This is a genomic window from Rahnella sp. CFA14(1/10) (assembly GCF_004195095.1).
Lineage (GTDB): Bacteria > Pseudomonadota > Gammaproteobacteria > Enterobacterales > Enterobacteriaceae > Rahnella > Rahnella perminowiae.
In genome coordinates this window covers 344088-401758 of sequence record NZ_SEWS01000004.1, presented here as the reverse complement: position 1 = coordinate 401758, position 57671 = coordinate 344088, and the positions used below count along the sequence as shown (strand labels likewise).

Below are 57671 nucleotides of genomic sequence, written 5' to 3'. Positions count from 1 at the left end.
TCGATAACTGGCTGATATTCCACAAAGAATTCTTTATTTTTCAACCCGCGGAGGATCTCCCGCTCTACGTTATGGCGGTTCAGCAAGCTGTGATAAATCAGTGCACACACCAGCAGGCTAAGCAGCAGGCCGCCTGAGATCGTAAAAAGAATATTATCGCGGGTCAGTACAGGGGAATAGAGGCGAATACTGAAAGGATAATGGTCAACGTTGACTTGAGTAAAGTGGCTGCGAGGCAAATCACTGACAGGGATCAGCCCCGCCATGGAAGAAATCAATGCGCTATCTCCCACCAGGAGTGCAAAACCCCGGTAGCCGGATCCTGGCTGCGCAAAAAGCATATAAGGTGAAAGTGTCAGTTCCAGTGTGGCTATCACGCCATCATCCGCTGCCCCGGCATTACGCTGCCATATAAGGATCACCGCGCGGTTCGGAACGGCAGGCGTTCCCATCTGCAAGCTGATACTCATGTTTTTATCAAAATCGATGTCATGCAGGGCACTGTTTGCCGGAACGTGTTGATTGCCGGAAGCCGAGGAACAAAAAACTATGCCATTACGCACCAGTTGAAAATCACGAACGCCCACGCTGAATGCGGCGTCACGGTTTAATTCCCCTGCAATGGAAGGGCAGGGTTCCGCCGTAAGCAACCCGATTCTGAGCATTGTGTCGGTTAACTGGCGCAGGTAGTCAGACGTGAATGTTGCTGTTCTCTGCGCGATTTGATGTTGTTCACGCAGCGCGTTAGCTTTAATCACGGTGAGGGTGACGGCAGTAAATAAAATGAAAAACAGGGCTGAAAAAAACAGACTTCTCTTTAAATACAGATGCTTGGGCAATACGGTGTGTGCTAACGCCGTTTTTAAACCCATATGTTTTGCCCTTTTGCGCGGAAAGAATAAAAGTATAACGTTGTCAAAAAAAACAATAGATATTTAATACACTTTATTACAGGCATAAAAAAACGCCATCCAAAGATGACGTTTTTTTATTCGCTTGGCATAGGACAACAAGAACTAAATCATCAGGTAACGGCATTAACCGTTAGCTAAAACTCGTCTTGCTTCACGATAACGTGCATTCCAGTAGGACTCTTTCAGATTGGAAATCATCACACCGTTGCTGGTGGATGCATGCACAAACTGATCGTTACCTAAATAAATACCGACGTGACGGCCTGTAGAACCCGCGCGGAACAGAACCAGATCACCCGGACGCAGTTTCGTGCGCTGGATTTTCTTGCCTTTCTCTTCCTGTTCATAGGTTGAACGAGGTAAATCCATACCAAATTGTTCGCGGAATGTTACCTGTACGAACGCTGAGCAATCGATACCACGCTTGCTGTCACCGCCTAACCGATAACGAACGCCTTTCCAGCCAGCGTACTGATCCATAATTTTGGATTTAACGTTGACGTTGCGAACCATTGCTTCGAATTCATCCTGAGAGGCTTGCAGTAGAAGGCCATCATTGCCATTTACTGCACGCATATCAGTTTGTGCGTTTTCTGTGTTCGAAGAATGTGTACCACTACATGCAGAGAGAATAATTGCTGCACCAATCGCGGGAATTATCCGCGTGATATATCTCAGAAACGGTTGAGACTTGACCATTATTGTTGTTATCCCTTGGTGTCCTTAACGATTAAATCGTTATTAAAATTGCCAAACGAAGCGAGACTACCTGCCGTACATCTGTGGGACAAATGCCTTGAAGGGAAAATGTGTGTCAGAGCACGTTTTTTTCCTGAACCGGGGCGTTTTTAGCACAATTCTATGCAGGCGAATTGGAGATTACCGTAATGAACAGGTGATTGCGAGAGGTATTATGAGATTTCTTATAAGAAATTGTGATGTAAGGTGATGTAAGTAAACATGTTAAAAGTGATGGGTGATATTTATACAAATTTGGGTTAAAGCCGCATCATTAGTGCGTTCCTGGCACATAATACGAGAGAGAAGTGCTGAAAAGTTTCTTATAAAAAGGCCCGGCAGATCATAAACATCTGTCGGGCCATAATTATTATGTATGTAATTTGAAATTATGCCTGTGACTTAGGATTTTTTTTACCGGGTAACTTTTTCTCAAGCCAGTTAATCAGCATATCGCTCGCAGGCGTCATTAGCCACCAGCTGGCACCGACCAGCACGACGGACATTGAGCCGACCGCGATATCCGTAAACCAGTGTGCACCAATCATCACCCGGGGCAGGGAGAAGATGAAGGTGATGATCAAAGCGATAGCGAATGCTGACCTGCCCAGATAGCGCAGCATGAAGCATGAGAAAATAATCAGCATCATGCCATGATCGCCCGGGAAACTGTCTCCGGAAGCATCTTTGGTAGGAATGCCGGTCAGCTCGCTCACCCGGTTTACACCCGGGAAGCTGAGCGACGGACTCTTGTGGCTGACAGGCAATAAATGCCCTATCTGGTTGAGCACCACCGCGGTCAGCAGCATCACAATACCAATAATGATGTAACGCCGACGCCCGTTGCCATCCTGCTTCACGAAGTAGCTCAGATACAATATTCCCATCGCCAGGAGTGAAATAACATCAAAGGCACGGTTATTGGTCACGGCGACCAGGTGCAGGAACCACGCATCGGTTGCCAGATGTTGGTTAAAAAAGAAGAAAATCGATTTATCAATCGGGAACCAGAAACCATGGTTTGCTGGCAGATAGAAAGATAAAAATAAGGCAACGCCTAATACATTGAGTATCAGGATTGCCGGGATATTGCGGCGCCACATAAAGGAAAACCTATTCTTAGCAGGGTAAGGAATAACGTAGTTAGCGTTAACTTAATCCGATCAACTTAAACGAATCTTCAACAAAGATGATTGTAATGTATTCCATTGCACTTCGTTTTGCGTAATAAGCTCAATTCTGCTGTCTGAAGGCGGCGCCGGTCTGGTTTCGATATGTAAGTCATTGCCCTGCCGGTTAATCATTAAGGTGCCTTCTTTAATGCGCATAATCCCTTTGACACGTTCAACCGGTACTGCACGCGCCCAGTCGAGAATGTCCGCCGCCTCAAACTGTGTTTCGCCATCAAATATCCATCCGCAACTGGTATAACCGTCTGCCTGATTCAGTGCGCGACGCCAGCGCTGTTTCGCCGGCAGGCTCAGCGCGGCCAGCCCAGGTTTTTCGGCATGAGCATGATGATGTTTACCTTGCGGTAACTCAGCCCGATTCTGGCGCGGTAAATCCAGTAAAGCCGGGTCTATCTTACCTTGCGAAGCGGTGATCAGAAGGCGCTGGCGGCCACTGTGTTGATACCATTCGTCCAGCTTCTGTTTGTCCTGCGCCTGCGTCACATCAGACTTATTCGCCACAATGATGTCTGCCGAGGCCAGCTGATCGCGAAAGTTTTCATTCTCAATGACGCGCTGATCGCTTAACTGACGTGGATCCAACAGACAAAGCGTGGCATTGAGTGTCAGCCAGTTGCTGTAAACGGCGGACGTCAGTAAAGAGAGGATCTGCTTCGGATGCCCCAGCCCGGTGGGTTCGATCAGCAAGCGGTCAGGTTTTGCCTGCTGCAATAACATATTCAGGCCCACCTGCATGGGCAAACCGTTCACGCAGCACATGCAACCACCGGGAATTTCCTTCAGGACCGCACCACTGTCAGCCAGTAACGCACCATCAATGCCGACTTCGCCGAATTCATTTACCAGCACGGCCCACTTCTCACCTTCAGGCTTCTGAGCCAGCAGATGGCGCAGCGTGGTGGTTTTGCCGCTTCCCAGAAAACCGGTGATCAGGTTGGTTTTGGTCATGGTTGCACATCCTTTTTGAAAAATTCCCCGTCAATGTGCAGCGACTTCTTAAGAAAATCCAGCGTTGTGCCGATGTAAGACATGGATTGCTTATTTTTAGCGGCAGGCGGGCACGGTTTATTTTGTATTCAGGCGTGTGAATTCAATGAGATGTATTAATGTTAAATTGCAGTTATGGGAACTTTAAAATTTATAATTATGATGAGGTGTCACCATGAACAGAATGACCTATGTACTGTTTTTGGGAGTCATGGCCTCAGGGACGATTCAGTTTGCCACTGCCGCTGCATCAGGCGGAATCATTCACTTTACGGGCGCGATTGTTGACGGAGGATGCCAGTTTAACGCTGAACAGAACCGGGTGATCAGTCATTGTGAGCGTGACGGCCGGCAGATAAGACAGGTTCATACGGTAAATGTCCATACTCCATCCTCTTTCGCACTACCTTTGTCTCTCGGAAAGGTCACAACGCAGCATATTAATAATGATCCTCGTCTTGCCGTAATGACGGTGAATTATAATTAAATGCCGGAAATGAATTAACAGGGCTAATGATTTGTAACCCGGTCATTGAGCACGTCAGTATGATACCACCGAGTTTGGCCGGACAACTTTGTAAAGTGGCTGGCCCGGTTTTGATCGGACCGTCAGTTTTCCATTCCTGTCCTTTCCCTTTTTGCCGACATGTTATAATTTTCCCTCTTATTTCAGGCATCAGAACGATTTATCAGATGTCAGACCAATTAAGACTGTGGCAGAGAAAAGAGGCAAAACATGCGACTTTATCAGGAGATAGGCGGTCATCTGCGCCGCGATATCCATGCCGGGAAGTATGCCCCTGGTGATCGCCTTCCTCCGGAGCGTGACATTGCTGAATCTTATTCCGTCAGCCGGAGTGTGGTGCGTGAAGCGCTGATCATGCTGGAACTCGAAAAAGTGGTAGAAGTGCGTAAAGGTTCCGGCGTCTATGTGTTGCATCAGCCGCAAGACAGCCAGCCGGAAGGTGCTGACAGCGGATATGGCCCGTTTGAGTTATTACAGGCGCGGCAATTGCTGGAAAGTGAAGTCGCGGCTTTTGCGGCGATGCAGGCCACTAAGACGGATATTCTGCAAATGCGCGATGCCATTGATGCACAACGTGAATGCATTGCCCGTGGCGTATCCGATGATGCTGAAGATCAGCGGTTTCATGCCTTGCTGGCGCAGGCTTCCCAGAACAGCGTGCTGGTTAAACTGGTGGATGATTTGTGGCTGATCCGCCAGCGCAGCCCAATGTGGCAGGGGATCCATCAGCATGTCGGCAATAAAAATTACGGCCAGATTTGGTTGCAGGACCATCAGAGAATTTTGCAGGCGGTACTGCGCAGGGATCCGAAAGCTGCCAAACAGGCGATGTGGCAGCATCTGGAAAATGTAAAAGATATGCTGTTACAGGTTTCGGATGCTGATGATCCGTCTTTTGACGGATTCCTGTTCTCTTCGGTCCCCTCCGGGCTGAACGATTAATCGCGCAGAACAAATAAAAACGGCTGCCGCAGCAGCCGTTTTCTGTGTCAGTGTCGGGCTTAACGCATGTATTTTGCGACAGTCTTCTTCGCGCCGATTCTTTGGAGATCGGCATATGCGCTCAGGATGGCGTTTACGACTTTCTCTTCATGAGGCAACTGTTCACCGAATACACCTGTCAAGGTCAGCAGGGCTTTCACACGCGGTTCGCCATCTTCAGTCGACGCCACAATTTCAGCGACTGTTTCAGCCATCGGATCTTTAATCTCGATCGGTTGTCCGGCATCATCAGTCCCGCCCACATAACGCATCCAGCCTGCTACGCCCAGCGCCAGCAATTCATAGGAACCGCCATTTTTAACATGCCAGCGGATTGAGTCGAGCATACGCTGTGGCAGCTTCTGTGTACCATCCATCGCGATTTGCCAGGTCCGGTGTTTCAGTGCCGGATTGCTGTAACGCGCAATCAGGCTGTCAGCATAGGCGTTAAGATCAACCCCCCCGACGCTGAGTGTCGGGGCCTGTTCATGCAGCATCAGATGATGGGCAGCGGCTTTGTAGTTGGCGTCTTCCATGCAATCATTGATGTGCTGATAGCCGGCCAGATAGCCAAGGTATGCGAGGAAAGAATGGCTGCCGTTCAGCATGCGCAACTTCATTTGTTCAAAAGGCAGAACGTCGTCAACCATCTGCGCACCGGCTTTCTCCCAGTCAGGGCGGCCTGCCACGAAATGGTCTTCCACCACCCACTGAATGAACGGTTCGCAGGCGATACCACAAGGATCGGTCACGCCACCGAGTGCTTCGGTGATTTCTTCCAGCGTGTTCTCTGTCGCCGCAGGAACGATGCGGTCAACCATAGTGCTTGGGAAAGAGACGTTTTCAGTGATCCATTTCGCCAGCGCCGGGGAACGGGCTTTCGCCATGCCCAGGACGGCTTTTTTTACGACCAGACCGTTTTCAGGAATGTTATCGCAGCATAAAACGGTGAAGCCCGGCAGGCCGCGTTCATGGCGCAGGCGCAGCGCTTCAACGAGTACGCCTGGCGCAGTACTGGGTGCCTGATCACCGGCCAGATCCTGCTGAATTTTTGGATTTTGCAGATCCAGTTCGCCAGTGCCTGGCTCAATGCAATAGCCTTTTTCGGTAATGGTCAGGGAAACAATCGCTATCTGAGGTTCGGTGAGTTTTTCAAGTACCGCTGTCAGCCCGTCAATCCCGCCATGCACTGATTCATGCGCGGAGCCGATGATAATCGCCTGGTTGCCGTCCGCGCCTTTTTCCAGCACGGTAAACAGATGATTTTGCTGACGTAAGCTTTTGATCAGGGTTTCATTGCCAAACAGGCTGATTTCGCAAATGCCCCAGTCGCCCCCCTGAAGGTTCAGTACGCGGTTGGTCAGCAGTGCCTGGTGAGCGCGATGGAAGGCGCCAAATCCGAGATGAACAATACGGCTTTTTAACGCATCGCGATCATAAGCAGGCAATGACACTGCTGCAGGCAGGGACGCTGTGGCAATAGTTTTCATGCAATACTCCAGACAAGTCAGAAATAAATAATTGGTCAGGCCAAATTGGGGCTGTTTACCCGTCAGTTCAATTTTATGCTGGATAAAGCGACGATTTAAGCCGAAATCAGGGTGTAGAGTGTAAAGTCATATGATAGAAAGGGGAATTGGTAAGTCCAGACAGCCACTCATTTTGTGATACAGATCCATTGTCTGAGAGATGAATTGCAAAATGCAGACAATAAAAAAGGAACGCCGGAGCGTTCCTTTTACCGAAGGGCAGGGCGCTGATTAATCCGCGCGGCCCATATAACGGCGTTCTGCAATATGAATACGGATTTTGTCGCCAGAACTCAGGTACTCAGGAACCTGAATGTTCAGCCCGGTGCTCATTACCGCAGGTTTGGTGCGGGAACTGGCGGATGCGCCTTTGATGCCCGGAGCTGTTTCCACGATTTCCAGATCCACAGTCTGTGGCATTTCGAGCGCCAGCAGCTGGCTGTCCAGCGTCAGAACCTGCATGCCCTGCAAGCCTTCTTCAGGGATGAACAGCAGTTCATCTTCGATCTGTGCCTTATTAAAGGTGTAGGGTGTGAAGTCTTCGTCATCCATAAAGATATATTCGTCACCATCCACGTAAGAGAAGTTAACTTTACGACGGGTCAGGGTAACGGTATCCAGGATATCGTCGCCTTTAAAGCGCTCTTCCACTTTGCCACCCGTACGGACGTCAGCGAAACGCATTTTGTACAAGGTGCTGGCACCACGGGCGCTCGGGCTCTGAACATCAATATCTTTTACCAGCAGCAATTTGCCGTCGTAGTTCACAACGAAGCCGCGTTTAATTTCGTTAGCACGTGCCATATAAATAACCTGTCAGCAGAGAGATAAATAATTTGCGACACGTTACTCGCGCCGCTGATTTCAGGCAAGCAGATAGCGTAAAAAGAGTCGCGAAACTCCGCGTTACGGCGCATTTTTTGCGCTCCGCCTGCCGGTATGAAAAATGTTCGGGTAATGATGTTAAAAAGTCGTCAATATTTCGCTGGTGGCGCATTACCTCGCCTGCTATTGTCGCGGCTCAAAATGAGGCCTGAGGAGGCTGTTGATGGACTGTCGTACTGATTGCGGAGCCTGTTGCATAGCGCCCTCAATTTCAAGCCCGATCCCGGGGATGCCAGACGGCAAGCCGGCGAATACACGCTGTGTTCAGCTGGCCGATAATTTCCTGTGTAAAATTTTCGCCTCACCGCTGCGCCCGAAAGTGTGCGCCAGTCTGCAGGCCAGCCGCGAAATGTGTTTTACACATCGCGACCAGGCACTGACTTATCTGATTAAGCTGGAAGCGGATACGGCGCCTTAAACCGCCGCCGCTGGCATACTTTCAGCCGGCTTATCGACGTTTTTCACTTTCCAGATACACAACACTGAACCGATCACCATCACCAGTGCGGCGTAAAATACCGCATGGTATGTCCAGAACTGCGCGATCACTCCGGCCAGCGAACCGGCGAGGATCCAGCCCGCCCGTGTTGAGTTGGTGAAAAGCGTGGTGGCGGCCCCTGCCTGACCCGGCATCAGATCCTGAAAATACAGCATGCCGATCCCGGCCAGAATGCCGATGAAAATCGCGTTCAGCAACTGTAAAGCAATCAGCATGGCTGCACCGGTTGTAAACAGAAGGCAGCCGTAGAAAATCACCCCCGCCAGCACGGCAAAACGCATCAGGAACCGTTTCCCCAACTGCTTAGCCAGATACCCGGCAATCAGCATGGTCGGAATTTCCAGACAGGCGGCACTGCCCATCAGCACGCCCGCCAGTTTTTCCGGCAGCCCCAGTTCACGCACCACATACAGCGGCATATTAATCAGATAAATGCTATTTGCTGCCCACATCAGCGAACAGGCAATGAACAGCATCAGTGTATCGCGGCGGTTACGGCGGGGTGCTTCCAGCGTGGCGGTGGTTTTGATGTGCGCTTTAGGCATTGAAGGCAGGAACATCCACACCATTACACCGCACAGTAAGAAGGCCAGCGCGGCAGCGCAGTACATAAAGGTAAAACCAAATCCCATCGACAGGGCGAAGGCCAGCGGCGGGCCGACCACCCATGCCAGCGAAACCTGTGCGCGCAAAATTGAGCTGAACATCACGGCTTCACGGCCGGTTTTTTCGGAATGCTCCCGGGCTAACGCGAACATCTGCGGGTTTGCCGTAGAACCGAAACTCGACAGCAAAACGCCGATGAACAGCAGAATAAAGTAATTACGGTTGAAGGCGAAAAGCACACAAGCCAGCGCACCCAGTATGCAGCAATACAAAATGAGCGTTTTGCGGTCACCGCGTTTATCAGACCACGTCGCCAGCAACTGGCTGACGAAAATACCGATCACGGCGCTGCCGGTAAAGAAGATACCGACCATAAACGGGCTGACGTGCACCTGAGACGTCAGGAACAGGCTGAGGGTTGGCGTCTGTAATGCGCCCGCAATGCCCGTGAGAAAGGCGATGATCAGAAAAGCAGTCGACGTCATGTCGGGTAAACGGCGGGCTGACGTTGTAGAAATTCGCATTAGGTAAATGAACCGGATGTAGGGGAGGGGACAAAATTTGCGCGAATGTTACGTCAGTTTAAAAAAAACAAAAACAGGTTTTGATCATCAAAAATGTAAACCGGCGTGAATTTGCCATACTGAAGAATAAAACCGCACTTTGTGTCAAAAACCGCTAGATCAGGGGGGCTTTTTTTACGGCATCATGCCTGACCACCACCGGTCAGCTTGTGTCAGCATTTTACGTCAGCCTGCTTCAGCATTTGCGTTAAGTAATCTGTTTCGGAAAGCTCTCAGAAAGGAAACTGTGCGTAACATCAAAAAATTGTTATGCAAAATCAGGGAAAGCTTGATTTAAAAACAGGCCGGATTGAGACTCCTTGAAACGTTTCAGCGTTGTCATTTTTCTCCTGAGATCTGATGGCGCTCCTTTTTTCTCAGTAAAGCTGAAACGATTCAATTTCAGCAGGAGAGGAGAATTATGTTCCAACTGTCACAGCAAGATATTCATCTCGGTGCGGCTGCCAGCGATAAGCAGGACGCTATTCGCCAGGTTGCAGCAGCACTGACTCAGGCCGGTCGCGTCAGCGAAGGTTATGTTGACGGCATGCTGGCGCGTGAGTTGCAAACCTCGACTTACCTTGGCAACGGCATCGCAATCCCGCACGGCACCACGGATACCCGTGACCTGGTACTTGATACCGGCGTGCAGGTTTTCCAGTTCCCGCAGGGGATTACCTGGGGTGAAGGTCAGACGGCATATGTCGTGATCGGCATCGCAGCCCGTTCTGATGAACACCTCGGTTTGCTTCGCCAGCTGACGCACGTATTAAGTGATGACAGTGTGGCCGATCGCCTGGCAAAAACAGATTCTGCTGAAGAATTACGCAGCCTGCTGATGGGCGAAAAAAATGCGGCTGAATTTCTGTTTGATACCCAGCTTATCGCGGTCGATGTGGCCGCTGAAAACCTGATCACATTACAGGCGCTGAACGCAGGCCGCCTGAAAGAGATTGGTGCGGTCGATAACGCTTTTGTCAGCGATGTCATCAGCCGAAAACCGCTGAACCTCGGGCAGGGCATCTGGCTGAGCGACAGCACCGAAGGCAACCTGAAAAGTGCGGCAACAGTAAGCCGTGCGCAGCAGGCGTTTGATCTGGATGGCGAAAAAGTCTCCATGCTGCTGACGATTTCCGTTGCCGACGATCAGCCGCTCGATGTGCTGAACTACCTCAGCGATTTGCTGATTGCCAACAAAGCTGAACGCTTGCTGACGGCAGATTCCGTCGGTGTGCTGGCCTTGCTGACCAGCGAAGTCGAAGAACAAGCCAATGTGCTGACCGCTGAATACGTTATCCGTAACGAACACGGCTTGCATGCACGTCCGGGTACCGCACTGGTGAACGTAATCAAACAGTTCAGCAGTGAAATCACGGTAACGAATCTTGATGGCAGCGGTAAACCTGCCAACGGTCGCAGCCTGATGAAAGTCGTGGCGCTGGGTGTTAAAAAAGGTCACCACCTGCGCTTTACCGCCAGCGGTGAAGATGCAGAACTGGCATTAAAAACCATCGGTGAAGCGATTGCTGAAGGTCTTGGGGAGGGCGCATGAGCCGTCGGGTCGCCACAATTACTTTAAATCCGGCCTACGATCTGGTCGGTTACTGCCCTGAAATCGAACGGGGTGAAGTCAATCTGGTACAAACCACCGGCCTGCACGCGGCGGGTAAAGGGATTAATGTTGCCAAAGTGCTGAAAGATCTCGGCATTGACGTCACCGTTGGCGGTTTCCTGGGAAAAGAAAACCAGGATGGCTTCCAGCTGTTATTCAGCGATCTGGGCATCGCGAACCGCTTCCAGGTCGTCAACGGCCGTACCCGCATCAATGTAAAACTGACTGAAAAAGACGGCGAAGTCAGCGACTTCAACTTCTCAGGCTTCAATGTCACGCCTGCAGACTGGGAACGTTTCGTGACGGATTCGCTGTCATGGCTGGGTCAGTTCGACATGGTGGCTGTCAGTGGCAGTCTGCCAGCGGGTGTTGATCCTGATGCCTTCACCGACTGGATGAAACGTTTGCGCGCACAGTGCCCGTGCATCATCTTCGACAGCAGTCGTGAAGCGCTGGTTGCCGGTCTGAAAGCTGCTCCGTGGCTGGTTAAACCTAACCGTCGTGAGCTGGAAATCTGGGCTGGCCGTAAATTACCGGAACTGAGTGACGTAGTAGAAGCCGCACACGCCTTGCGTGATCAGGGGATCGCCCATGTGGTGATTTCTCTGGGGGCTGAAGGTGCATTGTGGGTTAACGCATCCGGTGCCTGGATCGCCAAACCACCAGCCTGTGAAGTTGTCAGCACCGTAGGTGCCGGCGATTCCATGGTCGGTGGCCTGATCTACGGTTTGCTGATGCGTGAATCCAGTGAACATACGTTACGGCTGGCAACCGCAGTTGCTGCCCTGGCTGTCAGCCAGAGTAATGTTGGTGTCACCGATCGTCCGCAACTTGCGGCGATGATGGCCCGTGTTGATCTGAAACCCTTTTAACCCGCAGGAGGCAGAATGAAAATGCTGCTGATGATAGACAGTTCGCTGGGACAGGCTCGCAGCCAACTGGCGAAAAATTTGCTCGCTGCTGCTGCGGCGAAAGCAGGCCACCAGCTGACTGAACAGGCCGCTGAGGCTGATGTGGTGGTTGTGGCCGGTGAAAACGTACCTAATGAGCCCGCCCTGGCTGGCAAAAATATTTATACCGGTGACGTGTCTGACGCAGTCCGTGATCCGGAGACTTTCCTGCAACGCGCGCTGGCTGAAGCGAAACCGTATGTCGCCCCGGTTGCGGCAGCTGTGCCGGCTCCGGCCGCCAGCGGCCCGAAACGTATCGTTGCTATCACAGCCTGCCCGACGGGTGTTGCACACACCTTTATGGCGGCTGAAGCCATTGAAACCGAAGCAAAAAAACGCGGCTGGTGGGTAAAAGTCGAAACCCGCGGTTCTGTCGGTGCCGGTAATGCTATTACGCCGGAAGAAGTTGCAGCGGCTGATCTGGTGATCGTCGCGGCTGATATAGAGGTGGATCTGGCGAAGTTTGCCGGTAAGCCGATGTATCGTACATCTACCGGTCTGGCCCTGAAAAAGACCAAACAGGAACTGGACAAAGCGCTGGTTGAAGCTGATGTGTTTGAGCCGAAATCTCAGGGCAAAGCAACGGGCACAGGGAAAAAAGAAGCGGGTGGCGCAGGCCCGTACCGCCATCTGCTGACCGGGGTGTCTTACATGCTGCCAATGGTGGTAGCGGGTGGTTTGTGTATCGCGCTGTCATTTGTCTTCGGTATCAAAGCCTTTGAAGTGAAAGGCACGTTGGCTGCTGCGCTGATGCAAATCGGGGGGGCTTCAGCCTTCGCGCTGATGGTGCCGGTTCTGGCCGGTTTCATTGCCTTCTCTATTGCTGACCGTCCGGGTCTGACGCCGGGTCTTATCGGCGGCATGCTGGCTGTCAGCACCGGTGCTGGTTTCCTCGGCGGTATCATTGCAGGTTTCCTGGCGGGTTATGTGGCGAAAGCCATCAGCGGCAAGCTGAAATTACCGCAAAGTATGGAAGCGCTGAAACCTATCCTGATTATTCCGCTGGTGGCGAGTCTGATTACCGGTCTGGTAATGATTTACGTGGTCGGTACGCCGGTTGCCAAAATCATGGCGGGTCTGACTGCATGGCTGCAATCTTTGGGTACAGCCAATGCGGTACTGCTTGGAGCAATTCTCGGTGCGATGATGTGTACCGATATGGGTGGCCCGGTGAACAAAGCCGCTTACGCGTTCGGCGTGGCATTGCTGAGTTCTTCCGTCTACGCCCCTATGGCCGCCATCATGGCTGCCGGTATGGTACCTCCTCTGGCGATGGGACTGGCAACATTGCTGGCGCGTCATAAGTTTGAGCAAAGCGAACGTGAAGGGGGTAAAGCGGCGCTGGTATTAGGTCTGTGCTTTATCTCTGAAGGTGCGATTCCGTTCGCAGCCCGTGACCCGATGCGTGTTCTGCCATGCTGTATCGCAGGTGGTGCACTGACCGGTGCTTTATCGATGGCATTCCATGCGCAACTGATGGCACCACACGGTGGTCTGTTCGTGCTGCTGATCCCTGGCGCAATCACACCGGTACTCGGTTATCTGGTGGCGATTATCGCCGGTACGGTTCTGGCGGGTGGTGCATACGCGATTCTGAAACGTTCAGATGCTGCGGTAGCCGCGAAAGCTGCTGCATAACGGTAAATTGTTAAAAGCCAAAAGGCGCGACATGTGAATGTCGCGCCTTTTTTATTGCGCCTTCTCTGCGAAAGAAAAGAGAGTATGGAGCTGAGTCATTCTCTTTTTTACTCATCTCCTTCGCAGGGGGAGGGAGCCGACCGGAATTTACTGTAAAAACTAAGCTGCCGCTTCGCCACTTTCAGACGTTTGCTGTGCTTTCAGCCAGGCGATTTCATCTTTCCAGATGTCCGGATTGACTGTTTCGAGGATCATCGGGATACCGTCGAAACGTGCATCTTTCATGATCCAGCTAAAGGCGGTATTGCCGATATTACCTTCGCCGAGGCTATGGTGGCGGTCAACGCGGCTGTTGAATGCGCTTTTCGCATCATTGAGATGCATACCACGCAGGTATTGAAAACCTACCACATCGTCAAAGTGCTTAAAGGTTTTCTCGCATTCTTCCACCGTACGCAGATCGTAACCCGCCGCAAAGGCGTGACAGGTATCGATGCAGACACCCACGCGGCTTTTATCTTCCACACCTTCAATAATTTTGGCCAGATGCTCGAAACGGAAGCCGAGATTACTGCCCTGACCGGCGGTGTTTTCGATAACCGCTGTCACGCCTTTGGTTTTATCCAACGCAATGTTCAGAGATTCAGAAATCAGCGCCAGGCATTTATCTTCTGCGATTTGCATCAGGTGGCTGCCCGGATGGAAATTTAGCAGTGAAAGGCCCAGTTGTTCGCAGCGTTGCAACTCATCAAGAAACGCCTCGCGTGATTTCTCCAGCGCTTCGGCGACCGGATGACCGAGGTTAATCAGGTAGCTGTCGTGCGGCAAAATCTGACTGCTTTGGTAGCCGTATGTTTCACAAGCCACTTTGAATTTTCCGATGACGTCTTCCGGCAACGGTGCGGCTTTCCACTGACGCTGATTCTTGGTGAAAAGCGCAAAAGCCGTGGCTTCCAGCTCGTGTGCCCTCAGAACCGCCTGATCGACCCCCCCGGCTGCACTCACGTGTGCTCCCACAAACTTCATTTTTGCTCCTCAGTTATTCATCGCGTTTATGGGCAAATGATAGCGCCTCCTGGCAGGAGGCGCAGCACTGAAGTGTTAAAAGCAGCAACATCAGCCCAAAAGCTGCTGAACAAGCTGGTTGATACCGGCACCGCCGACAATCAGCCAGATGAACAATACCGCCGCCAGCAGCATCGGTTTAAGGCCCGCCTGACGTAATGCGCTGATGTGGGTGGTCAGCCCGAGCGCTGCCATCGCCATCGCCAGCAGCACGGTATCGAACGTAATCAGCATCGGGATCCAGCTGTGGGGCAGAATATTGAGTGAATTAACTGCCGCTACCAGAATAAACAGCAGGGCAAACCACGGGATAGTAATGTTACGCATGCCCGTCATCTGACCGCCTTGTTGCCCGGCTTTCCGTGACGTCCAGCCAGAGAGCAGCAACAGGAACGGCGCCAGCATCATGACGCGGATCATCTTGGCGATCACTGCCGCGTTTTCCGCATCCGGGCTGATACCCTGACCGGCTGCCACGACCTGCGCAACTTCATGCACCGTCGAACCGGTATAGATGCCGAACTGGGCAGCGGTAAAGCTCAGCCAGTGATACTGAGCATTCAGATGCCATAACCACGGATACAAAAAGATGGCTGCTGTTCCGAAGATCACGACAGTTGCCACCGCAACCGTCACTTTCTCGGCTTTGGCATTAAGCACCGGTTCCGTCGCCATCACCGCCGCTGCGCCACAGATGCTGCTACCCGCGCCAATCAGCATCGAGGTATCGCGGTCCAGTTTAAAGACCCGCTGTCCAAGCCAGCAGGCGAGGGCGAAAGTGGAACACAGCATCAGCGCGTCAGTCAGAATACCGGTCGCGCCGACATCCGCAATTTGCGCAAACGTGAGTCGTAAACCGTAAAGGATAATGCCCAGACGCAGAAGACGTTGCTTCGCCAGCGTCACACCTTCCTCACACCAGGGTTTTGCCGCCGGATACACCGTGTTACCGATTACCATGCCGATGACAATCGCCAGCGTCAGTGCGCTCAGGCCGAGATGATTTAGCGCAGGAATATCACTTAGCCAGATCGCCAGTGCAGTGATCATACCGGTCAGCGCCAGGCCGGGTAACACGCGGCGAAAGCCCGAAAAATGAGGGAGATGCGGGTTATCCGCCGCTTTTTTATTTTCGTTTTTAAGCGCAAGTGTATTCATTGTCCGTTCCTCATTCAGGAGTGATGAGATAAGGCTACGCCGCGCTTATATAAAAATGAAATAGATTATTACTTTATAACCTATCTATAAAAGTGGTATAGAGTATCCATTCAAAAGAGGCCTGCAAGGCAAGGGTCTATACTAAAAGCACAGCGTGCTATAGGGCGCATGAGAATAGCGGGACATTTATGCACATAACATTGCGACAACTTGAGGTTTTCGCCGAGGTGCTGAAAAGCGGTTCGACCACGCAGGCGTCAGTTGTGCTTTCATTATCACAATCTGCGGTCAGTGCGGCGCTGGCCGATATTGAAGGGCAACTGGGCGTGCAGTTATTTGACCGTGTCGGTAAGCGGCTGGTCATTAATGAGCATGGGCGTTTGTTGTATCCGAAAGCGCTGGCATTGCTCGAACAGGCTGGCGAAATCGAGCATCTGTTTAATCACGACAACGGTTCGCTGCGCATCGGCGCGAGCAGCACTATTGGCAACTATATGCTGCCGGCGATGATTGCGGATTATCGTCTGGATTTCCCCCACACACCGCTGGAACTGAACGTGGGTAACACCAACGATGTCATTAATGCAGTGTCGGACTTTCGTGTCGATCTCGGTTTGATTGAAGGCCCGTGTCAGTTGCCTGAACTGATCACACAGCCCTGGCTGGATGACGAACTGGTGGTGTTTGTCGCACCGGAAAACCCGCTGGCGGGGCGGGTGGTTTCGCTGGAGTCGCTGGCGCGTGAACCCTGGATCCTGCGCGAGCGCGGCTCCGGTACCCGTGAAGTGTTAGATCACCTGTTGTTGCCGCAGCTACCGGATTTTAATCTGGTCATGGAGCTGGGGAATTCCGAGGCAATTAAGCATGCTGTCAGGCATGGCATCGGGATCAGTTGCCTTTCACGTCGGGTGATTTCTGAGCAGCTAAGCAGTGGTTCTCTGGTAGAGATCCGGTTGCCGGTCGCGCCGATGGTGCGCAAACTTTACCTGATCCATCATCGGCAAAAACATATCTCCGGCGCATTATCACGGTTTCTGACCTATTGTCGCGAAGCCCAATAACGGTCTTTCACTAATGATCTGCAGCCAGTTATGAAGGTGTCTTATAACAGGTCGTTCCTGCTATTCAGAGCGGCAGGTTTTGCTACAATCCGCGCTTAAATTTCCACATGACGAGCGGATATAGGGAAAAAATGGCTCAACAACCTACAAAAAATACGCAGGTGGCTCCCACACTGCGTCGCGAGCTTAAGGCACGTCACCTAACGATGATCGCTATCGGCGGTTCAATTGGTACGGGATTATTTGTTGCTTCAGGTGCGACAGTTTCCCAGGCGGGCCCGGGTGGGGCACTGCTTTCCTACGCATTAATCGGCATCATGGTTTACTTCCTGATGACCAGTCTGGGTGAACTGGCGGCGTTCATGCCGGTTTCAGGTTCGTTCTCTACCTACGGCTCCCGCTATGTTGAAGAAGGCTTCGGTTTCGCCCTGGGCTGGAACTACTGGTACAACTGGGCTGTCACCATCGCGGTTGACCTGGTGGCCTCACAACTGGTGATGAATTACTGGTTCCCGGACACGCCTGGCTGGATCTGGAGCGCTTTGTTCCTCGGTCTGATCTTCCTGCTCAACTACATTTCCGTGCGTGGTTTTGGCGAGGCGGAATACTGGTTCTCGCTGATCAAAGTGGTCACTGTCATCATCTTTATTGCCGTCGGCGTACTGATGATCACCGGTATCATGCGTGGTGCTGAAACAGCGGGCTGGCATAACTGGGCCATCGGTGATGCGCCATTTGCGGGCGGTTTTGCCTCGATGATAGGTGTGGCAATGATTGTCGGCTTCTCCTTCCAGGGTACAGAACTGATCGGTGTGGCAGCGGGTGAATCGGAGAACCCGGGCAAGAATATTCCGCGTGCCGTGCGTCAGGTTTTCTGGCGTATCCTGCTGTTCTATATTCTGGCGATTCTGGTCATCAGCCTGATCATTCCTTATACCGATCCAAGCCTGCTGCGTAACGAAGTTGGCGATATCTCCGTCAGCCCGTTCACACTGGTGTTCCGTAATGCCGGTCTGTTGTCAGCAGCGGCAGTGATGAATGCCGTGATCCTGACCGCGGTACTGTCTGCCGGTAACTCTGGTATGTACGCCTCAACCCGTATGCTGTTTACACTGGCAAGTGAAGGTAAAGCGCCACGCATGTTCGCCAAATTGTCAAAAGGCGGTGTGCCGCGTAACGCGCTGTATGCCACCACCATCGTGGCTGCGCTGTGCTTCCTGAGTTCAATGTTTGGTAATCAGACGGTTTATCTGTGGCTGCTTAACACCTCGGGCATGACCGGTTTCATCGCCTGGCTGGGGATTGCAGTCAGCCATTACCGCTTCCGTCGTGGTTATGTCCTGCAGGGACGTGACCTGAAGAAATTGCCTTATCTGTCAGGTTTCTTCCCGTTCGGTCCGGTTTTTGCCTTTGTACTCTGTCTGATCATTACGTTGGGCCAGAACTATCAGGCGTTCCTCAAGGACACCATTGACTGGGGCGGTGTTGCGGCAACTTACATCGGCCTGCCGCTGTTCCTGATCATCTGGTTCGGCTACAAGTTGAGCAAAGGCACCAAAGTGGTGAAATACAGCGACATGGAATTCCCGGATCACGTCGATAAGTAACAGACCCGGATTTTCATATTCTGGAAACGCGGAGCTCAGGCTCCGCTTTTTTTTGCCTGCGATCCATGCCGGAAGACTTATAACGTCATGCTTTGTTACCCCTTGTTTAATCTGCATGCCTGATAGGTTTTGCAAAACACATTGATAATTATTATCATTTATTGCCTTCCTACGGGAACCGCAGAACAGGTTCTTCCGCCGTAAGTTTTTAACTTAATGAGATTGTAGCGAAAATGAGTGCAACTACCGAACCCGCCCTGGCGGTGAAAGGCAACGCAGAAGACAGCGTTATGGGGCGATACCAGAATATCGTACGTCGCCGTTTGTTTATTATGCTGATCCTGGTACTGGCGATTGTCGTCTCACTGGTGATTGATTTCATTATGGGGCCTTCGGGGTTATCACTTGGCACGCTGTGGAAAACGCTGTTTGATGCTGCGGCGGCGGATCCGGGTACGCGGGTCATTGTCTGGGACATTCGTCTGCCTTACGCGCTGATGGCGGTGGCGGTCGGGATGTCACTGGGCCTGGCCGGTGCTGAAATGCAGACCATCCTCAATAATCCGCTGGCCAGTCCGTTTACGCTGGGCGTGTCTTCTGCTGCGGCATTCGGTGCCGCGCTGGCGATTGTGCTTGGCATCGGTATTCCGGGGGTACCGGATCAATGGTTTATCTCCGCCAACGCCTTCATTTTTGCCTTATTTGCCGCACTGATGCTCGACGGCATCACCCGCTGGACACGCGTTGCCAGCTCCGGCGTCGTGCTGTTTGGTATTGCGCTGGTCTTTACTTTCAACGCACTGGTTTCGCTGATGCAATTTATCGCCACCGAAGATACCTTACAGGGGCTGGTTTTCTGGACGATGGGCAGCCTGGCGAGGGCGTCCTGGGTCAAACTCGGTGTGATGGTTCTGGCTTTCCTGATCCTGCTGCCGTGGTCGATGATGAGCGCGTGGAAACTCACGGCGCTGCGGCTGGGTGAAGATCGCGCTGTCAGCTTTGGTATTGATGTACGCCGTCTGCGTCTGGGGACGCTGCTGCGCATCAGTATTCTTTCCGCGCTGGCGGTGGCATTCGTCGGGCCGATCGGTTTCATCGGGCTGGTGGCACCGCATATCGCCCGCCTGATGTTTGGTGAAGATCACCGTTTCTACCTGCCCGCCAGTGCACTGATTGGCGCACTGGTGTTATCGATGGCTTCGGTGGCCTCTAAAAATCTGGTGCCGGGCGTCATTATTCCTGTCGGCATCGTAACGTCTCTGGTTGGCGTGCCGTTCTTCCTGAGTATTATTCTTCGTCACCGGGGGAATGTCTGATGTCTGAGATGTTAGAAATGCGTCCTGAAGATTTACTGAATGTCGCTACGCAGGGGTTGCAAATCCGCGATTTTAACGCGGGATACCCGAAGCGCCACGTGATCCGCCATCTGAATGTGCCAATGTTACCCCGTGGGAAAATTACGGTACTGCTCGGGCCAAACGGTAGCGGTAAATCGACGTTGCTGCGCGCCCTCGCCGGGCTTAACCGGGCAGAAGGGCAGCTGATGCTTGACGGACATGATTTAATGCCGATGCCGTTTGCGCGACGTGCAGAGCAGGTGGTTTACCTGCCGCAAACTCTGCCTGCGGGTGTGCATCTGCATGTGCTGGAGTCGATCATCGTGGCACAGCGCGCCTCCGGTGGGAAAGGCAGGAATGCGCAAGGCACGGAGAAAGTGATGGCGCTTTTGCGCCAGCTGGGTATCGAGCATCTGGCGCTGAGTTATCTTGATCAGCTTTCCGGTGGCCAGAAGCAACTGGTCGGCCTGGCACAATCCCTGATCCGTCAGCCTTCGTTACTTTTGCTCGACGAACCGCTCAGCGCACTGGATCTCAACTATCAGTTCCATGTCATGGATCTGGTGCGTAAGGAAACCCGGAAACGCAATATCGTGACGGTGGTTGTCGTCCATGACATCAATATCGCCCTGCGTCACGGCGACCGTATACTGATGCTTAAAGATGGCAATCTGATTGCCGATGGCGAACCGGAAGAGGTGATCACCGCCGACAGTCTGGCGCGGGTCTACGGGGTGCGCGGCAGAATTGAGCGCTGCTCGCAAGGGACTCCGCAGATACTGATTGACGGGTTAGTGGGGGATCCGGAGATTTAACGTTATGTCCTGACAAAAGGCAGACATTACTCAGGCGTTCACCGATCCGCTTCCTCCCCTGCGAAGGGGAGGAGCAAACCGCAACGGGCTTATTTCCCGTTCCACGCTTTCAGATTCTGCTCGCGTGCTGACAATTTCTGCTCAGGTGTTAACTTGTTGTAATCCTTCGCCAGACCGCTTTCCCAGTCGCCGTACAGCGGGTTCGGTAGCACGATATATTGTGTGCCGAAGTGCTGATGGTTCTGATTCACAAACGCGCGGCGCTGCTCGTTACCCTGATGGTAGGTTGCAGAACCAAAATCATTCAGGTTGTCGCCGATGTAAATCACCACGTGATAGCCCGCAGCCTTGATGGAATCAAAACGTGGCTGTTTGTTGGAGGTATCAGAACTCAGCAACAAGGTTTTTTCGTTGGCGCCGGTAAAGCCCAGACGGTTCATGTTATCCAGTGTTGCGGCGTATTCGCTGGTTTTGCGGTTAGACACATAGAACATCGTGCCACCGTGGGTGTTGACGTAATTGGCGAATTCAACAGCGCCCGGAACGGCCATTGCCTGGCGGGCTGCGGTCCACTGAGCCCAGGTTTTGCTGTCGAATGGCTTGTTCGCTTTGACCTGCCACGCACTGTATGCGCTGTTATCGAGCATAGTTTCATCGAGGTCAACGACAACCGCTTTCTTCTGACCGGCCAGAGGCTGCGCCTGGTCATAGGCCATTTTTGCCGTATTAAATGCCTGATAAGCCAGTGCCTGATATTCACCAGATTGCTGGAACCAGTTCAGCGCCATGACGGACTGATCGTTCAGCTTCTGTTGGGCATCTGGTTTTTGCTGCGCACAGCCGCTGAGGGCCAGCATGATTAAAGCACTGGTGGTGCAAAGCGAAATTTTATTCATTGGTTGTCCCTATGCTTGTTAAGAAAGATTCGCATTCATGAAAATCGTTAAAACTGTAGCAGATTCAGCGGGGTGTGGAAGAATAAATGACGCATTACGCGAGATATAGCGGGAAAATGGCAGAAATGAAAAGGGCCGGAGGGTGAGTCCGGCCAAAAAAATCAAAGACAGAGAAATAACAATGAGGGGGTTAACGCTTAAATTTAGAACTGATAAACCAGGCCAACAGCAGTGACATCGTCGTTGTTCAGAGCCAGTTTATTGTCGTCAGACAGTTGGTTGATTTTATAATCAACATAAGCGGACATATTTTTGTTGAAATAATAGGTCGCGGCTACGTCAACGTATTTAACCAGGTCGGCATCACCGATGTTTTCAATATCTTTCGCTTTAGTCTGGACGTAACCCAGTGAAGGGCGCAGGCCATTTTCAAACTGATATTGTGCAACAGCTTCGAAGGTTTGTGTTTTATTCGCAAAACCGCTGCCAGCCGGTGCGCCTGCAATTCCGCCAGGCACAGTAATAGCCAGCATATTACGGGTTTCAGCATACATGGCGGCTAAATAAACGCCATTAGCGTCATATTTCATGCCGCCTGTCCATGCGTCCGCTTTATCACCTTTGCCGTAAGTGGAATTACTCTGAGCCGTGGTGCGGTCTGAAGACGCATACGCGCCGCCGAAGCTCACGCCGGTGTCACCCAGTGCATAAGTGGTAGAAAGTGCATAACCGTCGCCGTTCGCTGTGCTGCTGCCGCGACCGTCGTTTTCATTTTTGCCCTGATACTGAACGGCAACGTTCAGACCGTCAACCAGGCCGAAGAAGCCACGGTTACGGTAAGTGGCTACGCCGTTGGTACGGCCGGTCATGAAGCGGTCAGCTTTGGTATAACCGTCGCCGCCGAACTCAGGGAACATATCGGTCCAGGCTTCAACGTCGTACAGTGCGCCGTAGTTACGGCCATAATCGACGGAACCGTACTGACCGAATTTCAAACCAGCGAAAGCCAGACGGGTTTTCGTGCCGGTTGTGCTGGGTGTTTTGCTGTCAGATTCAGCATGGTTAGCCATGACGTTGTATTCCCACTGGCCGTAGCCGGTGATCAGGTCATTAATTTGTGTCTGGCCTTTAAAACCGAAACGAATATAACTCTGGTCACCGTCATTGCTGGCCGAGTCAGAGAAGTAATGCAGACCTTTTACTTTACCGTACAGATCCAGTTTATTACCGTCTTTATTATAAACTTCCGCTGCGTGAGCTCCTGATGCAATCAGTAAACCAGGAATTAAAAGTGCCAGAATATTACGTTTCATGAATTTTTACCCTGCATTTTCTATTAAAAGCTTTTCGGGAAAGCTTTATATGAAGTCTTATGGAAAGACGTTAATCATCATTTTTTGCTGTGCATTCCGTGTGGGCTCGGATTTTTCTCAGCGAGAGTTTTTTACCGTATATTTGTGATCAATTTATGACAGTCAGAAATGAACTTTTTCTTTTTTTACACGTCCTCCCTTTTTTCTCCATAAAATTCGACCACGCCAAATGCCCGGATCCGCGATTTCGGGCTGCGCCAGCCGCCGGTCTGTGTGACAATAGCCGCTGACACTCCGGTCTTACTTTCAACTAAAAAGAGATGCATGGCGCTTTCCCCCGCAGTAAAAAATCAGATAAGCCAGTGGTACAAAGCCCTGCAACAGCAAATCCCGGACTTTATTTCCCGCGCTCCGCAACGTCAGATGATTGCAGAGGTGGCTAAAGCGTTCTCGGGTGACTCGGCACGGCATCTGGCCATCGAAGCGCCAACCGGCGTCGGGAAAACGCTGTCCTACCTGATCCCCGGCATTGCCGTCAGCCGTGAGGAAGAAAAACCGCTGATCGTCAGCACCGCGAATGTGGCGTTGCAGGATCAGATTTTCAGTAAGGATTTACCCCTGCTGAAAAAAATCATCCCTGACCTGAAATTCACGGGCGCGTTCGGGCGTGGTCGTTATGTCTGTCCGCGCAACCTGGCGGCAATGAGTAATGAGAATGCGCAGGGCGATCTCGGGTTATTCCTCGGCGATGAGCTGGCGCCTTCCAGCGGAGAGGAGCAGAAATTCTGTAAAACGCTGGAAACCGCACTCTCCCGGTACGAGTGGGACGGATTGCGCGATCATTACCAGAAAACGATTGACGATCCGCTGTGGATAAAAATCAGCACGGACAAAGCCAACTGCCTCAGCCGTAACTGTCATTATTTCCGCGAATGTCCGTACTTTGTGGCGCGTAAAGAAATTGAAAGCGCCGATGTAGTAGTGACCAACCATGCACTGGTGATGGCCGCGCTGGAATCTGAATCGGTATTGCCGCCAGCGAAAGATTTGCTGCTGGTGCTGGATGAAGGCCACCATTTACCGGACGTGGCGCGGGATGCACTGGAAGTCGATGCCGAAATTACGGCGGTGTGGAATAACCTGCAACTGGATAACTTTGTGCGCCAGATTGAGCAATGTCTGGCGCTGTTCACCCCGAAAAATCCGCCACCGCTGACCAATGCGGAACGCCTGCATAATCACTGTGCTGAAATGCGCGAACTGTTGGTGCTGGTCGAGCAATCGGTCAGCCAGTCTCTGCCGCCTGCTGAACCGGAAGCGGAGTACCGCTTTGAACTGGGCATTTTGCCGCTGGAACTGACTGAACAATGCAGCCGCCTGTTTAAACTCACCGATGGTTTGCGCAGCCTGGCAGAATACATGGTCAACGATCTGAGCGAGAAAACCGGTAAGCACGATATTTTGCGTTTACACCGCGCGATTTTACATATGAGCCGCATGCAGGGTTATCTCGAAACCATGAGTAAACTGTGGCGACTGGCGGCGCTGGATAAAGCCTCGAATGCACCGATTGGTAAATGGGTAACGCGTTCCTATTTCGATAACCAGACACATCTGGTATTTCATTGCGCGGGGATCCGTGTCAGTGAACAACTGGAAAAAATGCTGTGGCGAAAGGTGCCGCATGTCGTCATCACTTCCGCGACACTGCGCTCACTGAACAGTTTTTCCCGGCTTCAGGAAATGAGCGGACTGACGGAAAAGGCCGGTGACCGCTTTGTCAGTCTGGATTCGCCGTTCAGCCATGTTACGCAGGGCAAGCTGGTCATTCCGCAAATGACGCTGGAGCCGGTGATGGCGAATGAAGCCGCGCACATCGGGGAAATGGCGGATTTTTTCCGCGCTGAACTGGCGAAAGGATTGCATACCGGCCAGCTGGTGTTATTTGCCAGCAACCGTGCGTTACAACAATTTGTAGCCCTGTTACCGGACTTACGTCTGATGTTACTGGTTCAGGGCGATCAGCCGCGTTACCGGCTGGTTGAGGAACACCGTAAACGGGTTGCAGCCGGCACCACCAGCGTGTTGGTCGGCCTGCAATCGTTCGCGGAAGGCTTAGATCTCAAAGGGGAACTGCTGACGCAGGTGCACATCCATAAGATCGCTTTCCCCCCTGTCGACAGTCCGGTTATTCTGACGGAAGGCGAGTGGCTGAAAACGCTGAAACGTTATCCGTTTGAAGTGCAGAGTTTACCCAGCGCATCATTCAATCTGATTCAGCAGGTCGGGCGACTGATCCGCAGCCATGAATGTACGGGCGAAATCGTGATTTACGATAAGCGCCTGCTGACCAAAAATTATGGTGCACGCCTGCTGGCTGCTTTGCCGGTATTCCCGATTGAACACCGTGAAATGCCCGCGCCCGGTTCAGTGAAGCGCCCGGATATTCTCAAGGCTGCGAAGAAAGACCCGGTTCGCCGCCGCACGCGCAGACGGTAGCGTCTTTGCACCCATATATGCTTGCACAGATTAAGGTAAGGCTACGATGGATTACACCAGACTCATCAAAGAAGTAGGACGGGGTAAAAATCACGCCCGCGATTTGGATCGTGAGCAGTCGTATGCGTTGTATCGCGACATGCTGGCGGGCAAGGTGGCGGATCTGCAACTCGGTGCGCTGCTGATTGCGTTACGTATTAAAGGCGAAGCGGAAGAGGAAATGCTCGGTTTTTATCAGGCGATGGAGGAGCGCGTAATGCGCCTTCAGGCACCTGCTGAGCGCCCGCTGCCGGTGGTGATCCCCTCCTATAACGGTGCACGCAAACAGGCGAATCTGACGCCGCTGCTGGCGATCCTGCTCAGCCGTCTTGGTTTGCCGGTGCTGGTGCATGGCGTGGATGAAGATCCGACCCGCATCACCAGCGCTGAGATTTTCCGCGCGCTGGGTATCCGCGCAGCGCAAAGCCAGCAGGACGCGCAACAACTGACAGATGCCGCTAACGCGCCGGTATTTGTGCCGGTTTCCGTACTTTGCCCGCCGGTCAGTCAACAACTCGCGTTGCGCTGGCAGTTGGGGGTGCGAAACAGCAGCCATACACTGGCGAAACTTATCACACCCTTTACCGGCCAGGACTCCCTGCGTTTATCAAGCGTTTCGCACCCTGAATATGTGCAGCGTGTTTCGTCGTTCTTCCGCCAGATTGATGGCCGTGCACTTCTGACACAGGGCACCGAAGGTGAAGTGTATGCTAACCCTTCACGCTTCCCGCAGACACACTTTATCGCCGGTGGTGAACAGCGTGTACTGGCAGAAAAGGAAGAGATTTTCAGCGCGGACGTACCGGCAACCAAAGACGTGGAGACCACCGTCGCGTACATCACTCAGTGTCTGAATGGCGAGCGCGCTATCCCGCAGGCAATTCTGACTCAACTGATGTGCTGCCTGGTGGCGACCGGCGTTTGTGCCGATATGGCCGAAGCGAAAATGATTGTGGATCAGATTTTCTGATTACGTTCTGGCGAACTCGATCCGCTCCCTCCCCTGCGAAGGGGAGGAGTTAAAAAACAGCCCTTATTACTCTATAAATCCTGCGTTTAGGTTTGTCTCAGCTCCCCAAAAACTCCGTTACCCTGTTCAAAAGGGGGGTTAAACGTTAAAATAAAGGAACTACGAAATTTATTTTATGATTTCATTCGTTTTTTTATAAATATTTATGGAGACTTAACTATGGAAACATTGCCCGCTTGCCCGACTTGTAAATCCGAATTCACCTGGCAGGACGGTGAAATGCTTAACTGCCCTGAATGTGGACATGTGTGGTCCATGAACGGCGATGCCGCTGCGGATGATGATGTGCTGAAAGTGGTGGATGCCAATGGTAATTTGCTGGCGGATGGCGATTCTGTCACCGTGATCAAAGACCTTAAGGTGAAAGGCAGTTCTTCAATGCTGAAAATCGGCACTAAAGTGAAAGGCATCCGCTTAGTCGAGGGCGATCATAACATCGACTGCAAAATTGACGGTTTCGGTCAGATGAAACTCAAATCAGAATTTGTCAAGAAAAACTGATCTCCGCACACCCCAGCCTGACATTCAAAAGCGGTTCTGCCATATCGACATAACCGCTTTGCGAACATACACTCAATGCATAATCTCGTTAACTTTCAGCAGAGACGAATGCATGACACAGGCTCAGGACTACTTTAACGCCCTCAATCGCGATTACCTCAAAGTCCATCAGGATAAAGAGAATTTATTCTGGCAATACTATATGGGCACCGGTGATGATAGCGTTTCCGCCGCTTTCTCCGCTGCCGAAACGGCTTACAAACGTTTTATCGCTGAACCTTCCCGCCCGCAGGAATTACGTGATGCAATTACCCGCGTCGAAAAAGAATCTGCCAGTGAGACGCGTGATGCCTTGCTGCATGGCCTGCATGGCTGGCTGAATTTCTTTGACTGCAATGTGATTGAAGACCCCAAAGCGCAGGCGCTGCTTGATGAAATTATTCAGGCGGAATCCGTACTGTTCGGCAAACGTAAGCAGTACCGTATGACGCACATCAACAGCAAAGGCGAGCGTGTTAATGCCTCCCTCGGTGAGCTGCTGACTAATCAGGCGAATAACGAAAACGAAGCTTATCGCCGGAGCTCGCAAAATGCGTTGCGCGAACTGGAGGACTGGCTGCTGCATAACGGTTTACCTGAGTTGATTGGCTTGCGTAACCGCTTTGCGCGTCAGCTTGGTTACCGCAATTACTTCGACTACAAAGTGAATAAAACCGAGCGCATGTCGCCGGAACAGTTATTCACCATCCTTGATCGTTTCGAAGAACAAACCCGTGAAAGCAACACCCGCAGCCTCAATGAACTGGTGGCGCGTGAAGGCGACGCCGCGCTGCTGCCATGGAATATTCGCTTTGCCAGCGCCGGTGACGTCACCCGTCAGCTCGATCCTTACTTTCCGTTCGCTGATTCCCTGCGTCGCTGGATAGACAGTTTCAAACGCCTGAATATCGGTTTTAACGGTGCAGAGATGCAGCTGGATTTACTGGTGCGCGAAGGCAAGTTTGAAAATGGTTTTATGCACGGGCCGGTACCGCCGTTCTACGACAACGGTAAATGGGTGCCGGCGGTGATCAATTTCACCAGCCTGGCGAAACCTGATCAGATTGGGAGTGGTGCGAATGGTTTGAATACGTTGTTCCATGAAGGTGGCCATGCGGCGCACTTCGCCAATATCCGCCAGAATGCGCCATGCTTCTCGCAGGAATTTCCGCCGACGTCGATGGCCTATGCGGAAACACAGTCCATGTTCTGCGACAGCCTGCTGGAAGATGCAGACTGGCTGAAGCGTTACGCGAAAAATACTGCGGGTGAACCGGTGCCGGATGAACTGATCCGTGCAAGCATTGAAGCCCGTCAGCCGATGCGTTCCTTCAATGAACGCCACATTCTGCTGGTGCCGTATTTCGAGTGGCAGCTTTATCAGTGGCCGGATGAGAAGCGCACACCGGAAGCCATGACAGCGCTGGCGCGTGATGTCGAAACCCATATTCTGGGCGTAACCGGCAGTCCGCGTCCGACGCTTGCCATTCCGCACTTACTTTCTATGGAATCTGCCTGTTCCTATCAGGGCTATCTGCTGGCGATGATGGCCGTTGAACAGACGCGTGCCTTCTTCCTTAAACGTGATGGCTATCTGACCGATAATCCGGCCATTGGCCCGGATCTGGCCAGACATTACTGGACACCGGGGAACAGCGTCAGTCACGACGATACGTTGCGCAGTCTGACCGGTGAAGGATTTAATCCGGATTATCTGGCGCAGGCCTGTAATCAGACGGTGGATGCGGCCTGGCAGGACGCGCAGCGGACGATTGAAAAAGCATCAGAACGTGAGCAGCCTGCAGCGGACTTTGACCTGAATGTACATATCCGCGTAGTGGATGGCACGCTGATCCTGGCAGACAGCGCGGACGGCGATGATGCTATGTGTCAGGACTTTGCCGATTTTGTTGAGCAGAATTACGGCCGTAAATAGTTACGCCAGCACGTTATAATACGCCTGTAAAAGCCACCGCCGGTATCCATCGTGCGGTGGCTTTTTTTGGGCTGAATCTGAACTCAGCGGGCGTCCGGGCGGATAAGATCGAAGCGCAAATCTTCGGAAATACCATAGTAAGCGGAAGGGCCACCCGCGCGTAATACCGGTTCAGCGAGGGCCGTCTGATACACACCATCAACCAGTAAATGCCAGGCAATATGAACACCCACGACTTCGCCCAGGACCAGCCAGGTATCAATATCGCCGCCGGCTGCCGTTTTCAGCTGAATGCATTGCGTGAGCCGGCATTCAAAATTCACCGGACTTTCCAGTACGCGGTCGGCGGCAACGAGGCTGCCGGGTTGTGGCGTCAGGCCCGCGAATTCAAACTCATCCGCGCCGTGTTCCAGCGAAGCCGAACTCTCATTCATTTTAACGGCAAGCCCGCGGGTGGTCAGGTTCCAGACAAATTCACCGGTTTCGACAATGTTTGCCACGCTGTCTTTCCAGCCACTGCTGGCGAAACCGATGATCGGCGGGCGGTAATTGAAGCAGTTGAAAAAGCTGTAGGGTGCGAGATTGCGCTGTCCGGCGGCATTACGTGATGAGATCCAACCAATCGGACGCGGGCCGACAATGGCATTTAACGGGTCATGGGGCAGGCCGTGGCCTTTAGCGGGTTCATAGTAATAGCGATCATCAGTGCTCATGATTTTCCTCAGCAAATAATTCATAAAGACTATGATTTGTACATTACCCGATTTAACCGGGGGGTGACCGTTTTTATGTGCCCGTCTCAGTCTGTATGCATCCGGCAGGCGGCGGCACTTTGTGGTATCTTGTGCGCCATTGATGAATATCTAACGCCCCATCGCATATCTTATGCGTCGCGCACACCTTTCGGAGAGTCACTCAGGTGGAAAAAAAGAAAGTCTTCCCTCAGGAAAAAAGCGGTCTTCACCCGCGAAATCGTCATCGCAGCCGCTATGATTTCCCGGCCCTGATTGCCAGCAGCCCGGAACTTGCACCGTTCGTGGTCGAAAATAAATGGGGCGATTTGTCGGTTGATTTTGCCAATGCTCAGGCGGTAAAAGCCCTGAACCGCGCCTTACTGCGCGATTGCTATCAGATTGAAAACTGGGATATCCCGGCGGACTATCTGTGCCCGCCAATCCCGGGGCGTGCGGATTATATCCATCATCTGGCTGACTTACTGGCTGGCAGCAATAATGGCAATATCCCACAGGGAAAAGACATTTCTGTGCTGGATATCGGTGTTGGCGCGAACTGTATTTATCCGATTATTGGCTTGCGCGAATATGGCTGGCGCTTTACCGCCAGTGAGATCGATCCGGTATCGATGGCGGCAGCTAAAAAAATTGTCGCCACCAACCCGCAACTGACCAACCAGGTGCGTTTCCGTTTACAGGCGAAACCGCAGCGTATTCTCGACACCATTATCCGCCACGATGAGCGTTACGATGCAGTGTTATGTAATCCGCCATTCCACGCGTCGGCGGCAGATGCGGCATCCGGTAGCCAGCGCAAACGCCAGAATCTCGGTCTGGACAGACGTGCGGGTACGGCGGAGCTTAACTTCGGTGGTCAGCACAACGAATTATGGTGTGAGGGCGGGGAAGAAGCCTTTGTTGTCCGCATGGCAGAAGAAAGTGCCGGTAAGGCGCAGAACTGCTTCTGGTATACCGTGCTGGTTTCCAAAAAAACCACGCTGCCGTTATTGTATGATGCACTTCGCGAAGAAGGCGCGACAGATGTCCGCACGGTCGAAATGGTGCATGGCAACAAGATCAGCCGTTTTGTCGCCTGGACCTTCCTGACACCTTCGCAGCAAAAAAGTTGGGCAATCAAACGCTGGTCAGCCTGATCACGTTGTGAATTCCTGTATCCCAGCGTGTTCATCTGACGATGTATGCGCTGGAAAAAATACTGCTGCCAGCCCCTTTCTTTTTCGGTAAATTAAATTAAGCTTAATTCACTATAATAAAATTGATTAATTATCAGAGTAATGATTTTGCGGGTGAGTTTGTTTATTACCGCAATATTTATATTTTGTACACGCCTGCCTAAAACCCACCCAGGGGTCAGACTAATCTTTCGCAGAGTATGAGTAACTTTACTTATCACCTGTGGAAATTAGCACGTGCATTTTTTATCAATTAATTGCGTTTACGCATTAATTCACGTTATCAGCCACAGGGTGTCTGTCCTATGCAATTATTTTCTCATCAGTTTAGTGCGGCATGGCGTGATAAATTCGCTGCGATCCAGCTGGCGGTTCCGATGATTGCCTTTACGCCGGAAGGCGTGGTGCTTGAGGTCAATGATCTGTTTCTCAGCAGCATGGGGTACAGCAGAGGCGAGGTGATGGGCCAGCCTCATCGGATTTTTTGCACCCCGGAATTTGTTGCCAGTGATGCGTACCGTCTCCATTGGGAAGGTTTACGGCAGGGAAAGTCGGTCAGCGGGAATATTAAACGTGTACAGAAGAATGGAAATATCATCTGGCTCGAAGCGACGTATGTTCCGGTAAAAAACAAACAAGGAAAAGTGACTGAGATAATTAAAATTGCCAGCGATGTATCCGAAAGAATTAACGAATCGCACGAACACCAGGGAATTTTACAAGCGCTAGACCGCTCGATGGCACTGATTACCTTTACACCTGAGGGGAGTGTGATTTCTGCGAACAATAACTTCCTGAAACTCATGGGATATTCTTTACAGCAAATTAAGGGCCATTCCCACACGATGTTTTGTCTCCCGCAATACCGTGATTCCCTCGATTACCGCCATCACTGGCAGCGTCTGCGAAGCGGTGAGTTTATTCTCGGGCGTTTTGAGCGCATCAATGGCCGCGGCCAGCCTGTCTGGCTGGAAGCGAGTTATAATCCGGTGATAGATGATGACGGCAAAGTGATAAAGATCGTTAAAATTGCGCATGACATTACGGATCAGATGCATCAGCAGCGTCAGCAGGAAAGCATGATGACACATGTGCATGAACTGTCGCTGACCACTGATAAAACGGCGGCAGAGGGGGTAACCATCGTCCGGCAAGCCGTGGAAGATATGCAGGAAGTGGAAGCGCTGGCACGGCGGACTTCCGATATCATCGGACAACTGGGTCAGACTTCGGAACGCATTGGCGAAATGGTTGACACCATCCGCCGTATTTCCTCACAGACCAATTTGCTGGCCATCAACGCGACTATTGAAGCTGCGCACGCGGGTGAGCAAGGGAGGGGGTTTGCTGTGGTGGCGGGGGAAGTCCGGTCACTGGCCGATCAGTCCCGCAAAGCGGCTGTTGAGATAGATCAGCTCACACAAAACATCCGCGACGGTGTGATGGCTGCGATTGACGGCATGGGGAATTGTGTCAGCCGCGCGGGCGGCGGCGTTGCACTGAGCCGCAATGCGGGTGATGTGATCAATCAGGTAAATCTCGGCATGCAAGATCTGGTGCGAATGATGGCGGAGTTTTCTGTCGTCGCGAGGGAAAAGGAACAGACGAGGCATTAGTGGCAGGAGGCCGCTGCAACGGGGCGGCTAACCGAACGCTTTCTCACTCGCCGTGAAGGCTGAATTGTGAAAATTTCGGTTTCTCAAGTGCGGTGATCGCTTAACGCGCTGCGCCGAAACCGCCCAAAGGAGGGAAGTGCTTTCCCTCCTTTGGATTCCTCCCCGCCTTTACAACAAGCGCTTCGCTGGCTGGCTATGTTTCAGGTACCACCGTGACAGGCTGGAAATCTTGCCGCTGCGCGGTGCCTTCTCTCGGTCCTGAAGCCATAGGTCTTCAGGCCGCTCCGTTCAGCAAGATTTCTGAATCGCCCGTGAGTTTCCACATACTCGATCTGCTCCTCCCCCTGCGAAGGGGGAGGCGGGGAGGGGGTTTTAAAGACGACTCAAACGGCTATTTGATCCATAACGTCTTCATCATTTGCTGAAAATGCTAGCACATCGTTTAAGAGGTTCAGCCTTTCCAAAAGAACAAAATTCAGTATTCTTTAGCGACTGGATTGCAGATTTCGGTGATAGCCAGACAGAGTGCTCGGCATTGATCACAAAGTTCATCGGGTTCAAGCGGTGTCTTATCGAACAGGCCATCAGCGGTAGGATTCGGTAAAGAAGTAGAAATAATCATGGTAAACCCTCAAATGTTTGGTGTGGCGTCATACATGCGTTGCAAATCGCATGGGTGGCAGATCAAACAGAGTTTGCAATACCGGACATTTGAGAAAACCAGCCAGCCCGAAGGCTGCTCTGTCTGATCCGCCATAATATGCTGGCGGAGATCCACGGTGTATTTAACCATGAATATTTCAAATGTCACAGGTTGCAAATCCTGGCTACGGATTTTGCCGCAGCAGGAAACAATTTACGCCGATTAATTTAATAAAAAACTGGCTTTTCAAAGCATTGGAAAGCATCTCGCAAACAAAAATGTAATCAATGTAAAGCATAGATTCAGGTAATATTACGAGTAACTTCATCACTGAGTCGTTATTAAAACCCCCTCCCCGCCTCCCCCTTCGCAGGGCTGTCTCTTATACACAAGTGTCTATACTGTTGTTTTATAAGAAAATTATTTTAAGCTCGCGCTTGAGTAACTCGAAAATATTTCCTTTAAAATCAGTAAGCTATATTTCTCAAATTACGGCCATTTCCTCGTAATTTGAGATGTGTATAAGAGACAGTTCGCAGGGGGAGGAGCAGATCGAGTATGTGGAAACTCACGGGCGATTCAGAAAGCTTGCTGAACGGAGCGGGTTCGAGACCTATGGCTCGAACACCGAGAGAAGGCACCGCAAAGCGGCAAGATTTCGCGCCTGTCGCTGTGATAACTGGAACATAGCCAGCCAGCGAAAGCGCGGAGTAAAAAAGTGGGGAGAGATCCAAGAGAGGGAAAGCACTTCCCTCTCTTGGGCGGTTTCGGCGCAGCGCGTTAAGCGATCACCGCACTTGAGAAACCGAAATTTTCACAATTCAGCCTTCACGGCGAGTGAGAAAGCGTTCGGTTAGCCGCCCCGTTGCAGCGGCCTTCTGCATCACGAAACGTGTTGCAGGAACTCACGCAGACGTTCACTCGGCGGATTGTTCACCAGATCTGCCGGTTTGCCGTCTTCTGCAATGCGACCTTTGTCGATAAAGATTAAGCGTGATGCCACTTTCTCGGCGAAGCCGACTTCATGGGTCACGATAACCATCGTCATGCCTTCTTCCGCCAGTTGTTTCATGACGGTCAGCACTTCGTGACGCAGTTCAGGATCGAGCGCAGAGGTTGGCTCATCAAACAGCATCAGTTTAGGTTTCACCGCCAGAGCACGGGCAATTGCCACACGCTGCTGCTGGCCACCGGAAAGCTCTGACGGATAGTGGTTGGCGCGTTCAGACAGGCCCACTTTTGCCAGCAACTCTTTCGCCAGTTTATTGGCTTCATCCTTCGACGCACCACGAACGCGGATCGGGCCGAAAGCCACGTTTTCCAGCGCCGTCATGTGCGGAAACAGATAGAACTGCTGGAACACCATACCGGCTTCCTGGCGGATCAGACGTTCATCCACTTTCGGATCATTCACTTTCAGGCCATCGACAATCAGTTCACCGGACGTGATTTCTTCCAGCTTATTGATGCAACGCAACAGCGTGGATTTACCGGAGCCGGATGGCCCGATGATAACCACGACTTCTCCCTGAGAAATGTTCAGATCGATGTCGTGGAGCACCTGGGTTTTACCAAAGTGTTTTGAGACGTTCTTGAATTCAATCATATAATTTTCAGTTTGCGTTCTAAGCGGCGCAGAACAAAGCTCAGAGCCAGCGTGATGATCAGATAGATAACAGCAACCGCACTCCAGATTTCCATAGCGCGGAAGTTACCGGCAATAATTTCCTGGCCCTGACGGGTCAGTTCGGCCACACCGATAACGATAAACAGCGACGTATCCTTGATACTCACAATCCACTGGTTACCTAACGGTGGCAGCATACGGCGCAATGCCAGCGGCATGATGATGTAACGTAGCGTCGCACGGCGCGACAGGCCCAGCGCCAGACCGGCTTCACGGAAACCGTTGTGAATCGACAACACCGCGCCTCGTGTAATTTCAGCGATATAAGCACCGGAGTTGATGATGATCGTCACCACCGCCGCGCTGAAAGGGTCGATCCGCAGATCGGGCACCATCATCGGCAGTGCGAAATAAATGAACATCACCTGTACGACGATAGGCGTGCCGCGAATAAGCTCGATAAACACCAGTGCGACGTTGCTGCTAAACCAGCCACCGAACGCGCGGGCAAAGCCCGCAATCACACCAATAATCAGGCCGCCAACCAGACCGAGGACCGAAATCCACAATGTCATTTTGGCGCCTTCGAGCAGGATAGGCAGAGCGGGCCAAATTACGCTCCAGTCAAACTGCATGGATTATCTCCTGGTATAACAACAAACTGCGCCTGGTCAGCATCACTGGCAGGCGCTTCTTATCAAGTGCTCTTTCTGAAAAAGGAACGACTTAAATGAAAAAGGGCTTATTTAGGTTCGCTATCAAACCATTTTTTGTAGATCGCCGCGTAAGTCCCATTCTCTTTGATGGTTTTGAGCGCCGCGTTGGCTTTTTCACGCAGGTCACTGCCTTGCGGGAAAGCAATACCGTACTGCTGTCCAGCCAGTGAATCACCGACTGCTTTGAACTGACCTTTACCGGCCGTTTTGATGAAGTACAGGATATTTGGCGTGTCGTGCATTACCGCATCAGCGCGGCCAGTGCCCAGTTCCATATAAGCGCTGTCGATGTTCGGGAACTGACGCAGATCTTTGGTCTGTACGTTAGCTTTCATGTAATCAACGGAGCTGGTGCCGCTTTTCACTGCAACGGTTTTGCCTTTCAGATCAGCCACGCTTTTGATGCTGTCGTTATTGCTCTTAACCATCACCATCAGGCCGCTGTTGTAATAGCCGTCAGAGAAGTCGATGGCTTTTTTACGTTCAGGTGTGATGGTGATCCCCGCCAGCGCCAGATCGATGTTGTGTGTCTGCAGGGCAGGAATGATGCCGCCGAAGTCCATCGGTTTCAGTTCATAGGAGACTTTCATCTCTTTTGCGACCGCGTCCCACAGGTCAATGTCGAAGCCGACGTACTTGTCGCCTTGTTTGAATTCAAACGGTACAAACGCAGTGTCGGTAGCTACGATCAATTTTTTGTCTGCTGCGTGTGAGCTAACGGCAAAGGCCAGGGTTAACGCGGCCAGGGAAACTTTTAAGAGTGACTTCATCAGGGAATTTCCTTTGTACATATTATGGGAACGACTTTATGTTACGGCGCTATAATGCAATATTTATGCCAAATTTTATATTTATTAAAATTCAATGATTTATCGCGTTGCTGAACCGTTTAAGCAGTGATTGAAAGTCGGTTAGCACCAAATGAGTGCATTGTTACATGTGGCAATGTTCTCTTATGGTGCGTGGTTTTATCATTAACCATATCTTGTATTTTAAACAATCATTAATTAACAACTACGCTGCTCAAATGATAACTTGCTCTAACTTTATTGATACATGAGTAAAATGTGTGCTCAATTTTGAAGCAAACATATTAATGAGGGGGAGATAATAACGGGGGGTAGGACTTTCATTGAACCATAATGGTGCAGTCTGACATATGACAAAATATTAGCGTAGCTGACTGTCTTTGCTGCCGCGTCGGTTGTAGCCAGCGTGATCCTGCTGCTTTTTATCCAGCACTGCCTGACAGGTGACGCAGTACTGCACGCCCTGAAGCGCTTTACGGCGTGCCTCCGGGATCGGGTCACCACACTCTTTACAGTAATGCGCACTTTCGCCATGCCCGAGAGACTGACGTGCGCGATCGACCGCATCATTTACCGTAGAATCAATCTGTTCCTGCACGGCGCCATCTTGCGCCCATCCGCTTGCCATTATGACCTCCCCGCAAGGGTTCGTAAAAAGGTAAAACGGGCAGATGATTATCATCTGCCCGTTTTGTACTGAACTTGAAGAAGTAGGGTAGCTGCGGTTACATGCCTTCAGCTACCGGGGCGCTGATTACTCGATATTTGATTCAATGAACCACAGGAATTTATCCAGGTCGCGCGATGCGGCAGTAAAAATATCTGCGGTGTCTTCATCTTCGACTTCGCTTATGGCTTTGCGCGTGTCATTAGCGACGACGCCATAACGTTCTGCCAGGGCTTTCAGGTGTTCCTGCACGCTATGGATATTGGTCGGATAGCTCTTCAGGGGAGTTTTATCGTTAACAACCTGAACGGTACCCAACGCCACGCCGCCTAACTGCACAATACGTTCTGCAATGGTGTCCTGATGATCGATGATCGCGGTACGGAAGCCATCAAGCATTTCGTGTACGGCAATAAAGTTTGCACCACGCATATTCCAGTGTGCCTGCTTGGTGATCAGTGACAGGTCGATGTATTCGGTCACCAGACGGTTCAGCACCTTGATAGTATTGAGTTTGACGCTTTCATCTAAATCATTGCGTGTATAGATAAGCTCAGAAGATTTCGTTTTGACCAGTTTAGCGGTACTCATATACATATCTCCTTGTTTCATTAAAATTAATTGCTATTAATGTATTTCATAACTGTATTCAGTATAGCAATAAATTGAAAAATTGCAGGGCGACCATTCCTATCGTTCTGATAGCGTATGACTTATAAGCTCTGCAACAGGTTCGCTTTTAAATTATCATGCTGATTTATAAGGTAGATAGGATTCATCCGGAACTTCATCTGCTATTACCCGGATAAAATAAATCAGGACTGATAATTATTTTCATTACGGGAGTCAGGATATTTTTAAGTGTAAGTGACAGTATGCGGATATATCTTTATCAGGTTTTTTCCGGCAGGGCATAGGAATAATAAAAGGTAACAACCTGAAGTATTCATTAGGGGAAATATAACGGCGGGATAATTCCCGCCGTTAATCAGCGCGTGTTGCCTTCAAAGCGCCATCGCACCGCTATACAATACGGCACCTGTGGGTTGCCCCGTCGGAGAACCGCCGCGAGGCTCAAGGCTTATCGCCAGCGTAAAGCCCGCATCCGGCATGTTCGTTGCCAGCGCCAGTTGTGTCGGTTGCTGCGTATTCAGTAACCCGAGAGAATGCGGCTTTCCGCCCGGCGCGATGGCCCACAGTTCGAGGCTGTGGTCTGCGGCGATATTCTGCGCATTAATCGGTGTCAGCAACAAACTGCGGGTGCTCCTGTCAGCACTGACCACCCATTGCCCGGCCTGCGGCGCGTTGCTGCTGGCCAGTATTGCCACCGGCATCGGCGCTTGCGGTTGAACCAGTAAGCGTGGGATCAACAATAAGGCGGCCAGCCCGGCGGCCAGTGCCCAGCCCATATAAGCCCGCACCGGTCGTCGTGCCGTTACCGGAACTCTTGTCGGTTGCAGCGCAAGGTTATGCTGAATGCGTTTCCACACCGAGGCTGGCGGGATGACCGGGGTTATCTGATTATCCAGTTGCGTGAAGGCTTCCTGCCAGCGGGCCACTTCGGCCGCCAGTTCAGGGTCGGCCTGCATTTTTTGCTCAAACTGAATCCGTGCCGCGCCGCGCAAGGTGCCGAGCGCATATTCAGCCGCGAGGGCGGCATGATAATGGCTTCTGCTTTTCATAATCCTACGCAGCTCTTTAAGTGATCCAGGGCGCGACGGATCCAGCTTTTGATCGTCCCCAGAGGTTGTTGAAGATGCGATGAGACCTCGCCGTGCGACAGGCCCTGATAATAGGCAAGGATCAGGCTTTGTCTTTGTTCGGCAGGCAGGTGTGCAAGGCAGGCGGCCAAAATTTTGGCATCACTGTCCTGTTGCAGCCGTTGCAAGGGTTCATCATGGTCGCTGGCATCACCGTCACTCATTGTCTCATCCAGTTCATCTAACTGGTTGTCGCTTCCGCGCATCCAGTCGATAGCGCGGTTGCGGACAATATGGGTGAGCCAGGTCATCGGGGAACTGAGTGCCGGATTGTACGAGGCAGCGCGATTCCACGCGGTGATATAGCTGTCGTGCAATACTTCTTCTGCCCAGGCATGTCGCCGCAACATACGTAATGCAACGGCGAACAGCCGGGGTGACGTCAGACGGTATAATTGTTCAAATGCCTGTCGGTCACCAACGGCCATCGCGTTCATCAGTTCCCGCTGGATTTCCAGCGCTTTCTCTGGTGTTGGCTTTATTAAAAGATTGTCATGCATTCGCCCGTCCTGACTTGCTGAGATGCTGTTTCATAAGAGAAATCATGCACTCAGTATAGCCGGTATTATTTTGGCATCAGCACGGTATCAATGACGTCGATCACACCGTTCTTCTGCTGGACATCATAAGTACTGATATTGGCGATATTCCCTTTGGCGTCTTTGAGCTGAATATTGTGCGGGCCGTTGTTGAGGATCCACAGCGGCTGGCCGTTAACGGTTTTCAGTTCCGCTGTGCCGTTACCTTTTTTCAGCAGTTTTTCGAGATCCTTCATTTCATATTTACCGGCCACGACGTGATAGGTCAGGATGCTGGTCAGGGTGGCTTTATTTTCAGGTTTCACCAGGTTATCCACGGTGCCTGCCGGTAATTTTGCGAAGGCGGCATTGGTCGGGGCGAATACGGTGAACGGACCTTTACCTTGCAAGGTATCTACCAGACCGGCGGCTTTCACGGCAGCGACAAGCGTGGTGTGGTCTTTCGAGTTAAGGGCGTTTTCTACGATATTTTTGGACGGGTACATTTCTGCACCACCGACCATGGTGGTGCTTTGGGACATCATTGCAGCCATTGACGCGGTGCTCAGCAGAAGAGAAGCACAGATAGCGGTACGGATTAATGTTTTCATGATGGTGTCCTTGGGAGTTGAGTAGGTAAGGTCTTGCCTCACATCTATACATACGAATCACCCCCCGCTTTTGGATGCAGGAAAAACGATAAAAAAACGAATTACATGAAAAATATTTTCAACCTGTTGATTGAAAAGAAAAAGCCACGTCGGTAAAACGTGGCTTTATGGGTTGCAGGGGCAGGATTATTTGCCAGAAGGATGGTTGCCGGGAATATCGACTGTCTCGATTTTGGTCTTCCGCTGGATAGTGAGTGTGGAACCTGCCGACGCCGCGATAATCGCTGCCAGACCCATCCACTGGGTCGCGGTCAGGAATTCACCGAGGAAGATAATGCCCGAAAGTGCCGCCATTGCCGGTTCCATGCTCATCAGCGTGCCGAAGGTTTTGGCTGGCAATTTGGTCAGCGCCATCATTTCCAGGGAATAAGGAATGGCAGAAGTGAGCAGGGCGATCAGCAAACCGAGCGGTAAAATCTCCCAACTAAAAATAGAGGTGTGAGCCTGTACTGCCCCAATCGGGAAGAAAATTAACGCGGCAATCAGTGACCCCATCGCCGCGGTACCCGGCCCGTAACTGCTGCCTGCGCGTTGTCCTGCGAGGATATAAACGGCCCAGCAGGCACCGGCGATCAGCGCAAAGCACGCGCCTTTGAGATCAACACCGCCAGCACTTTGCCCGAGAGGCAACAGCAACAGCAACCCCGTCACAGCCAGTACTACCCAGATGAAATCTACCGGGCGTCGCGAGGAGAACATCGCGACTGCCAGCGGGCCGGTAAATTCCAGTGCAACGGCAATGCCCAGCGGGACCGTTTGCAGGGCCAGATAGAACGAATAGTTCATACAGCCCAGCGCCAGTCCATACATCAGCAGCGCACGCAAATTACCGCCGCGCATTTTCAGACGCCACGGACGAAAATAGAGAAGTAATAAAACAGAGCCGAGCCCAAGACGTAATGCCGTGACACCTTGCGGACCGACTACCGGGAAAAGCGTTTTGGCCAGCGACGCCCCGCCTTGTAATGACAACATGGCGATCAGTAACAATAAAATCGCTATCAGCGGTGAGGTTTTTTTTGCTAACACTGGAACCGGCGGGCTGTTGTTATGCGTCGTCGTCTGCAGCGTGTTCTGCGGTTCCTGCGGCTGATGTTGTCCTGACTGTGTCATCCTTTGCGCCTTTTGAGGTGATCCATGAATCCGCAAACTCAAGATTTATAGTTTTGAAAAGAAAGGTAAAGTGCTGTCAGTGTAGAGGGAAATGTGGCGAGAAAAAATCCTCAAAGAAAAGTTTTTTCCGGAACGTTTCTGTTAAAAAGACGCAAAAAGCGGTGTTTTTTTAAGCATAATTTTAGGAATTATCTGCTAATCTCAAAAAGTTCAATAAGTTTACCTTATAGTTTATGGGGCTAAAATATCAATAAAATTAAAAGGATAGGACTCACTGGAAACTTCCTGTTACACCATATGATGCTTTGGACACCTTAATTGAGGCAGAGTTTCACACTGGTTTTTGTTATATTTTCAAACGTGAAGGTTACTTTGGTTTCTCTTTTTGAGGTGGTTTATGAAAAAAATTGCATGTCTTTCCGCATTAGCTTGCGTAGTTGCTCTGGGCGTTTCTTCCAGCGCTTTCGCTGACACCAGCACCGTAACTGCTGGCTACGCTCAGGGTGACGCACAAGGCGTTGCTAACAAAGCAAACGGCTTCAACTTAAAATACCGTTGGGAACAAGATAGCAACCCACTGGGCGCTATCGGTTCTTTCACTTACATCGAAGATGACAGCTCCCCGGCATCTGGCGACTACCGTAAAGCACAATACTACGGTCTGACTGCGGGTCCTGCTTACCGTCTGGCTGACTGGGTTTCCATCTACGGTGTTGTGGGTGTTGGCTACGGTAAATTCCAGTACAACGAAGCAGCAGCATCTACTGCTAACCGTGAAAAAAATGACACCAGCGATTACGGCTTCTCTTACGGTGCTGGTCTGCAGTTCAACCCAATCCAGAACGTTGCTCTGGACGTGTCCTACGAACAGTCCCGTATCCGCAGTGTGGATGTGGGTACCTGGATCGCAGGCGTGGGTTACAGCTTCTAATTCTTCGCCGCAGCGTAACGCTTTGCCGTTACCCTCCCGCGAAAACGAAAACCGCTCAGCTGAGCGGTTTTTTTATGCCTGTTTTTTATACCTGTCAAATTCCGCTGTACCAGTTATAGCCCTGATCTTCCCAGTAGCCGCCGGGGTATTCATTGGTGACGAAAATCGCGCCGATATGCTTGGCGTTTTTAAAGCCGAGTTTGGTGGGCATACGCAGACGTAACGGATAACCAAAATCGGGCGGTAAGGGTTTACCACCAAAATCCAGCGCCAGAATAGTTTGCGGATGTAGCGCCGTTGCCATATCGATACTGGAATAATAGCGGTCATCGCATTTGAAGCCGACATATTTGGCCGTCAGATCCGCGCCAACCTGTTGCAGGAAGGTTTTCAGCGGCACACCTTTCCACTGGCCGATGGCGCTCCAGCCTTCAATGCAAATCAGCCGGGTGATCTGGCTTTCCTGTGGCAGGCGCTGCAATTGTTCCAGCGTCCACGCAGCTTTCTTTTGTACCAGACCCGAAACCTCCAGCCGGTAATTAGGGATGTCGATTTCCGGTACGTTGTATTCGGGGTAATAAGCGTTGAAACGAAATGGCGTGGTGATCTGATCCGCGCGGTAGGTTTGCGCCAGTTTCTGGCCGCCGAACAGCCAGCTTTGAACCCGGTCATTCCAGCGGGACATTGCCCATAGCACCTTATCGACCTGATCACCGTCCTGCAAATTGCAGCCCGTCAGCATCGAAACGGCACCGAGCGTCAGCCCTGACCGCAGTAATAAACGGCGCTGGACATTGACCAGTTGTTTGCGCTGATCGGGCTCAAGAATAATTTTTGGCCGTTGTGGTTTTTCACTCATCGGCGTGGTCCTCCGTGCTTATTTTTTTGCCGCCGGTCAGCATTGCCACGAAGGTTTCAGGCACCAGCAGGACCATCAGTACGTGAATAATGACAAACAGCAGCACGCCGCTCATCGCAAAGAAATGCACATAACGCGCGATATCAAAACCGCCAAACAGCCAGACCAGCCCGCTGAACTGCACCGGTTTCCAGATGGACAAACCCGACAGCACCAGCAGTGCGCCCAGCAATAAAACTCCGCTGTACATCAGCTTTTGCACGGCGTTGTACTGACCGAGCTTGTGAGGGAGCCTGAATGTCAGTGCACGAACGGTATCGCGCCAGACAGAGCGGGGCGAAAAGGGGAAAAAGTCATGCCTGAAATGATCGCTGAAAATACCCCACACCAGATAGAGCAGGGCATTAGCCGCCAGCAGCCACATCACCGCCAGATGCCAGGCTATATTGCCGCCCAGCCAGCCGCCGAGGGTAGTGTTTTGCGGAAAAGTGAAAGCGAAAAGCGGATCGGCGTTATAAATCCCCCAGCCGCTCATCACCATGCCGATCATTGCCAGCACATTGATCCAATGACAGATACGAACCGGCCAGGAATGGATCCGGCGTTTTCGGGGTAATGAGAGCTGAGGTTTCACGCTTAATCTCCTGTTGACTGGCCGGATTACATCGGAGGCGCGATGCCGTCTTTACCGGCAGCAATACCACGGGCAACCAGCGCACCTTTGTCATCTTTCATGGCAAACAATACGATTTTAGTGCCCGGTTTCAGCAGGCTGCGGTCGCCCGGTGCCAGCAGAACAACCGGCACATCGTCAGGCACGACGACAGTTTTCTCGGCATCGTGATATTTCACGGTCAGGGTGCGGCCGTTGCTGTTCACCAGCTTGCCGACGGTGCCGTTGGTCATGGTATTGATTTTGCCATCGGCGGATTCAAACGGATTGAAGCCTTCACCGCTGCCGCGCAGGCTGGGTGCGAAGACGTGGACCTCCAGCGCTTTCAGCGTGCCGTTAGCCTGCGGAACGGCTGCCGTCCCGATAAAGCTGTCCGCTTTGATATCGCTGATGTTGCCTTTGGTGACGGCATTGATTTTGGTCTGATCGGTCAGTTTAACGTCAAGTTTTTCACCCTGACGGGTGGTGATTTGTACCGATGAGTCATTAACTGAATCAATGGTTCCGCGTGTGGGTTTAATCACATTATCGGCGGCAAAAGCGGATGTCATCCCGCTGCACATCAGCAGGGAACCCAGTAACAGACCAGCGATACGTGTTGGTGCATTCATAATTAACTCTCCATTTTCCAGCGTTATTTCATTCTGTTAGATGAATCACTGAACCTGCCAGTGATGGATAACTTCCTTAAGAGTGGACGATCAACCGGTATTGGCTGATGACAAATTGATGACAAAATTGTCATCAAAGATGACTGACGAAACTGATAAACTTTCAGATGAATCATTCTTTAGGTGAATGGTCATACGGCGCTGGGGGCCTGAATGCGAATACTGGTGATTGAAGACGATGTCAGTACAGGCGACTACCTGAAAAAAGGACTGACAGAAGCAGGTTACAGCGTGGATCTGGCGCGTAACGGTGCTGATGGCCTGTTTCTGGCGCTGGAAGACGGTTACGATGCGGTGATCCTCGATGTTATGCTGCCGGGGCTGGACGGCTGGCAGGTGATGGAAGTCCTGCGCAAAAAAAGCGACGTGCCGGTGCTGTTTCTCACCGCCCGCGATGAGGTGCAGGATCGCATTCACGGGCTGGAACTGGGCGCTGACGATTATCTCATCAAGCCGTTCTCCTTCACCGAACTGGTGTTGCGTATCCGTACATTACTGCGCCGCCCGGCCACCCGCGAACCCGATATCTATTCGGTGGCAGACCTGAATCTTGATGTGTTGCGCCGTCGTGTCACCCGTCAGGATCAGGCCATTGCGCTGACCAACAAGGAATTCATGTTGCTGCAGTTGCTGATGCGTCGCGAGGGGGAAGTGCTGTCGCGGACGATGATCGCCTCACAGGTCTGGGACATGAATTTCGACAGCGATACCAACGTGGTGGATGTTGCCATTAAGCGCCTGCGTGGCAAAGTTGACCGCACCTTTGAGGTGAAACTTATCCATACCGTGCGCGGGATTGGTTATGTGTGCGAAGTGCGACATGACTGATCGGCAATTTACTCCACTCCCTGAGCGCGGCATGTCGCTGACGCTTCGCGCCACCTTACTGTTTGCGCTGATCGCCTCACTGGTCGTTAGCGCTGTTGGTTTTTATCTTTATTACTCGATGGATAAAGAACTGGTACGCCGTGCAGATTATCAGGTCAGCGGCCGCGTTCAGTATTTCCGTCATCTGCTTGCCAACGAATTTCCGCTGTCGCAGCTCAGCCGTAATCCCGGCCTGTTTGAAAATATGCTCGGTAACGAGCGCGATATCCTGACGTTTCGTTTGTCCGGTGAGAAGCCGCTGATCAACGTCAATCCATCCCGGCTGGAATTGCCGCCGGTGGTGGCCGTGCCGGACGGTCATCCGCTGACGCTGAATACAGTGCATCACCTCACCGCACCGGATGGCACGCCGGTACGCTTTGCCCGCGCTGCGGTACAAATCCAGGACGGGCGGACGGTTGAAATCACCGGCGCGCATTTCATGACCGAGGAGTCGCATCTGTTACAGACTTTTCGTTGGGAAATTACCGGGGCGGTGCTATTCGCTTATTTGCTGATTGCCGTTCTGGGTTATCTGGTGATCCGCCGCGGATTACGGCCGCTGCGCAATATGGCGCATGAGGCGGCGCAGATCCATCCGGCCAGTTTGTCTACGCGACTGTCTTCTGAAAATGCACCGCAGGAATTGCAGCAATTAATTTATTCTTTCAACGATATGCTCGACCGGCTCGCCGGAGGGTATCAGCGACTAACGCAATTTTCCGCCGATCTGGCGCATGAAATCCGTACGCCGGTAGGGGCGCTGATGGGGCATTGTCAGGTGGCGTTATACCAGCCGCGTACGGTGGAAGAATATGAAACACTGCTGGCGAACAATATGGAAGAGCTGGAACGTATTTCCCGTATGGTGGAAAACATCCTGTTTCTGGCGCGGGCTTCAGATGCGCGCTCCGTCCTGACCATCACCACCATTGATGTTTCTTCTGAAATGACCCGTATTCAGGAATATTTTGAGGGTCTGGCGGAAGAACGCGGTATGACGCTGAACGGTAAAGGTACAGGCGTGCTGTATGCCGATGCCATGTTGTTCCAGCGTGCACTCAGCAATCTGGTTGCCAATGCAGTGCGTTATGGCCGGGAGGGAAGTCCGATTGAGCTGCGCGCTGAACCGCACGCCCGGGGCATGGATATTCATGTGATCAGTCAGGGCGATCAGGTTCCGCCGGAAAAATGTGCAAAACTCTTTGATCGTTTTTATCGGGCAGATGCCTCACGCAGTGAAGGCGGCAGTTCCAGCGGTCTTGGATTATCGATTGTTCAGGCCATCATGGCATTGCATCGCGGAAGTGTAAGCATGACCAGCTCAGCACAGGGAGAAACATGCTTCACGCTGTCTTTTCCCGGAGCCAATCATAAGTTTCCTCAATAGTGACTCAATAAATGAGAAAAATTGTGTAAAATAGAGGGGAATCCTTCATTTTCATGTTATTGAAACATAAGGAATTCGTTAAGTTTGTTACATTATCACATTGGAACTCGTCATTCAGTTTGAACGAAAATGCCCAGCCCGGAGTCTGAATGTCCTAAGGAGTGGGGTCCCACCTCCGGTACGAGCGGTCAGTACGACGCAACCAGACTCACAAAAGAGCCAGTTATTTCTAATGCATAAAATTCGTTCACTTTCGCAACAGAGCATTTCTTTGTTCATTGCACTTTATCTCGGGCTTCTGCTAAACCTTCCGATTTTTATCCGTCGTTATCAGCAATTGCAGTATGACAATGCCTTGTCGATTGCTGTTGAAATGGTGGCCTGTTTTGCGCTGGTCTACTTCTTGTGTATGTTGCTGTCATATACCGGAAAAACGGTTTTCCGTGTGCTGATGAGCGCCATCGTGATTTCTTCTGCCGCCGCCAGTTACTACATGATTCTGTTTAACGTCGATATCGGCTACGGAATTTTAGCGGCGGCGCTGGCGTCTGATTCCATTGATTTATCGAAAGAATCTATCGGGACACATTTCATCGCCTGGACAGTACTGGTGAGTTTGTTGCCGGTACTGCTGCTGTGGCTGAGCAAAATGCCGGGCGCGGCACTGAAACAAACGACCTTTAAAAAACTGGCGGTCAGAACCTTGCTGCTCGCGGTCTCCGGCCTGCTTTGTTACATGCCGCTGCAACTGATGGGCAAAGTGCAGGATCGCCACGACATCGTGAACAACCGCATGATGGCGAGTTACGGCGGTGTGGTGGCCGGAACCTATTCGCCATCCAACTGGCTTTCAGCACTGGGTTTATATTCTTACAGCAGCTACAGTCAGGCGGAAGACACCAAAAATCTGTTCGATCCGGCCAGACACTTCACGTATACCGCACCAGCGGATGCCAAAGATATGTATGTGGTGTTTGTGATCGGTGAGAGCGCCCGCCGCGACCACATGGGGCTGTACGGCTACGATCGTGACAACACGCCCAATCTCGACAAAGAGAAAAATCTGGTCGCCCTGCAGGGTTATTCCTGTGACACCGCCACCAAGCTTTCCCTGCGCTGTATGTTTGTGCGTGAAGGCGGGGCCTCTGAAGAACCCCAGCGTACCCTGAAAGAAATGAACGTGTTTTCCGTGCTGAAAAGCAATGGCTGGAGTTCAGAGCTTTATTCCATGCAGAGCGAAGCCTGGTTCTATAACAAAACCCGTGCGGATGATTATTCGCTGCGTGAAAACATTGCCTCTGAGAAACGCAACGCCGGTAAACCGGTGGATGACATGTTGCTCATCGATGAAATGAAAGACTCGATGAACAATCATCCCAAAGGTAAGCACCTGATTATCCTGCATACCAAGGGGTCGCATTACCTGTATTCCGACCGCTATCCGCGTTCTTTTGCCAAATATAAGCCGGAATGTATGGGCATCGATGATTCCTGTTCTACCGAGGAAATGATCAACGCTTACGATAATTCCCTGCTGTATACCGATTACTTCCTGTCACAAGTGTTTGATCAATTGCGCGACAAGAATGCGATTGTGTTCTATGCCTCCGATCACGGTGAGTCGATTTCCAAAAGCATGCACTTCCACGGTACACCGCGTGATCATGCGCCGGCTGAGCAACGTGCCGTGCCGATCATGGTCTGGGCATCAGACAAATTCCTGTCCAATGATCAGAACAAGGCCAGTTTCGAACAGCTGCAAAAACTGGCTGTCGCGAAAACGCCTGTTTTCCATGAAAAGCTGTATGACTCTATTCTGGGCTGTATCGGTTATACCTCGCCAAATGGCGGGATTGTCGAACAGCATAACTGGTGCCATGTGCCTGAACAGGCCGCCGCCACAAAATAATCCTGGCTAAATCTGTCGCCTTTTTCTGATCAGGGGAGAAGGCGGCGACATCTCCCTGTTTTTCAGTCACAATCGGTTAACAACAAATACCCGTCTATGGCGGGTATTATTTTTGCTTTTTTATCAGGGTTGATAACCGATGCAAGCGTTACGAATCATCATTTGCGGACTGACGGTCATTATGACTTTGCTGACGCTCCTTCCTCTTTCTAAAAATCAGCGCTGGTGGGTGCGGGTCTGGGATTTTCCGCGGTTACAGATGGCCTCCCTGTGTCTGTTTTTTTTGCTGACCGAACTGGCGATCATGCCGTTCGGTGATGCGATCACCACCACAGTTATCATCCTGACCGTGGGATGCATGGCGTATCAGAGCTGGTGGATTTTGCCTTATACCCGCCTGTATCCGGTTCAGGTGAAGAAAACGGTCCCCAACGGTCATTCGCGTATCAAGATCATGAACAGCAACGTGCTGACCACCAACCGTGATCCGGAAAAATTACTGGCGCAGGTCAGGCATTATCAGCCGGATATTCTGGTGCTACTGGAAACTGATCAGTGGTGGGAAGATCAGATGGCAGAACTGGATGCCAGTTATCCGCACAGCCTGCGCTGCCCGCTTGATAATCTGTACGGTATGCATGTGTATTCGCGCCTGCCGATGCACGCAGCGAAGATTCAGTATCTGGTGGCTGATGACATTCCTTCTATGCATTTTCGCGCTGAACTGCCGTCGGGTGAGCGGGTGATTTTGCACTGTCTGCATCCGATGCCGCCCAGCCCGACCGAAGCGGATGAATCTACGTCGCGTGACGGTGAGCTTATCGCCGTCGGTCATACCGCCGCCAAAGCGCTTTACCCGACGATTGTCACCGGTGACCTGAACGATGTGGCGTGGTCGCGCACCACGCGCCTGTTTATGAAAATCAGCGGCCTGCTGGATCCGCGTCGCGGTCGCGGCATGTACAACACGTTCCACGCCAGTTATCCGTTCCTGCGCTGGCCGTTGGATCATGTTTTCCACAGCAAAGATTTCACACTGGTTGATCTTAAACGTCTTGAATTTATGGGCTCAGATCACTTTCCTATCCTGGTCGAACTGGCACTGACGCCTGCTCAGGGAATCGATCAGGAATCACTGGAAATCGACAGTGAAGATATTGAGGAAGCGGAAGAAAAACTCTCCAGTGCCGGGGTGAAAAGTCATGATGTGCACAAAGCTGAAAAGCTTAACCAGCCGGTTTACGCACATTAATCACAATCCGCGAACGTGAGCGGCTGCCGCTGTTAATGCCGTTCCTTCGGGGAAAGGAGTCAATGCGTATAAAAAAACCCGCATTGCGCGGGTTTCTGACGGGCTTGTATCAGACCGGTTGTTCGGGGAAGGTGAGGGTGTTTCCCGGCGCTTCGCGGTTGATATGCAGGAAGTTCAGATGACGTTCGTACTGATCCAGAATGTCATTGATGACCTGATGTTTGGTGAAGTCCATCAGGTCGTTGCCCTGTGTCCCTTCAAGGAGGAAAGTTTCCAGACGGTAATAATGTGATTTACCGGCGCGTGCGCGATAGGTAAAGGCAGGCACCGCATAGCGTACCGGCCAGATCTGATAGACAAAATTCTGCTCTTCGCCCAATGCGACCTGTAATTCCAATGGCCCGATTTTCTCGTCTTCCTGCGGCCCGTGCTCGGTAAACGTGACTTTTGCTCCGCGCAGTTCCAGTTCCAGCGCCACTTCCTGCATGGCAGGACGACATACGGTGTCCATCATTTTCTGCGTATGGCGTGTGCCCGGATAATTCATCACCCGTGACAGGCGCTGCTTCCAGTTCAGCGCCGCGTCGCTGGTGGCAGGCAGCGGTGCCAGAGTCTGCTGGGTACTGGCGCGGCGGTAATCTTCCAGGCGCAGTGATTTATACAATCCGGCCATGATGAAGAAAATCACAAAGCTGAACGGCAGACCCATAATCACCGTGGTGTTTTGCAGCGCGGAAACCCCGTCTGTCATCAGCATCCCCAACGTCAGCACACCGATGGTAACAGACCAGAAAATCCGCAGCCAGTTTGGGGCATCGTTGTTAATGTCTGCCAGTTTCGAGGTGAAGTTACCCAGCACCAGCGAGCCGGAATCGGCCGAGGTGACATAAAACAGCAGGCCGGTGATGGTCGCAACGGACGCGCTCAGCGTAAAGCCCGGATACTGCGCCAGCAGGCTGTAAACGCCGCGTTCAGGGTGTGAAATCACTTCGTTGGCGAAATCCAGATTGCCATGCAGGATCTGATACAGCGCACTGTTACCGAAAATTGACAGCCACAGCAGGGTGAAGACGAACGGAATGATCAGCGTGCCGAGCACGAACTGACGGATGGTGCGTCCGCGTGAGATACGCGCCAGGAACAGGCCGACAAACGGCGACCACGCTACCCACCAGGCCCAGAAAAACAGCGTCCAGCTGTTCATCCATTCCGTCGGGCGGTCAAAGGCAAAGGTGTTAAGCGTCATGCCCATAAAGCGGTTGATGTAATCGCCAATATTGAGCACCAGCGCATTGAGCAGGAATTCGGTATTGCCGAAGAACAGTAAAAACAGAATCAGCCCCAGCGCCAGCAGCACGTTAAGTTCCGACAGAATACGGATGCCTTTGTTAACACCGGATGTCACCGACACCGTCGCCATAATCACAGAAAGCAGGATCAGTGCGGCCTGCACGGTCAGGTTTTCCGGAATGTGGAACAGCACTTTCAGGCCATAGTTAAGCTGTACCACACCAATGCCGAGCGTCGTGGCGATACCGAAAATAGTGCCGACCACGGCAGCGATATCCACACTGTGGCCGATCGGGCCGTTAATGCGCTTACCGAAAATCGGGTACAGCGCCGAACGTATCGTCAGCGGCAGATTATAGCGGTAGCTGAAATATCCCAGTGCAATCCCCATCAGCGCATACATCGCCCAGCCGGTCAGACCGTAGTGGAACAGCGTCCAGGTCATGGCCTGTCGCGCCGCTTCCAGCGTTTGCCCGTTTCCTTCCGGTGGCAACATGTATTGCGTCACCGGTTCAGCAACGGAAAAGAACATCAGGTCGATACCGATACCCGCAGCAAACAGCATTGCGGCCCAGCTCATCATGCTGAATTCGGGTTTGGATTGTTCAGGGCCCAGTTTGATCGAACCAAAACGTGAACAGGCTATGAACACTACAAACACGATGTACAGCGTAGCCGCCAGCATGTAATACCAGCCGAAGGTGGCCGACACCCAGTTAAGGGTCAGGCTGATCCATTTTCCCGATAAACCGGTGAAGAAAATGGTCATTAATGTGAAGGCTAAAATCAGCCCGGCGGAGGTGAAAAACACCACCTTGTTCAGCTGGTCGCGCGGTTTTTCGCTCTTTTTCTCTGTCGTATTGGCAATCGCCATCTTTTCCCCTGTTATGTTAATTAATCACTATTTTTCAATAAATTGGATGCTTTAAGGTTCCAGAATTCATACAAATTACTAACGTATTGGTAATAAAATATATGCATTTTTAATTGAACGTTCAATCAAAAAAAAGTTAAATAGAGGGCGTCAGAGCGTTGAAACAAGGTTGAGCAGGAGCGCAAAAAAAGGCTGTTAAGCGCGTTCAACCCGCTCATTTTCAGGAGCCGGAACCATGCCCAAAGTAGGAATGCAGCCCATCAGGCGGCAGCAATTAATTGAGGCAACACTGGCCGCAGTGAACGAAGTCGGGATGCACGATGCGTCGATTTCGCAAATTGCCCGCCGTGCTGGCGTCTCAAATGGCATCATCAGTCACTACTTTCGTGACAAGAACGGTCTGCTGGAAGCGACCATGCGTTATTTACTCAGTCACCTGGGGGAAGGCGTACAGTTGCGGCTGTCGCAACTGACGGATACCGCACCGACGGCGCGGTTGCATGCGATTGCCGAAGCCAACTTTGATGACAGTCAGACCAACAGCGCGGCGATGAAAACCTGGCTGGCCTTCTGGGCGAGCAGCATGCATCACCCGCAGTTGTACCGGCTGCAACAGGTTAACAGCCGCCGGCTCTATTCAAATTTATGTGCTGAATTCAGACGTTTTCTGCCAAAAAATGAGGCGCGTCTCGCGGCGCAAAGCACCGCTGCATTGATTGATGGCTTGTGGCTGCGCGGGGCCCTCAGCGGAAAAGCGTTCAACCACGCTGAGGCGATGCAAATTACACACCGCCATATTGAATCGCAGATCGCACCGCATGCCATTGAGCAGTAAACCGGGCTGAAAAATTTCAGACCGCACAGACCGAGGAGAGATATATGTCCCGCTACGGCAAGCAAAAACTTTATATCGACGGGCGTTTTCAGGACAGCACCGGGGATGAAACCTTCGACGCAGTCAATCCGGCCAACGGCGAAGTGATTGCGACCGTGCAATCCGCCACGCACGCGGATGTCGATCTGGCCGTGAAATCCGCGCAGAAAGGCCAGAAAGTCTGGGCTGCGATGACTGCCATGAGCCGCGCCCGTATTCTGCGCCGCGCCGTGGATATTCTGCGCGAGCGCAACGACGAACTGGCGGCCATTGAAACAGCCGACACCGGTAAGCCGCTTTCTGAAACACTGGCCGTGGATATCGTCACCGGCGCGGATGTGCTGGAGTATTACGCCGGGTTAATTCCGGCAATTGAGGGGCAGCAAATTCCGCTGCGTGATTCGTCATTCGTCTATACCCGCCGCGAGCCGCTGGGCGTGGTCGCCGGTATCGGTGCATGGAACTACCCGATTCAGATTGCCTTGTGGAAATCTGCCCCTGCGCTGGCAGCCGGTAACGCGATGGTGTTCAAACCGAGTGAAAACACGTCACTGACGGCCCTGAAACTGGCTGAAATCTACACCGAAGCCGGTGTACCGGATGGTGTGTTCAGTGTGGTGACGGGTGCGGCCAGTGTCGGCCAGGCGTTAACGGAGCATCCAGATATTGCCAAAGTCTCGTTCACCGGCGGCATTAAAACCGGCAAGAAAGTGATGGCCAGCGCCTCGGCTTCCACACTGAAAGAAGTAACCATGGAACTGGGCGGTAAATCGCCGTTGATCATCTTTGATGATGCGGATCTCGATAAAGCCGCCGACATTGCCATGATGGCGAATTTTTACAGCTCCGGTCAGGTATGCACCAACGGTACCCGGGTGTTTGTACCCGCCGCATTGCATAAAGCGTTCGAAGCCAAAGTACTGGAGCGGGTGAAACGTATCCGCTCAGGCGATCCGACCGATGAAAACGTCAACTTCGGCCCGCTGGTCAGTTTCACGCATATGGAATCAGTGCTGCGTTACATCGAAAGCGGCAAGCGTGAAGGGGCGACTTTACTGACAGGCGGTGAGCGCATCACGACCGGCGAATACGCCAAAGGCGCCTACGTCGCGCCGACAGTATTTACCGACTGTCGTGATGACATGCTGATCGTCCGGGAAGAAATTTTCGGGCCGGTAATGAGCATTCTGACCTATGAAAGTGAAGAAGAAGTGATCCGCCGTGCCAATGATACTGACTATGGCCTGGCCGCCGGGCTGGTGACGCAGGATCTCAACCGTGCTCATCGCGCGATTCATAAACTTGAAGCCGGGATCTGCTGGGTGAACACCTGGGGCGAATCCGCCGCAGAAATGCCGGTCGGTGGCTACAAACATTCCGGTGTCGGGCGTGAAAACGGCCTCACCACGCTTGAGCATTACACCCAAATCAAATCCGTGCAGGTCGAACTGGGCGAATTCAGCTCAGTATTTTGATCCGCTGCAACAGAGGAGATTCAATGGATTACGATTACATCATCATCGGTGCGGGTTCTGCCGGCAACGTACTTGCTACCCGTCTGACGGAAGACAGCAATGTGACCGTTTTGCTGCTGGAAGCGGGCGGCCCGGATTATCGTCTGGATTTTCGCACGCAAATGCCTGCGGCGCTGGCGTTTCCGTTACAGGGACGCCGTTACAACTGGGCGTATGAAACCGACCCGGAACCGCATATGAATCACCGCCGCATGGAATGCGGGCGCGGTAAAGGTCTGGGCGGTTCGTCGCTGATTAACGGCATGTGTTACATCCGCGGTAACGCAATGGATTTCGATAACTGGGCGAAAGCACCGGGTCTGGAAGACTGGAGCTATCTGGACTGTCTGCCGTATTTCCGTAAAGCAGAAACCCGCGATATCGGCCCGAATGACTTCCACGGTGGCGAAGGGCCGGTGAGTGTGGCGACACCTAAAAACGGCAATAATCCGCTGTTTGGCGCGATGATAGAAGCCGGTGTGCAGGCGGGATATTCGCGCACGGATGATCTGAATGGGTTCAAACAGGAAGGTTTTGGCCCGATGGACAGAACCGTAACGCCAAAAGGCCGCCGTGCGAGTACGGCCCGTGGCTATCTGGATCAGGCCAAACCGCGCGCCAATCTGACTATCATAACCCACGCGCTGACCGACAGGATCCTGTTCGACGGCAAGCGTGCGGTAGGTGTCAGCTATTTCCACGGTGACGAATACAACGCCAAAACAGCGAAGGCGAAACGCGAAGTGTTGCTGTGCAGCGGCGCGATTGCCTCTCCGCAAATTCTGCAACGTTCCGGTGTGGGTGCGGCTGAACTGCTAAACCGTCTGAATATCCCGCTGGTACACGACCTGCCGGGCGTCGGCGAGAATTTGCAGGATCATCTGGAAATGTACCTGCAATACAGCTGTACGCAGCCGGTCTCTTTGTATCCGGCATTACAGATGCATAACCAACCGGCGATTGGTGCTGAATGGCTGTTTAAAGGCACCGGCACCGGTGCCAGCAATCAGTTTGAAGCGGGCGGTTTTATCCGCAGCCGTGAAGATTTTGCCTGGCCGAATATTCAGTATCACTTCCTGCCGGTGGCGATTAATTACAACGGCAGTAACGCAGTAAAAGAGCATGGTTTCCAGGCGCATGTCGGTTCAATGCGTTCCCCAAGTCGTGGCCGCGTTCAGGTGAAATCGAAAGATCCGCGCCAGCATCCGAGCATTTTGTTTAATTACATGGCGACGGAGCAGGACTGGCAGGAATTCCGTGATGCTATCCGCATCACACGTGAAATCATGAATCAACCGGCGCTGGATCCTTATCGTGGCCGCGAGATCAGCCCGGGCGAAAATGTGCAGACTGACGAAGAGCTGGATGCCTTTATCCGTGAGCATGCGGAAACCGCGTTCCATCCGTCATGCTCGTGTAAAATGGGCACTGATGAGATGGCTGTGGTCGACGGAGAAGGGCGTGTTCACGGATTGCAGGCGCTGCGCGTGGTAGACGCTTCCATCATGCCGCAGATCATTACCGGTAATCTGAATGCGACGACGATCATGATTGCCGAAAAGATTGCCGATAAAATTCGTGGCCGTCAGCCATTACCCCGCAGTACTGCGCAGTATTACACCGCAGGCGATGCCCCGGTCCGTACCCAGCCGCTAAAAAAATCTGCCTGATCAATTAGCTGTAAAACCGGTGTTAAAAAGAGATATTCTCAGGAATATCTCTTTTTTTTGGCTTTCAGAAAACAGGCAGGGCATTCATTGATGAGCGGATTATCATCACTTCACTGGCAGGATTATCATCACAGCGAACTGAGCGCGGCGCAGCTTTACGCCATTCTGGCACTGCGAAGCGAAGTGTTTGTGGTGGAACAAACCTGTATTTATCAGGATATCGACGGGCAGGATCTGACCGGAGAAAACCGTCATATCGTCGCCTGGCTGGAGGGAAAACCTGCCGCCTATGCACGAATTTTACGTCATGCGGAAGACGTGGCTATCGGCCGGGTGATTGTCGCGCCTTCCGCCCGTGGCCTGAAACTGGGCCATCAGCTGATGGAACAGGCACTGGCTGCCTGCCAGAAACACTGGCCGGGTGAGCGCGTCGCGATTTCCGCTCAGGCGCATTTACAGGGCTTCTACGGCAGACTGGGGTTTGTGGCGTATACCGAAATTTACGATGAAGATGGGATTCCGCATGTGGGGATGGAGTTGAGGATTTAATCTTCAACTTCAACTTCAACTTCAACTTCAAAGTCAAAACCGTGGGTTGCCACCCACACTGGCCTTAAGGGTGGCTTATCGCCGCCACCCTTAAGAATCCCTGGCTCTTAAACTGCGCGTTGCCGCTCGCTGACTATGTTTCATCAACCACAGCGATAGCCGCAAAATCCCGCCGCTGCGCGGTTCCCTCCGTTCGGGTTACAACCCGCGCATAAAGACGCGCGGTTTTTCACCTCTCCTGCGGCGTGATTTTGGAACCGGCCTCAGGCTTCAACTTCACAACCTCACCATATTTGATTTGAAAAACCGATTGGTTTTGAATTTAAGATCCTGCGGGCGGTTTAGAAATCTTGCCGAACGGAGCGGCCTGAAGACCAAAGGCTTCAGGACCGAGTGAGGAAACCGCGCAGCGGCAAGATTTCCAGCCTGTCGCGGTGATACCTGAAACATAGCCAGCGAGCGGAGCGCGTGTTGAGAAAAGCGAGGGGAGTTCAGAGGGGAAAAGCTTTTCCCCTCTGGTCGGTTTCGGCGCGGCGGGTCAGGTGATCGCAGTACTTGAAAAACCGAAATATTCTCGATCTGTCTTTAAAAAAGCTTTAGTGCAACGCCTCACTCCCAGTACGCCGGACTGCCAAATTTCTCCACCAGAAAATCAATCACCGCGCGGACTTTGATCGAGGGGCGGCGGCTGTTCGGATACAGTGCTGATATTGTCTGCGGTTCCGGCGAGGTCGATACCTGATAACTTTCCAGCACGCTGACCAGCCGTCCGTCGCGCAGGGCATCGCCAATCAGCCAGGTGGGAAAGACCACCAGCCCCATGCCGTCGATAGCCGCCTGCGTCAGCGTTTCTGCGTTATTGCTGGTCAGTAATCCCCCCAGATGCAGCGAGTGCCATTCCTGATCCGGCTGACGGAAGTACCAGCGCTGCGAACCGGCAAATCCCTTGAACACCAGACAACTGTGACCGGCCAAATCTTCCGGCGATCCGGGCGTTCCTGCACGGGCAAGATACGCAGGGCTGGCGGCAAGACGGAAAGTCTGATGGCCGAGTGTACGCGCCTGCAGAGTGGAATCCGCCATCACGCCGATACGGATGAGCAAGTCAACGCTGTCCTGCAACGGATCGACAAAATCGTCGGTTTGCATCAGCTCAATATTCAGACGCGGATAACGGGTACTCAGCTCATGCAACCACGGCGCAAGATGTCGCTGACCGAACACTACCGGTGCATTGATGCGTACCAGTCCGCCGGGTTCACTGTCCTGTTCCTGCAAATCCAGAGCCGCCAGATCTAACTGCGCCAGCACCTGCCGCGCATGGCCGGCCAGCAGTTTGCCGGATTCAGTCGGGCTGACGGCGCGCG

Annotated in this window: 52 protein-coding genes (2 of these 52 cut by a window edge); 24 read left to right on the top strand and 28 right to left on the bottom strand. The window is 52.1% G+C overall.

Features of this window, described 5'->3' with window-relative positions:
• From EVX52_RS10795 to EVX52_RS25695, 5 genes are all read right to left on the bottom strand, one after another.
• Positions 1–872, bottom strand: the 5' portion of a protein-coding gene (locus tag EVX52_RS10795) for a cyclic di-GMP phosphodiesterase (protein WP_240783458.1). It extends 712 nt beyond the left edge of the window; the window shows 872 of its 1584 coding nt (coding positions 1–872); the start codon lies at positions 870–872; its stop codon lies off the left edge, out of view.
• Between the two features lie 165 nt (positions 873–1037).
• A complete protein-coding gene (gene mepS, locus EVX52_RS10790; RefSeq protein ID WP_013574652.1) occupies positions 1038–1613 on the bottom strand; it encodes a bifunctional murein DD-endopeptidase/murein LD-carboxypeptidase in 576 nt (191 codons plus the stop codon).
• 428 nt (positions 1614–2041) lie between these two features.
• A complete protein-coding gene (locus EVX52_RS10785; protein ID WP_129991264.1) occupies positions 2042–2755 on the bottom strand; it encodes a phosphatase PAP2 family protein in 714 nt (237 codons plus the stop codon).
• 60 nt (positions 2756–2815) lie between these two features.
• On the bottom strand, positions 2816–3790 hold the full coding sequence (locus EVX52_RS10780) for a GTP-binding protein (RefSeq protein WP_129991263.1): 975 nt from the start codon (positions 3788–3790) through the stop codon (positions 2816–2818).
• Positions 3791–4079: 289 nt separating this feature from the next.
• Entirely contained in the window at positions 4080–4214 is a 135-nt protein-coding gene (locus EVX52_RS25695) for a hypothetical protein (protein WP_255466707.1), read from the bottom strand.
• Between the two features lie 351 nt (positions 4215–4565).
• On the opposite strand from EVX52_RS25695, the gene EVX52_RS10770 reads away from it, so the two are divergent.
• Entirely contained in the window at positions 4566–5297 is a 732-nt protein-coding gene (locus EVX52_RS10770) for an FCD domain-containing protein (RefSeq protein WP_129991261.1), read from the top strand.
• A 59-nt stretch (positions 5298–5356) separates the two neighbouring features.
• On the opposite strand, the gene EVX52_RS10765 is transcribed toward EVX52_RS10770, so the two are convergent.
• Positions 5357–6826, bottom strand: coding sequence for a mannitol dehydrogenase family protein (locus tag EVX52_RS10765; protein WP_129991260.1), 1470 nt, complete (start codon positions 6824–6826; stop codon positions 5357–5359).
• A 270-nt stretch (positions 6827–7096) separates the two neighbouring features.
• On the bottom strand, positions 7097–7669 hold the full coding sequence (gene yeiP / locus EVX52_RS10760; protein WP_015696520.1) for an elongation factor P-like protein YeiP: 573 nt from the start codon (positions 7667–7669) through the stop codon (positions 7097–7099).
• Between the two features lie 244 nt (positions 7670–7913).
• Between yeiP and EVX52_RS10755 the strand changes: the two genes are divergently transcribed.
• Positions 7914–8168, top strand: coding sequence for a YkgJ family cysteine cluster protein (locus EVX52_RS10755; protein ID WP_129952391.1), 255 nt, complete (start codon positions 7914–7916; stop codon positions 8166–8168).
• Here the strand turns inward: EVX52_RS10755 and EVX52_RS10750 are convergent.
• Positions 8165–9379, bottom strand: a complete 1215-nt coding sequence (locus EVX52_RS10750; RefSeq protein ID WP_129952392.1) for a sugar efflux transporter — start codon at positions 9377–9379, stop codon at positions 8165–8167. The two genes, EVX52_RS10755 and EVX52_RS10750, sit on opposite strands and share 4 nt — an antisense overlap.
• Before the next feature lie 460 nt (positions 9380–9839).
• Here EVX52_RS10750 and fruB point away from each other — a divergent pair, with 460 nt between their 5' ends.
• From fruB to fruA, 3 genes are read left to right on the top strand one after another with little or no spacing between them, the layout of a single operon-like run.
• Positions 9840–10970, top strand: a complete 1131-nt coding sequence (gene fruB, locus EVX52_RS10745; protein WP_129991259.1) for a fused PTS fructose transporter subunit IIA/HPr protein — start codon at positions 9840–9842, stop codon at positions 10968–10970.
• Positions 10967–11902 carry a 1-phosphofructokinase gene (gene fruK / locus EVX52_RS10740; RefSeq protein ID WP_013574663.1) on the top strand — a complete coding sequence of 312 codons (936 nt, stop codon included), beginning with the start codon at positions 10967–10969 and terminating at the stop codon, positions 11900–11902. Before fruB ends, fruK begins: the two co-directional genes overlap by 4 nt.
• A 15-nt stretch (positions 11903–11917) precedes the next feature.
• Positions 11918–13618 (top strand): PTS fructose transporter subunit IIBC, encoded by a 1701-nt coding sequence (gene fruA / locus EVX52_RS10735; RefSeq protein WP_129991258.1) that lies wholly within the window; start codon positions 11918–11920, stop codon positions 13616–13618.
• Positions 13619–13777: 159 nt separating this feature from the next.
• On the opposite strand, the gene nfo is transcribed toward fruA, so the two are convergent.
• Positions 13778–14644, bottom strand: a complete 867-nt coding sequence (nfo, locus tag EVX52_RS10730; protein ID WP_129991257.1) for a deoxyribonuclease IV — start codon at positions 14642–14644, stop codon at positions 13778–13780.
• Positions 14645–14734: 90 nt separating this feature from the next.
• Positions 14735–15841 carry a YeiH family protein gene (locus EVX52_RS10725; protein ID WP_129991256.1) on the bottom strand — a complete coding sequence of 369 codons (1107 nt, stop codon included), beginning with the start codon at positions 15839–15841 and terminating at the stop codon, positions 14735–14737.
• A gap of 188 nt (positions 15842–16029) precedes the next feature.
• Here EVX52_RS10725 and yieE point away from each other — a divergent pair, with 188 nt between their 5' ends.
• The 4 genes from yieE to EVX52_RS10705 all read left to right on the top strand — a co-directional run bounded on the left by yieE (position 16030) and on the right by EVX52_RS10705 (position 20661).
• On the top strand, positions 16030–16902 hold the full coding sequence (yieE, locus tag EVX52_RS10720) for a DNA-binding transcriptional regulator YeiE (RefSeq protein WP_129952397.1): 873 nt from the start codon (positions 16030–16032) through the stop codon (positions 16900–16902).
• Positions 16903–17033: 131 nt separating this feature from the next.
• Positions 17034–18509 carry an amino acid permease gene (locus EVX52_RS10715; RefSeq protein ID WP_129952398.1) on the top strand — a complete coding sequence of 492 codons (1476 nt, stop codon included), beginning with the start codon at positions 17034–17036 and terminating at the stop codon, positions 18507–18509.
• A gap of 233 nt (positions 18510–18742) precedes the next feature.
• Positions 18743–19825, top strand: a complete 1083-nt coding sequence (locus tag EVX52_RS10710) for an iron ABC transporter permease (protein WP_129952399.1) — start codon at positions 18743–18745, stop codon at positions 19823–19825.
• Positions 19825–20661: an ABC transporter ATP-binding protein gene (locus EVX52_RS10705; RefSeq protein ID WP_129952400.1), complete on the top strand. Its 837-nt coding sequence runs from the start codon at positions 19825–19827 to the stop codon at positions 20659–20661. The genes EVX52_RS10710 and EVX52_RS10705 overlap by 1 nt, the downstream gene beginning before the upstream one ends.
• An 89-nt stretch (positions 20662–20750) precedes the next feature.
• Here EVX52_RS10705 and EVX52_RS10700 read toward each other — a convergent pair whose 3' ends face one another.
• The 3 genes from EVX52_RS10700 to EVX52_RS25295 form a co-directional block, all read right to left on the bottom strand.
• Positions 20751–21557 carry a 5'-nucleotidase, lipoprotein e(P4) family gene (locus tag EVX52_RS10700; RefSeq protein ID WP_129952401.1) on the bottom strand — a complete coding sequence of 269 codons (807 nt, stop codon included), beginning with the start codon at positions 21555–21557 and terminating at the stop codon, positions 20751–20753.
• Between the two features lie 203 nt (positions 21558–21760).
• Complete coding sequence (gene ompC, locus EVX52_RS10695; protein ID WP_047608711.1) at positions 21761–22870, bottom strand: porin OmpC; 1110 nt, start codon at positions 22868–22870, stop codon at positions 21761–21763.
• Between the two features lie 185 nt (positions 22871–23055).
• Entirely contained in the window at positions 23056–23196 is a 141-nt protein-coding gene (locus EVX52_RS25295) for a hypothetical protein (protein ID WP_165385175.1), read from the bottom strand.
• On the opposite strand from EVX52_RS25295, the gene dinG reads away from it, so the two are divergent.
• From dinG to EVX52_RS10675, 4 genes are all read left to right on the top strand, one after another.
• Complete coding sequence (gene dinG / locus EVX52_RS10690) at positions 23195–25369, top strand: ATP-dependent DNA helicase DinG (RefSeq protein WP_129991255.1); 2175 nt, start codon at positions 23195–23197, stop codon at positions 25367–25369. The two genes, EVX52_RS25295 and dinG, sit on opposite strands and share 2 nt — an antisense overlap.
• A 46-nt stretch (positions 25370–25415) precedes the next feature.
• Positions 25416–26378, top strand: coding sequence for a DNA-binding protein YbiB (gene ybiB / locus EVX52_RS10685; RefSeq protein WP_129991254.1), 963 nt, complete (start codon positions 25416–25418; stop codon positions 26376–26378).
• Positions 26379–26597: 219 nt separating this feature from the next.
• Positions 26598–26939 carry a zinc ribbon domain-containing protein YjdM gene (locus EVX52_RS10680; RefSeq protein ID WP_129952404.1) on the top strand — a complete coding sequence of 114 codons (342 nt, stop codon included), beginning with the start codon at positions 26598–26600 and terminating at the stop codon, positions 26937–26939.
• Positions 26940–27051: 112 nt separating this feature from the next.
• The gene (locus EVX52_RS10675) at positions 27052–28914 is read left to right on the top strand and encodes a M3 family metallopeptidase (protein ID WP_129991253.1); all 1863 of its coding nucleotides are present in this window, start codon (positions 27052–27054) and stop codon (positions 28912–28914) included.
• Positions 28915–28997: 83 nt separating this feature from the next.
• Here the strand turns inward: EVX52_RS10675 and EVX52_RS10670 are convergent, their stop codons facing one another.
• Positions 28998–29627, bottom strand: a complete 630-nt coding sequence (locus EVX52_RS10670) for a flavin reductase family protein (RefSeq protein ID WP_129991252.1) — start codon at positions 29625–29627, stop codon at positions 28998–29000.
• A 206-nt stretch (positions 29628–29833) separates the two neighbouring features.
• On the opposite strand from EVX52_RS10670, the gene rlmF reads away from it, so the two are divergent.
• Together rlmF and EVX52_RS10660 are read left to right on the top strand one after the other, a co-directional pair.
• Positions 29834–30802, top strand: a complete 969-nt coding sequence (rlmF, locus tag EVX52_RS10665; protein WP_129952407.1) for a 23S rRNA (adenine(1618)-N(6))-methyltransferase RlmF — start codon at positions 29834–29836, stop codon at positions 30800–30802.
• A gap of 344 nt (positions 30803–31146) precedes the next feature.
• Entirely contained in the window at positions 31147–32457 is a 1311-nt protein-coding gene (locus EVX52_RS10660) for a PAS domain-containing methyl-accepting chemotaxis protein (RefSeq protein WP_129991251.1), read from the top strand.
• 1526 nt (positions 32458–33983) lie between these two features.
• Here EVX52_RS10660 and glnQ read toward each other — a convergent pair.
• From glnQ to rhtA, 9 genes are all read right to left on the bottom strand, one after another.
• On the bottom strand, positions 33984–34706 hold the full coding sequence (gene glnQ, locus EVX52_RS10650) for a glutamine ABC transporter ATP-binding protein GlnQ (protein WP_013574681.1): 723 nt from the start codon (positions 34704–34706) through the stop codon (positions 33984–33986).
• Positions 34703–35362, bottom strand: a complete 660-nt coding sequence (glnP, locus tag EVX52_RS10645) for a glutamine ABC transporter permease GlnP (RefSeq protein ID WP_013574682.1) — start codon at positions 35360–35362, stop codon at positions 34703–34705. The genes glnQ and glnP overlap by 4 nt, the downstream gene beginning before the upstream one ends.
• A gap of 107 nt (positions 35363–35469) precedes the next feature.
• Positions 35470–36213: a glutamine ABC transporter substrate-binding protein GlnH gene (glnH, locus tag EVX52_RS10640; protein ID WP_129952410.1), complete on the bottom strand. Its 744-nt coding sequence runs from the start codon at positions 36211–36213 to the stop codon at positions 35470–35472.
• A 400-nt stretch (positions 36214–36613) separates the two neighbouring features.
• Positions 36614–36880, bottom strand: coding sequence for a DksA/TraR family C4-type zinc finger protein (locus EVX52_RS10635; protein ID WP_129991250.1), 267 nt, complete (start codon positions 36878–36880; stop codon positions 36614–36616).
• Positions 36881–37006: 126 nt separating this feature from the next.
• The gene (gene dps, locus EVX52_RS10630; protein WP_129952412.1) at positions 37007–37510 is read right to left on the bottom strand and encodes a DNA starvation/stationary phase protection protein Dps; all 504 of its coding nucleotides are present in this window, start codon (positions 37508–37510) and stop codon (positions 37007–37009) included.
• A gap of 413 nt (positions 37511–37923) precedes the next feature.
• On the bottom strand, positions 37924–38601 hold the full coding sequence (locus tag EVX52_RS10625) for an anti-sigma factor domain-containing protein (protein ID WP_129952413.1): 678 nt from the start codon (positions 38599–38601) through the stop codon (positions 37924–37926).
• On the bottom strand, positions 38598–39179 hold the full coding sequence (locus EVX52_RS10620) for a sigma-70 family RNA polymerase sigma factor (protein ID WP_129952414.1): 582 nt from the start codon (positions 39177–39179) through the stop codon (positions 38598–38600). The genes EVX52_RS10625 and EVX52_RS10620 overlap by 4 nt, the downstream gene beginning before the upstream one ends.
• Positions 39180–39244: 65 nt before the next feature.
• The gene (locus EVX52_RS10615; protein ID WP_129952415.1) at positions 39245–39808 is read right to left on the bottom strand and encodes a fasciclin domain-containing protein; all 564 of its coding nucleotides are present in this window, start codon (positions 39806–39808) and stop codon (positions 39245–39247) included.
• A gap of 186 nt (positions 39809–39994) precedes the next feature.
• Positions 39995–40981: a threonine/homoserine exporter RhtA gene (gene rhtA, locus EVX52_RS10610; protein ID WP_129991249.1), complete on the bottom strand. Its 987-nt coding sequence runs from the start codon at positions 40979–40981 to the stop codon at positions 39995–39997.
• Between the two features lie 397 nt (positions 40982–41378).
• Between rhtA and ompX the strand changes: the two genes are divergently transcribed.
• Positions 41379–41912, top strand: a complete 534-nt coding sequence (gene ompX, locus EVX52_RS10605; protein WP_013574702.1) for an outer membrane protein OmpX — start codon at positions 41379–41381, stop codon at positions 41910–41912.
• A gap of 94 nt (positions 41913–42006) precedes the next feature.
• Here ompX and EVX52_RS10600 read toward each other — a convergent pair whose 3' ends face one another.
• Genes EVX52_RS10600 through EVX52_RS10590 form a run of 3 tightly spaced genes read right to left on the bottom strand, consistent with a single transcriptional unit; the run spans position 42007 to position 44055 of the window.
• Positions 42007–42771 (bottom strand): molybdopterin-dependent oxidoreductase, encoded by a 765-nt coding sequence (locus tag EVX52_RS10600; protein ID WP_129991248.1) that lies wholly within the window; start codon positions 42769–42771, stop codon positions 42007–42009.
• Positions 42764–43405, bottom strand: coding sequence for a cytochrome b/b6 domain-containing protein (locus EVX52_RS10595; RefSeq protein ID WP_129952418.1), 642 nt, complete (start codon positions 43403–43405; stop codon positions 42764–42766). Before EVX52_RS10595 ends, EVX52_RS10600 begins: the two co-directional genes overlap by 8 nt.
• A gap of 26 nt (positions 43406–43431) precedes the next feature.
• Positions 43432–44055 (bottom strand): hypothetical protein, encoded by a 624-nt coding sequence (locus tag EVX52_RS10590; RefSeq protein ID WP_129952419.1) that lies wholly within the window; start codon positions 44053–44055, stop codon positions 43432–43434.
• Positions 44056–44268: 213 nt separating this feature from the next.
• On the opposite strand from EVX52_RS10590, the gene EVX52_RS10585 reads away from it, so the two are divergent.
• The 4 genes from EVX52_RS10585 to EVX52_RS10570 all read left to right on the top strand — a co-directional run bounded on the left by EVX52_RS10585 (position 44269) and on the right by EVX52_RS10570 (position 49533).
• Entirely contained in the window at positions 44269–44943 is a 675-nt protein-coding gene (locus EVX52_RS10585) for a heavy metal response regulator transcription factor (protein ID WP_129991247.1), read from the top strand.
• A complete protein-coding gene (locus EVX52_RS10580) occupies positions 44936–46372 on the top strand; it encodes a heavy metal sensor histidine kinase (RefSeq protein WP_129991246.1) in 1437 nt (478 codons plus the stop codon). Before EVX52_RS10585 ends, EVX52_RS10580 begins: the two co-directional genes overlap by 8 nt.
• A 232-nt stretch (positions 46373–46604) precedes the next feature.
• Positions 46605–48281 carry a kdo(2)-lipid A phosphoethanolamine 7''-transferase gene (eptB, locus tag EVX52_RS10575; RefSeq protein WP_129952422.1) on the top strand — a complete coding sequence of 559 codons (1677 nt, stop codon included), beginning with the start codon at positions 46605–46607 and terminating at the stop codon, positions 48279–48281.
• A 139-nt stretch (positions 48282–48420) separates the two neighbouring features.
• Positions 48421–49533 (top strand): endonuclease/exonuclease/phosphatase family protein, encoded by a 1113-nt coding sequence (locus EVX52_RS10570; RefSeq protein ID WP_129991245.1) that lies wholly within the window; start codon positions 48421–48423, stop codon positions 49531–49533.
• A 109-nt stretch (positions 49534–49642) separates the two neighbouring features.
• Here the strand turns inward: EVX52_RS10570 and EVX52_RS10565 are convergent, their stop codons facing one another.
• The gene (locus EVX52_RS10565; protein ID WP_129952424.1) at positions 49643–51697 is read right to left on the bottom strand and encodes a choline transporter; all 2055 of its coding nucleotides are present in this window, start codon (positions 51695–51697) and stop codon (positions 49643–49645) included.
• A 235-nt stretch (positions 51698–51932) separates the two neighbouring features.
• Here EVX52_RS10565 and betI point away from each other — a divergent pair, with 235 nt between their 5' ends.
• From betI to EVX52_RS10545, 4 genes are all read left to right on the top strand, one after another.
• Positions 51933–52532 carry a transcriptional regulator BetI gene (gene betI / locus EVX52_RS10560; protein WP_129952425.1) on the top strand — a complete coding sequence of 200 codons (600 nt, stop codon included), beginning with the start codon at positions 51933–51935 and terminating at the stop codon, positions 52530–52532.
• A 44-nt stretch (positions 52533–52576) separates the two neighbouring features.
• Positions 52577–54046 carry a betaine-aldehyde dehydrogenase gene (gene betB, locus EVX52_RS10555; protein ID WP_129991244.1) on the top strand — a complete coding sequence of 490 codons (1470 nt, stop codon included), beginning with the start codon at positions 52577–52579 and terminating at the stop codon, positions 54044–54046.
• Positions 54047–54069: 23 nt separating this feature from the next.
• Positions 54070–55755 carry a choline dehydrogenase gene (betA, locus tag EVX52_RS10550; RefSeq protein WP_129991243.1) on the top strand — a complete coding sequence of 562 codons (1686 nt, stop codon included), beginning with the start codon at positions 54070–54072 and terminating at the stop codon, positions 55753–55755.
• Positions 55756–55845: 90 nt separating this feature from the next.
• On the top strand, positions 55846–56304 hold the full coding sequence (locus EVX52_RS10545; protein WP_129952428.1) for a GNAT family N-acetyltransferase: 459 nt from the start codon (positions 55846–55848) through the stop codon (positions 56302–56304).
• Positions 56305–56913: 609 nt separating this feature from the next.
• Here the strand turns inward: EVX52_RS10545 and EVX52_RS10540 are convergent.
• Positions 56914–57671, bottom strand: partial view of a LysR family transcriptional regulator gene (locus EVX52_RS10540; protein WP_129991275.1) — the 3' portion only. Its footprint extends 172 nt past the window's final position; only the last 758 of its 930 coding nucleotides appear in the window; the start codon falls outside the window, past its right edge; the stop codon is at positions 56914–56916.

What these genes read in the sequence shown, in the direction of transcription:
- mepS (WP_013574652.1), bottom strand. Translation starts at nt 1,613, where the DNA reads ATGGTCAAGTCTCAACCGTTTCTGAGATATATCACGCGGATAATTCCC.
- EVX52_RS10785 (WP_129991264.1), bottom strand. Translation starts at nt 2,755, where the DNA reads ATGTGGCGCCGCAATATCCCGGCAATCCTGATACTCAATGTATTAGGC.
- EVX52_RS10780 (WP_129991263.1), bottom strand. Translation starts at nt 3,790, where the DNA reads ATGACCAAAACCAACCTGATCACCGGTTTTCTGGGAAGCGGCAAAACC.
- EVX52_RS25695 (WP_255466707.1), bottom strand. Translation starts at nt 4,214, where the DNA reads ATGGACATTTACCGTATGAACCTGTCTTATCTGCCGGCCGTCACGCTC.
- EVX52_RS10770 (WP_129991261.1), top strand. Translation starts at nt 4,566, where the DNA reads ATGCGACTTTATCAGGAGATAGGCGGTCATCTGCGCCGCGATATCCAT.
- EVX52_RS10765 (WP_129991260.1), bottom strand. Translation starts at nt 6,826, where the DNA reads ATGAAAACTATTGCCACAGCGTCCCTGCCTGCAGCAGTGTCATTGCCT.
- yeiP (WP_015696520.1), bottom strand. Translation starts at nt 7,669, where the DNA reads ATGGCACGTGCTAACGAAATTAAACGCGGCTTCGTTGTGAACTACGAC.
- EVX52_RS10755 (WP_129952391.1), top strand. Translation starts at nt 7,914, where the DNA reads ATGGACTGTCGTACTGATTGCGGAGCCTGTTGCATAGCGCCCTCAATT.
- EVX52_RS10750 (WP_129952392.1), bottom strand. Translation starts at nt 9,379, where the DNA reads ATGCGAATTTCTACAACGTCAGCCCGCCGTTTACCCGACATGACGTCG.
- fruB (WP_129991259.1), top strand. Translation starts at nt 9,840, where the DNA reads ATGTTCCAACTGTCACAGCAAGATATTCATCTCGGTGCGGCTGCCAGC.
- fruK (WP_013574663.1), top strand. Translation starts at nt 10,967, where the DNA reads ATGAGCCGTCGGGTCGCCACAATTACTTTAAATCCGGCCTACGATCTG.
- fruA (WP_129991258.1), top strand. Translation starts at nt 11,918, where the DNA reads ATGAAAATGCTGCTGATGATAGACAGTTCGCTGGGACAGGCTCGCAGC.
- nfo (WP_129991257.1), bottom strand. Translation starts at nt 14,644, where the DNA reads ATGAAGTTTGTGGGAGCACACGTGAGTGCAGCCGGGGGGGTCGATCAG.
- EVX52_RS10725 (WP_129991256.1), bottom strand. Translation starts at nt 15,841, where the DNA reads ATGAATACACTTGCGCTTAAAAACGAAAATAAAAAAGCGGCGGATAAC.
- yieE (WP_129952397.1), top strand. Translation starts at nt 16,030, where the DNA reads ATGCACATAACATTGCGACAACTTGAGGTTTTCGCCGAGGTGCTGAAA.
- EVX52_RS10715 (WP_129952398.1), top strand. Translation starts at nt 17,034, where the DNA reads ATGGCTCAACAACCTACAAAAAATACGCAGGTGGCTCCCACACTGCGT.
- EVX52_RS10710 (WP_129952399.1), top strand. Translation starts at nt 18,743, where the DNA reads ATGAGTGCAACTACCGAACCCGCCCTGGCGGTGAAAGGCAACGCAGAA.
- EVX52_RS10705 (WP_129952400.1), top strand. Translation starts at nt 19,825, where the DNA reads ATGTCTGAGATGTTAGAAATGCGTCCTGAAGATTTACTGAATGTCGCT.
- EVX52_RS10700 (WP_129952401.1), bottom strand. Translation starts at nt 21,557, where the DNA reads ATGAATAAAATTTCGCTTTGCACCACCAGTGCTTTAATCATGCTGGCC.
- ompC (WP_047608711.1), bottom strand. Translation starts at nt 22,870, where the DNA reads ATGAAACGTAATATTCTGGCACTTTTAATTCCTGGTTTACTGATTGCA.
- dinG (WP_129991255.1), top strand. Translation starts at nt 23,195, where the DNA reads ATGGCGCTTTCCCCCGCAGTAAAAAATCAGATAAGCCAGTGGTACAAA.
- EVX52_RS25295 (WP_165385175.1), bottom strand. Translation starts at nt 23,196, where the DNA reads ATGCATCTCTTTTTAGTTGAAAGTAAGACCGGAGTGTCAGCGGCTATT.
- ybiB (WP_129991254.1), top strand. Translation starts at nt 25,416, where the DNA reads ATGGATTACACCAGACTCATCAAAGAAGTAGGACGGGGTAAAAATCAC.
- EVX52_RS10680 (WP_129952404.1), top strand. Translation starts at nt 26,598, where the DNA reads ATGGAAACATTGCCCGCTTGCCCGACTTGTAAATCCGAATTCACCTGG.
- EVX52_RS10675 (WP_129991253.1), top strand. Translation starts at nt 27,052, where the DNA reads ATGACACAGGCTCAGGACTACTTTAACGCCCTCAATCGCGATTACCTC.
- EVX52_RS10670 (WP_129991252.1), bottom strand. Translation starts at nt 29,627, where the DNA reads ATGAGCACTGATGATCGCTATTACTATGAACCCGCTAAAGGCCACGGC.
- EVX52_RS10660 (WP_129991251.1), top strand. Translation starts at nt 31,147, where the DNA reads ATGCAATTATTTTCTCATCAGTTTAGTGCGGCATGGCGTGATAAATTC.
- glnQ (WP_013574681.1), bottom strand. Translation starts at nt 34,706, where the DNA reads ATGATTGAATTCAAGAACGTCTCAAAACACTTTGGTAAAACCCAGGTG.
- glnP (WP_013574682.1), bottom strand. Translation starts at nt 35,362, where the DNA reads ATGCAGTTTGACTGGAGCGTAATTTGGCCCGCTCTGCCTATCCTGCTC.
- glnH (WP_129952410.1), bottom strand. Translation starts at nt 36,213, where the DNA reads ATGAAGTCACTCTTAAAAGTTTCCCTGGCCGCGTTAACCCTGGCCTTT.
- EVX52_RS10635 (WP_129991250.1), bottom strand. Translation starts at nt 36,880, where the DNA reads ATGGCAAGCGGATGGGCGCAAGATGGCGCCGTGCAGGAACAGATTGAT.
- dps (WP_129952412.1), bottom strand. Translation starts at nt 37,510, where the DNA reads ATGAGTACCGCTAAACTGGTCAAAACGAAATCTTCTGAGCTTATCTAT.
- EVX52_RS10625 (WP_129952413.1), bottom strand. Translation starts at nt 38,601, where the DNA reads ATGAAAAGCAGAAGCCATTATCATGCCGCCCTCGCGGCTGAATATGCG.
- EVX52_RS10620 (WP_129952414.1), bottom strand. Translation starts at nt 39,179, where the DNA reads ATGCATGACAATCTTTTAATAAAGCCAACACCAGAGAAAGCGCTGGAA.
- EVX52_RS10615 (WP_129952415.1), bottom strand. Translation starts at nt 39,808, where the DNA reads ATGAAAACATTAATCCGTACCGCTATCTGTGCTTCTCTTCTGCTGAGC.
- rhtA (WP_129991249.1), bottom strand. Translation starts at nt 40,981, where the DNA reads ATGACACAGTCAGGACAACATCAGCCGCAGGAACCGCAGAACACGCTG.
- ompX (WP_013574702.1), top strand. Translation starts at nt 41,379, where the DNA reads ATGAAAAAAATTGCATGTCTTTCCGCATTAGCTTGCGTAGTTGCTCTG.
- EVX52_RS10600 (WP_129991248.1), bottom strand. Translation starts at nt 42,771, where the DNA reads ATGAGTGAAAAACCACAACGGCCAAAAATTATTCTTGAGCCCGATCAG.
- EVX52_RS10590 (WP_129952419.1), bottom strand. Translation starts at nt 44,055, where the DNA reads ATGAATGCACCAACACGTATCGCTGGTCTGTTACTGGGTTCCCTGCTG.
- EVX52_RS10585 (WP_129991247.1), top strand. Translation starts at nt 44,269, where the DNA reads ATGCGAATACTGGTGATTGAAGACGATGTCAGTACAGGCGACTACCTG.
- EVX52_RS10580 (WP_129991246.1), top strand. Translation starts at nt 44,936, where the DNA reads ATGACTGATCGGCAATTTACTCCACTCCCTGAGCGCGGCATGTCGCTG.
- eptB (WP_129952422.1), top strand. Translation starts at nt 46,605, where the DNA reads ATGCATAAAATTCGTTCACTTTCGCAACAGAGCATTTCTTTGTTCATT.
- EVX52_RS10570 (WP_129991245.1), top strand. Translation starts at nt 48,421, where the DNA reads ATGCAAGCGTTACGAATCATCATTTGCGGACTGACGGTCATTATGACT.
- EVX52_RS10565 (WP_129952424.1), bottom strand. Translation starts at nt 51,697, where the DNA reads ATGGCGATTGCCAATACGACAGAGAAAAAGAGCGAAAAACCGCGCGAC.
- betI (WP_129952425.1), top strand. Translation starts at nt 51,933, where the DNA reads ATGCCCAAAGTAGGAATGCAGCCCATCAGGCGGCAGCAATTAATTGAG.
- betB (WP_129991244.1), top strand. Translation starts at nt 52,577, where the DNA reads ATGTCCCGCTACGGCAAGCAAAAACTTTATATCGACGGGCGTTTTCAG.
- betA (WP_129991243.1), top strand. Translation starts at nt 54,070, where the DNA reads ATGGATTACGATTACATCATCATCGGTGCGGGTTCTGCCGGCAACGTA.
- EVX52_RS10545 (WP_129952428.1), top strand. Translation starts at nt 55,846, where the DNA reads ATGAGCGGATTATCATCACTTCACTGGCAGGATTATCATCACAGCGAA.